The following is a 57,671-nucleotide window of genomic DNA, read 5'->3' on the forward strand; positions in this document are numbered from 1 at the left end:
CAACGCGCGGGCGCGGCTGTCGCGCGCGGGCAGCGAACGGGCGCTGGCGCGCTGGCAGGGCCTGCCGGGTGGCGCGGCGCCCCGGGTTTGCGGCACGGTCCAGGTCGAGCGCGACGCGGGCCGGTCGGCGGCGCTGGCCGGCACCCTGGAAGCCCTGGCGTTTCCGGCGGACTGGGTGCGCCAGGTGACCCGGGAAGAGGCCAGCGCGTTGGCTGGACTACCGGTGGCGCGCGGCGGCGTGTTCTTTTCGCAAGGGATGCTGGTGCAGCCGGGGCTGCTGATCGACGCGCTGCTGTCCGCGTCCGGCGCGGTGGTGATCCCCGGCCGCGCCGAGCGGGTGGCGCCCGCGGGCCAGGGGTGGCGCGTGCTGGACGCGTCGGGGGCGGAGCTGGCCCGGGCCGACACCGTGATCCTGGCCAATGCCGCCGGTTCGCGCGAGGTGCTGGCGGCCAGCGGCCTGTTGGACCCGCTGCCGCGCGTCGCCCAGATGCATGCGCTGGCCGGTGAGGTCACCCTGATTCCCGCCGCCGTGCTGGATGGCGGCCCGCAGTGCATCGTGGGGGGCGAAGGGTATCTGTTGCCGGACATCGGCGTGGGCTGCGTCGTGGGCAGCACCTATGTCCACGGCGCCGCCGAGGCCGTGGTGGGCGCCGAAGGGCAGGGCGTCACGCTGGGCAAGGCCGCCGGACTGCTGGATGGCCGCTTTCCGGCATTTGACGCGCTGGTGCCGGGCAGCCTGCCCGGGTGGGCCGGGTGGCGTGCCGTTCTGCCGGGCCGTTTGCCGGCGGTCGGCGAACTGCCGCATGCGCCCGGCCTGTGGCTGGCCGCAGGCTATGCGTCGCGGGGGTTGTCGTGGTCGGCGCTGATGGGCGACCTGATTGCGGCCCGCCTGATGGCCGAACCGCTGCCGCTGGAGGCCGATCTGGCCCAGCTTGTTTCACCGCGATGAAAAAAATTTAATGCGGGCCGGACGCCGTGCCCGGCTGGCGTAGAATTGTAAGAATTGCCGGAATTTGGCGCCAATAGGCCGCAATTGACCTTTCGGGACAGCAATTCGGCGACTCGGCGGCGTCTGCGCGCCTGGCGCAGGCCAAGGGCTTCATGCCCCTTTTTTGGATGAATTAATCGTCCAAAAGAGGGATCGAGTTTATTTCAAAGCTCAAATCCGTCAAAATAGCGTCTTTTGATGGTTTTTGGCTTAAGCCGGGGGATGCTCTGTGCCGCCCAAGTTCGACTTTGCCCATACTACCCAGCTCGATAATGTCGAGCTGCTGACGTCCCGCCCCAGTCGCATCGATTTCGACGCGGGCGATGGGTTGCACCTGGTAGTCGAGGCGCATGCGCCTGGAGTTTTTCGCCTGCGCTGCGGCGAGGCGAACCACTTCAATGATGACAAGCCCGGCGCGCGCGTGCGCGCCGTGGCCGAAATGCTGCTCGCGCGCCAAGAGGCGGTGGGCGAAGCGACCATTGCGCCCCGCGAAGGCGGGGACGGTTGGCGAATCACCCAGGGCGACGTTGCCCTGGAGATTCAGACCAACCCCGTGCGGGTCGCCCTGTACCGCAACGAAGACCGCGTCTTCGAGTCCGAGGTTTCCGCGCATACGCCCGCATTCGGGCACAACGCGCTGGACCAGGCTGACGACGCCGTCTGGACGGCCGGCTTCACGCTCGGCGCCGACGAGCGGGTGTTCGGCCTGGGCGAAACGCCCGGGGACCTGAACCGCCGCGAGGAATCGGTGGTCTCCGACGACCCCGAGCACCGTGCGCTGCCGCTGGCATGGAGCCCGCGCGGTTGGGGCGTCTACGCCAACACGATGCGCCGCGTCGAGCATTCGGTGGGCGTCGCGCCCGCGGATTCGGCCTATGTGCTGACCGTCGACGACGCGGTGCTCGACCTGTTCCTCTTTGCCGGCGAACCCGCCGAAATCCTGAATCAGTACACCGCGCTGACCGGCCGCGCCGGCCAGCCCGTCCTGTGGGCAATGGGCGCGTGGCTGCAGCAGGCCGCGGGCGAAATGCCGACGCAGACGGTGGCGCTGGTGGCGCGCATGCGCGAAAACCAGATTCCCGTCGATGCCGTGACGCTGGCCCAGCCGGTCGCTTGGGGCTTTCAGGCGGACAAGACGGTTTTCGAATGGGACGCCCAGCGCTTTCCCGACGCCAAGCAGATGCTGGCGCTCTTTCACAAGCACAACGTGCATGTGGCGGCCTCCGGCTTTCCGGGCGTCATCAAGACCAGTCCGCTCTTCGAAGAGCTGGAAGACCGCGGCTGGCTGCTAACCAAGGACGACGGCGCCGCCCAGGTGTTCGACGGCAATGCCGCCACGTCCGGCCAGCCTTACGGCCTGCTGGACCTGACCTACCGCGACATCTACAACCTGTGGGTCGAACGCCACCGCCAACTGGTGGAAGACGGCCTGGACGCGCCTGCGTGCGACGCGCAGATCGCCATCCCCGATGGCGTGACCGCCCGCAACGGCGAGACCGGCCCGGCCCTGCGCTCCATGTACCCCTTGCTGGTTCGCCGCGCGCTGTTCGACGCGGTGGCCGGACTGAAGGTGCCGCCCGAAGGCGTGGTGCCCAGCGCCGACCTCTTCCCGGCGGCCCAGCGCCTGCCGTGGCAGGTGGGTCCCCAGGTCGACAACACCTGGGAAGGCCTGCGCCACACGCTGCGCACGTCGCTGTCGATCGGTTCCAGCGGCGTGCCCGTCCAGGTGCACAACATCGGGTCCGCCTCGCGCGACCGTTCGGGCATGACGTCCGAGCTCTACCTGCGCTGGCTGACCGCCGGCGTGTTCTCGGCCAACTTCGCCTTCCAGGGTGTGGAAGGGCTGATGCCCTGGGATTTCGGCGACGAAACCCTGTCCCACGCCAAGACCTGGATGCAGTGGCGTTACCGCCTGGTGCCCTATGTGCTGGGCGCCATCGAGGACTCGGCCCGCACCGGCCTGCCGGTGCAGCGCTCCATGGCGCTGTCGTTCCCGAACGATCCGCACGCCCATGAATGGGATCTGCAATACCTGCTGGGTCCGGCCCTGCTGGTCGCGCCGATCACCGAACCGGGCAATCAGGTGCGTGTCTATCTGCCCAAGGGCGAGGCGTGGTGGGATCTGAACACCGGCCATCGCTACGAAGGCGGCACCACCTGGACCATCGATTGCGAGCTGGGGCAGTTCCCGGTGTTCGGCCGCGAGGGTCACATGCTCTGTCTCGGACCCGCCGCACAGCATACGGGCGAGTTCAACTCGGCCCGGATCCTGGACGAGGTCTGGATGTTCGGCATGCCGGTGCATAACCCGGTCGTCATGCGCAACAAGATCCGCGTGATGCAGATGCAGGGCTCGAGCTACATCAAGGGTCTGGAAGGGCTGCGGATTTCGCCGTCCGAAGGCCTGGAAGTGAAGCGCCGCGGCGCGGAAGTCCGCATTTCGCGCGCTCGCTGAACCCGGATCGGCCGCTCGTCGGCCGCCAATAGAAAAGGGCAGTCAGGAAGGCTTTCCTTCCCGGCTGCCCTTTGTGTCTTTGCCGGATCGCCGTTGTCGGGGCACTTGCGCGTCCGTTGAGATGCGCAGCGGGGCCGCGCCGGCAACTTATATTACTTGCAGTTATTAAAAATGGAAAAAACGGTCGTTCTCTTTAGAAGAGAAAAGATACAAAATCGCTTGCCATGATTCACATCGAGAACCTATCCAAGACCTATGCCACGCCGCACGGAGAATTCCAGGCGCTGCGGGGCATCAACCTGCACATCGAGCAGGGCGAGGTCTTCGGCATCATCGGCCCCAGCGGGGCCGGTAAAAGCACGCTGGTCCAGTGCATCAACCTGCTGGAACGTCCCAACCAAGGCAAAATTTCCATCGGCGGCCAGGCCCTGACGGGCCTCAACGAAGCGCAACTGCGTGAACAGCGCCGCCGTATCGGCATGGTGTTCCAGGGGTTCAACCTGCTGTCGCGCCGCACGGTGTACGGCAACGTTGCCCTGCCGCTGGAAATCGCGGGCGTGGCCAAGGCCGAGATTCCGGCACGCGTCGAGCGCCTCTTGGCGCTGGTTGGCCTGGAGCATCTGCGCGACCGTTACCCCAGCCAGATCAGCGGCGGCCAAAAGCAGCGCGTCGGCATCGCCCGGGCGCTGGCCAACAATCCGGACGTCTTGCTGAGCGACGAAGCCACGTCCGCGCTGGACCCGGAAACCACGCACAACATCCTGGCGCTGCTGCGCGACATCAACCGCAAGACCGGCGTGACCGTGGTCATGATCACGCACCAGATGGAAGTCGTGCGCGAGGTCTGCGATCGCGTCGCCGTGCTGTCGCAGGGCGAGGTCGTTGAAGTGGGCAGCACGCGCGAAGTGTTCGCCCAGCCGCGCCACGACGTGACGCGCAACATGGTGTCGGCCGCCACCGCGTCGGAACTGACCGACGCCACGCTGGCCGCCGTCAAGGAACGCATCCGGGCGCTCACCGCCGCCAAGCCGGGCCAGGCCGTGCGTCTGCTGCGCCTGTCGCTGACCGGCACCGACGCATCGGGCGCCTTCCTGTCCGACCTGACCAAGCAGTTCGCGCTGGACGTGGGCCTGGTTCAGGCGCGCGTCGAAGACATCCAGGGCGTGGCCGTGGGCACGATGTTCGTGCTGGCCCAAGGCGCGCCCGTCGCGCTCAAGGACGGCATCGCCGCCTTGAACGCCCGTGACATTACCGTTGAAGAAATAGCTCATGAGTCCGCAACTGATCGACCTGCTTATTACGTCGCTGCTTGACACCCTGCTGATGGTGGGCGTGGCCAGCGCCATCGCGGTGATCATCGGGATTCCGCTCGGCGTGACGCTGACGGTGACCGCGCGCGGCAACATGCTCGAGAACCAGCCCGTGAATCACGTGCTGGGCGCCATCATCAACGCGACCCGTTCCGTGCCGTTCGTGATCCTGATGGTCGCGATCATCCCGTTCACGCGGTTGGTGGCGCAGACCTCCATCGGCACCACCGCCGCCATCGTGCCCTTGTCCGTGGCCGCGATTCCGTTCATGGCCCGCATCGCCGAAAACGCCATGCGCGAAGTCGATCCGGGTCTGGTCACCGCGGCGCGCGCGATGGGCGCATCGCCCATGCAGATCATCATGAAGGTGCTGCTGCCCGAAGCCCTGCCGGGCCTCATCGCGGCGACCATCGTCACCGTTGTCAGCCTGATCGGCTACTCGGCCATGGCCGGCGCCATCGGCGGCGGCGGGCTGGGCGACCTGGCGATCCGCTACGGCTACCAGCGCTTCCAGTCGGACGTCATGGCCGCGGTCGTGATCGTGCTGATCGTTCTGGTGCAGGCCATCCAGAGCCTGGGCGACCGCTTCGTGCGCCGCATGTCGCATCGCTGATCCACTTTGTTTTTTCCTACTTCCGTCATATCGGGATATCGCAACATGAGCATCAAGGTTTTGAAGTCGCTGGCCGCGTTCGCGTTGGGCGCCGCCGTTTTCGCCCAGCCCGCGCTGGCTCAGGACAAGCCCCTGAAGGTTGGCGTCACCGCCGGCCCGCACGCCCAGATCTTTGATGTGGTCAAGGCCGAAGCCGCCAAGCAGGGACTGAACCTGCAGGTCATCGAGTTCTCGGACTACGTGCAGCCCAACGTGGCGCTCGCCGCGGGCGACCTGGATCTGAACAGCTACCAGCACCAGCCCTACCTGGACAACGCCAACGCCGACCGCGGCTACAAGCTGGTCAGCATCGCCAAGACCGTGATCTTCCCGATCGGCATCTACAGCAAGAAGATCAAGTCGCTGTCCGAACTGAAGGAAGGCGCCCGCATCGCGCTGCCGAACGACCCGACCAACGGCGGCCGCGCGCTGCTGCTGCTGCAGGCCAATGGCCTGATCAAGCTGCGTCCGGAAGCGGGCCTGAAGGCCACGCCGATCGACGTGATCGAAAACCCCAAGAAGCTGCGCTTCATCGAACTGGACGCCGCCCAGCTGCCGCGTTCGCTGGACGACACCGACGCCTCGGCCGTGAACACCAACTTCGCGCTGGAAGCAGGTCTGAACCCGACCAAGGACGCCATCGCCCAGGAATCGCCCGATTCGCCGTACGCCAACGTGCTGGTCGTGCGTGAAAAGGACAAGGACCGTCCCGAGTTCGCCAAGCTGGTCTCGATCTATCACAGCGCGGCGGTGAAGGAATTCATCCAGACCAAGTTCAAGGGCGCCGTGGTCGCTGCCTGGTAATTTGGGAGCGGGATGCGTTTTGAAGACGGCCGCCGCGAGCGGCCGTTCTTTTTGGAAGATTGCATCGGTGTGAGGCAGGCGGGTCGCCCCCTGCAACGCGACCAACGGTCATTTTTTGACAAGCCCCTCGAAATCCGCCATAATTTCGGGCTTCGGTCGGGTTGTTAGCTCAGTCGGTAGAGCAGCGGACTTTTAATCCGTTGGTCGCGAGTTCGAGTCTCGCACAACCCACCACCCCCTGCCTTTTCACGAAGGCAGAAGAGAATCAAGCACTTGCGAGCGATCGCGGTGCTTTTTTTTCGTCCGTAGGGGACGCGGCGTCCGAGCAAAAACTGGCCTTTGCCGGAAAGCTACGGGACTTTCGATGCTGCACAGACCTGGTACATCGCACCTTTGCGAATCCGCGGCCCCTGAACAGAAACTTCAGACGCATCCGCTACGCGGGTGTGTCCGGACTTTTTAGCAGTTCGATGAACCCCCGAGCAGCCTGATCGATCTGCGCGTCATCCCACAGCAAGCCAAGGGGGACGGCATTGCTGACTAGTGCCAGCGGGACGATCTTCACCAAGCCCAGGCTAACGTAATACTCCGCCATCGAGCGAGTGAGCAGGCCCAAGTGATCGGATTCCTGAAGTAAGGCCTGCTGAGTCAGCAACGAGGCGGTCTCGATTGCGGGCATCGGCGGCTCCAATTTTTTCTGAAGCACAGATTGCTCGAAGGTTGCTCTGGTCAGCGTGCCATGCGGCGGAAGAATCCAGGTGTAGTTCGCGATCTTGGTCCATGCAGGCTTCGACTGGTGGATGAGATGGCCAGCCCTGGCGACGATGACAATCGAATCCCGGTTTAAAAGTGCCGTGGAAAAAGGCGTTGCGAGCGCCCGACTGTCCAATGGGCCAAGCACCAGATCCACTTCGCGACGTTTCAGGTGTTCGACGAGCAAGTCGAACGGCCCCTCGCTCACTAGGATCTGGACACCCGGATGAGCCTGCCGAAAGGTTTCGATGGAGCGAGGCAGGAACAACATTGCTGCCGAAACAATGGCGCCGATGCTCAACCGTCCAGAGGAACCTGCTTTCAATGCTTTGAACTCGCTGTCGGTACGGCGGACGTCGCCGACTGTGCGCATCGCATAGTTGCGAAAGATCAGGCCAGTTGGTGTCAGCCGCAGTTTGCGGCCCCGCACGAAGAGTTTCAGACCCACAACTTCTTCGAGATCAGCCAACCAGTGCGACACGGCCGGTTGCGTCAAATGCAGCGTCTGCGCGGCTGCCGTAATGCTGCCGGTGTGGTCCAGAAGCAAGAAAATTTCCAGGTGACGCAACTTGAGCCGTTTCGCCCAGGAGATACCTTCAATCTGCCAGTACATGAGGAAATACTTATGGAAAGCCAAGTTTATTTCATTAGAATTTTATAACTGCGCACGGAATAATTCATCACTCGACAACAGGGGAATAGAGTGAAGAAAAAGCTGGCAAATGTCCTGCTCATCGTTTCGGCCGTAGGCGGCTTCTCGCATCAAGCCCTCGCGGATCCCAGCACCTATCCGGACCGGCCAATTAAAGTCGTCATCCCTCAAGCTCCCGGCGGTGGCACTGACATCGTCGGTCGGCTCTGGGCCTCGTGGGTCAGCAAGGAAATCGGTGGCAATGTCATCGTGGAAAACCGTCCAGGCGCCAACGGCGTCATCGCCGCAAGCTACGTCAAGCAGCAAAAGAACGATGGATACACGCTTCTGGTAGCTGGCGTTTCGCAGCTTGCATTCAATGCGTCCATGTATAAAAACCTGCCCTATGACGTTCTCAATGACTTCGACGGGGTCGCCTTGTTGGCAAACACGCCGCTGATGCTCGTTTCAAGCAAGGCTTCTGGTCTGACGGATTTCGGCAAGTTCGTTGCGTACGGCCAAGCGAACCCCGGAAAGCTCACCTATGCCACCGCCGGTAACGGCAACTCGACGCATCTTGCGATGGCCATGTTGTCCAAGCGGTTGGACCTATCCATGACACACATTCCGTACAACGGCTCTACCGCTGGTTTAAATAGCGTCGTGGGCGCGCAGACAGATGTGATGTTTGACGTATTGAACACCGCTGCAGTGCAGGCAAAGGCAGGAAAGGTCAACGCGCTGGTCATTCTTGGAAACAAGCAGGAGGCCGACTTGCCGGACGTGCCGACAATCGCCGATGTGGGGCTGAAGGATTTTCCCTTGCCCGGCTGGTATGGCATGGTTGCGCCCAAAAATACGCCCGAACGCATCCGCGTGAAGCTTAACGACGCGACGCAGAAATTTTTCGCTGACCCAGAGATCGCGGCAAGGCTTCGCGAGCTGAAAATGGAGCCTCTGCCGTCACAACCGACGGACGTGCTGGCCTGGGCGCAACGCGATGCAAAGGTTTGGGGACCGCTGATTACCGAGTTGGGCATTGCCAACGAAGTTAAGTAGATCAAGCCCATCTAGACGCTGACACGGACTGAACATGGCAACTCAACTGATTTTCGACAATGTGCTGGCTGGCGACGAGATGATGCATGTGAGCGCATCAAAGGGCTGGGCGCCACCGGTGGCGGCAGTAGCAAGGGACCGCGGCGACGGCCCCTATGCGCGCCTCGTTTTGCGCGGAGCGACCGTGCTGGATGGCACCGGCGCGCCGCCATGGGGGCCGGCGGATATCGTCATTGAAGACGGCAGGATCACCGGGATATTCAACGTCGGTACGCCGGGGCTTCCTATCAAGCCCGGTCGGCGACCTGCGGCAGGTGACGTCGAGATCGACTGTTCCGGTAAGTACATCACGCCAGGCCTGGTTGACGCGCATGCGCACATTGGCACGCCATATCACAACATGACGGGCGGCTCGCCGCCTTCCGACTATATTTACAAACTTTGGCTTGCTCATGGTGTGACCACCATTCGCGAGATGGGGCTGCTGAATGGTCTGAGCTGGACTCTGGAACAGCAGAAGCTGGCGGACGGCGGGCAGATCGCCGCCCCGAATATGACCCTTTACGCGTATTTCCCAGCCATGGCGGACCGCTTCAAGAGTCTGCACACACCTGACCAGGCGCGGCGGTGGGTCAACGCAATCAAAGAACGCGGCGCGGCGGGGATCAAATTTTTCGGCGCACCGCCTGCGATGATGGAGGCGGCGCTCGATGAGGCGGCCAAGGTCGGCTTGCGCGCGGGATGCCATCACGCACAGATGGCCGTCAGCAGAATGAATTCGCTGAAGACGGCACGATGGGGCCTGACCAGCACCGAGCACTATTACGGCATCCCAGAATCCATGTACACGAACAGCGTGCTTCAGGATTTTCCCGCCGACTACAACTTCTATGACGAGTACCACCGCTTTTCCGTAGCGGGGCAGCAATTCCTGCAGGCTGCGGAGCCAGGTTCAAACAAATGGAACGATACGCTGGAAGAGTTTCTGCGTCTGGGGCATACGTTTGTGCCGACGTTCAACATCTACGATGCCAATCGCGACGTCATGCGAGCCCGACAAGCTGATTGGCACAAGGACTACACCTGGAGCACCATCTGGAAGTACTTTCAACCGCAGCGAGGCGGACACGGATCGTACTGGTATCGCTGGAGCACGACCAACGAGGTCGAATGGAAGCGCAATTACAGCGTGTGGATGCGATTCGTGAATGACTATAAGAATCTGGGCGGTCGCGTGTGCGCCGGCAGCGATTCCGGCTTCATCTATCAGATTTACGGCTTCGGGCTGATTCGAGAACTGGAGCTGCTGCAGGAAGCCGGATTCAACACGCTGGAAGTCTGGAAGGCGGCGACCATCGACAGCGCGGCCTTGCTAGGGATGGACGACGAGGTCGGCTCGATCGAAATCGGCAAGCGCGCCGACCTGTTGATCCACAAACATAATCCGCTGGCCGACACCAAGCTTATGTACGGTACGGGAGCCATGCGCTTGAACGACGATACTGGGCAGGTGGAATGGCTCCGCAGTCTGGAAACGACCATCAAGGGCGGGGTGCTTTACGATACGGAAGCCTTGCTTGCCGATGTGAGGGAAATGGTCAAGCAAAGCTTCGATCATGAGTAATCCAAACGCACCCTCATTGGACATCACCGTGCTATCCGGCAGGTTGGGTAGCGGCAAGACCACGTTACTGACTGATTGGCTGAAGGCTTACCCCGCTGCCGACGTGGGACTGATCATCAACGAGGTTGGTGAGCTCGACATCGATGGCGCGCTGGTGATGAACCAGGCCAAGGATCAACCCATTACGATCTTGCCATCAGGGTGCCTGTGCTGCTCGATGCAGGACGATCTGGTCAGCACGATCGCGACGCTGATAGAGGCGAAGTTCGAGCGGGATGGCACAGCGCTGCGGGCGGTCATCATTGAAACCAGCGGCTTGGCGCGGCCTACGGCGGTGGTCGCGTCGCTGCTGACGCCTGAATTGATGCAGTATGGCTTGAACGTCCAGATCGTCTGTACATTCGACAGCGAAGCCGGACCGGAAATGTTGGCCGATGATGCGCCCGGTCGAGCTCAATTGGCCTGCGCGCAGCGCATTATCTTCACGAAGTTGGACCGAGTTTCCGCCTTGGAGGCGCAGCACGCTTTTGATTTGGTGAAGGCGATCAATCCGCTCGCTGAGCTGGTCCTTGAATTCGGGCGTGACAAGCTGCTGCCACTGGCTTTCTCACGCTCGCGCAGCCTGACTCGCGAGAACTTCCACGAATTATTGTTCATCAAGCCAGACCCCACACCGCACTCGAATGTCCGGGTCGTCTGTCGGCAGTTGGATGCGGCGCTGGATTGGGATCGGTTTTCGGCTGGTCTGGACGACCTGGTAGCGTACTGCTCCGACCACCTCCTCAGAACCAAGTTTCTGTTGAGGATCGAAGGCGCGTCTTCGGCGGTGCTGCTTCAGAGTGTCGGGTATCGCTTCAGCAGGCCGACGATCGTTGAGGGTTTGCAGCTGACTTCAAGTCGACTGGTGTTCATTCTGGAGAACTACGACGAAGATCTGTTCAACGCTCAGTTCGGGATCACGATCGGCGCCTGTGTCGACGCCCCGCCGGGTGGCTAGGCGTGCTGAACACGCCTTTTGCAGATATTTTGTAATTTCTGCTTCCGGCACGGCGCGCGAAAACAGAAATCCCTGCAGCTCGTCGTCGCTCAGGCTGGTTCCAAAATCGCCCGGCGCAGCAGCAACTGATAGGTGCGCCGCGCAAGCCACTCGACGAGGATGACGGCGCTGGCGCGCCTGGCTCCAACGGCGGGCAGCTTGTCCGCGGGTCAGCGCGATGAACGGGCGCAGGTCCGGCTCGCACACCACATAACGTCCCGGTGAAACCAATTCGTCGTAGACGTTGCTGCTTGGCTGCTCCAGCTTGCTCTGGCCCATCGCGGCCAGGAAACCGACAAACGCAACCAGCAGCAGGACAAGGAGTCCGCCGGCGGAACGGGGAAGCGGCCCTTCTGTTTTTTGCATTCTCGCGAGCTGGCGCCGCGCTGATGCTGCCCGGCACGGTGCTTGCTAAATGCCAGGGTTGCCATTCACCGCGATCCCCTGCGGATCGAAGACACCCGATGGACCTCGCGCAAGCGCAAAACCTGGCTGACGATCCGTCATTGCCGTCATCCCCCCTTGTCGTGATATCGCCCCATCTGGACGACGCCGTCCTGAGTTGCGCGGGCCTGCTGGCCGCGCGGCCGGGCAGTACGGTCGTGACGGTGTTTACGGCGCGGGCGCCCATGCAGCACCCGCTGACCGACTGGGACCGCCGATGCGGGTTCGACAGCGCCGACGCCGCGATGACGTGCCGGCTGGCCGAAGACAGGGAGGCGCTTGCCATCGTGGGTGCGGCGGGGCGGGCGCTCGGCTTTCTGGACTGTCAGTACACCGCGACGGCGGATCAGGACGCGCCGCCGATCACCGAACGCCTCTTCCACGTGCTGGCGGGCCTGGCGCCCGCGAGTGTGGTGATGCCGCTGGGCGTCTTCCATTGCGACCACGAGCGCGTCAGCGACGCTGCCCTGATGATCCGCGACGCGCTGCCCGGCGTGGCGTGGTTTGGTTACGAGGATGTACCGCATTGCGACCGGCCTGGCGTCGTGCAGGCCCGATTGGCGCAATTGCATGCTCGGGGCGTGACGGCCACCCCAGTTCGTCTGGCGGTGGATGCGGCAAGCAAGGCGCGCGCCATCGCGGCCTACGCCTCGCAACTCAAGGGCTTGGAAAGCACGGCCTTGGAGCTGGCGGTGCATGAAACGTATTGGCGGTTGACGGGCGGCACGACGAATACGAATTGAAATGCAAAGCGAGGCTTCGGGCCCGCTATGGTCCCTGTACGGTTCGAATATGTAATGTCCGTTTACATGTCACGTGTAACGACTAAAATCGGGACACCTCTGCGCCGGCTGCCTCGCCGGCGGCCCTGCCTCCCGCGTTGCGCCGTATCCCCAGGCGCCCATAACCGTGCAACCTGTCATCGGCTCGTCTCCCGCCTCCACGCAGCAAGGTTCCGTGTATGCCGCCCGCATCCGTCAGGTGCAGGTGGACTCGCTGCGGCGCATGTTTCCCTTCGCGCTGGCCGGGTCGCTGATCACCGCGTGCTTCTCGGTTTTCGCGTTGCTGGACGTGCTGCCTCGCCAGCAGATCCTGCTGTGGATCGCCGTCACCCTGCTGGTCGGCGCGTTGCGCCTGGCGGCCATGCTGCTTTACGACCGCCGCCGCGCCGATCCGGCCGCTGCCCGGATCTGGGTGCGGCGCATGCTGGTCGGCAATCTGTGCTCGGGCATCCTGTGGGGCCTGCCGTTCGCGTACTGGACGTTCATCGTTCCGCTGGAATATCAGCTTTTCTTCATCGTCATCCTGTTCGGGCTGGGCACCGGCGCCATCTACTCGAATTACATGATGCTGCCGGTCATGTACGCCTTCGAAATCCCCGCCTTCGCGCCCATGTTCATCGCGCTGGCGGCGCAGCCGTCCGCCATCCATCTGGCGCTGGTGACCAGCGGGCTGGCCTACCTGGTCGCCACCCTGGCGTTCATCCACCGCATGAACCGCACGCATCTGGACGCTTTGCGGCTGGGCTATGAAAACCTGGCGCTGCTGGAACAGGTGCGGCAGGAGAAGGCCGCCGCCGAACGCAGCGACCTGGAAAAGTCCCGTTTCCTGGCCGCCGCCAGCCACGACCTGCGCCAGCCGGTGCATGCGGTCAACCTGTTCCTGGGGCTGCTCACGAACGAGCGTCTGTCGCGGCATGGGCGATATCTGGTCGACAACATCGCCAGTGCGATGGCGGCGATGGGCCAGTTGTTCGATGCGCTGCTGAACCTGTCGCGGCTGGATGCCGGCGTCATCGAGACGCGCGTCGAGGCCTTTGCCATCCAGCCGCTGCTCGAGCGCCTGCGCGCCGAGTACGCGCCCCAGGCGGGCGAGAAGGGCATCACGGTGCGGGTGCGCGCCAGCGCGGTCAGCGTGCGGTCGGACCCCATCCTGCTTGAACGCATCCTGCGCAACCTGATCAGCAACGCCATCACGCACACGGCGGGCGGGCGGGTGCTGATCGGATGCCGGCGCACCGGCGGCCGACTGCGGATTGAAGTGTGGGACAACGGCCCCGGCATCCCGAAGCTGGAGCAGGAACGCGTGTTCTGGGAATTCCATCAATTGGGCAACCCCGAACGCGATCGCAGCAAAGGCCTCGGGCTGGGGCTGGCCATCGTGCGCCGCACGGTGCGCCTGCTGGGGCACGAACTGTCGTTGCGCTCGGAGGAAGGACGTGGAACGGTCTTTGCCGTGACGGTGCCTGTCGCGGACCGTGCGGCGGCCGAGCCGCTTGCGCGGGACCTGGGCCCCGCCATGCCGCCGTCGGCCGCAACCAGCGACGGCCTGCCCGGCAAGCTGGTCCTGCTGGTGGATGACGATCCGCAGAATCTGGCGGGCCTGTCCATGCTGTTCGAGAGCTGGGGCTGCCGCGTCATCGCCGCCGGCAGCGGCAATGCGCTGCTCGAGCGCGTGCTGCCGCTGGCCGAGCGTCCCGCGCTCATCGTCAGCGACTACCGTCTGCGCGACCACGAGACCGGCATCCACGTCATCGAAAGGCTGCGCGAGGAATACAACGATCCGGACCTGCCGGCCTTGCTGGTCAGTGGCGACACGGATCCGGCCCGGTTGTCCGAAGCCGCCGCCCGCGGGGTGCCGCTGCTGCACAAGCCCGTGCAGGTCCAGGCGTTGCGAGAGCGCGTGGCCGGGCTGCTGCAGGCCACCCCTGTCCACCCGCTGACCGGAGACGCGGAATGACGGCGGTGCTATTGATCGACGATCATGCGATGTTCCGCGAAGCGCTGGTCATGGCGCTGGAAGATGCGCTGCCCGACGTGACCATCCACCCGGCGGCGAGCGGGCAGGAGGCGCTGGACGTGCTGGACCGGCACGCCGCCATCCGCAGCGTCATCATGGATTTCTATCTGCCCGACGTCGCGGGTGCGGACCTGCTCAAGCGACTGCGGCAGCGACGGGCGCAGTTGCGCGTGCTGGTGTTGTCGGCGTCGCTGGATCCCGAGGACCAGCGCCGCGCCATGGACGCGGGGGCGCATGGATTCATGAACAAGTCCGCCAGCTGTCAGGAGCTGGCGGCCGCGCTGCTGGCGATCGGGGATGCGCCGGCGCAGGCCATGCATACCGGATCCGTTTCAGGGGTTGCCGGCGCGGCGCAGGACGAGGCGGCGCTGCTGCGCGCGCTGACGCCGCGTCAGGGCGAGGTGTTGCGGCTGATGTGCGACGGGCTGCGCAACAGGGAGATCTCGGAGCAGCTCAACATGACGGAGAAGACCGTCAAGACGCATGTGTCGGCCATCCTGGGCACGCTGGGCGTGCCAAACCGTACGCAGGCCACGCTGGTGGCAAGACGCGGCGGCGTATTCGGCAAGCCGCTCTAGGACCAAAGGGCCGGCCAAAATCCCATGCGCCGCTCGCTGGGGGGGGCGAGGCCAGTTTCGATGCCGCGGGGGCGCTGTCTTCCGTTTTTCAAGGGCATCGCGTATAACAGCCGAACGGTATGTGCGCCGCAACATGGTTCATATCGCAGTCATCTGATCGCCCGCTCACCCCCCAGCCTCCCGCAAGGAGTACCGCCGTGGCCCGATCCAAAGCGTCATCGACTGACCGCGATCCCCTGTTGATCGACCTGGCCCTGCAGGGCGGCGGCGCGCACGGCGCGTTCACCTGGGGCGTGCTGGACCGGCTGCTGGAAGAATCGTGGCTTGGCATCGACGGCATTTCCGGCACCTCCGCCGGCGCCATGAATGCCGCCGTGCTGGTGCTGGGGCATGCCCGGGGCGGCGCCGACGGCGCCCGTGCGGCGCTCGAGGACTTCTGGCGCCGCGTGTCCGAGGCCGCGCGCTTCAGCCCCTTTCGCCGTAGTCCGCTCGACATCCTGATGGGTTCCTGGTCGCTGGATCATTCGCCCATGTTCATCGCCTTCGACCTGGCGTCGCGGGTGTTTTCGCCCTATGACCTGAGCGCTGCGGCCAATCCGCTGGCCGCCATCCTGCAGGAAGTCATCGACTTCGACGAGCTGGCGCGCGCGCCCATCCATCTGTTCATCACGGCGACCAATGCGCGCACCGGACGCGGCCGGGTGTTCAAGAATGCCGAGGTGAATGCCGACGTGCTGCTGGCTTCGGCCTGCCTGCCGACCATGTTCCGGGCCGTGATGATCGACGGCGACCCCTATTGGGACGGCGGCTACAGCGGCAATCCCACGATCACGCCGCTGGTGCGGGAATGCCAGTCGCACGACACGATCCTGGTGCAGATCAACCCGGTCGAACGCCCCGGCCTGCCCAGCAGCGCCCGCGAGATCATGAACCGCCTGAACGAAGTCACGTTCAACGCATCGCTGCTGAAAGAGCTGCGCATGATCGCGCTGCTGCGCCAGGTGGCCGACCCCGGCAACGGCGAAGGCAAGATGTGGGCGGACATGCGCATCCATCGGGTCTCGTCCGAGCTCATGGTGGAACTGGGCTATTCCTCCAAGCTCAACGCCGAATGGCCGTTCCTGTGCATGTTGCGCGACGAGGGCAGGAAGGCCGCCGACCGCTTTCTGGCGGAGCATGGCGACGACCTGGGCAAGCGGTCATCGCTGGATATCGACGAACTGCTGGGCGAGGTCTGATCATGGGACTTTTCGGCATCCTGCTCGCACTGATACTGCTGATCGGGCTGGCTTACCGCGGCTGGAGCATCCTGCTGCTGGCGCCGGCGGCGGCCATGGTGACGGCGGCCGCGGCGGGTGAACCGCTGCTGGCGCATTGGACCCAGACGTTCATGGGTGGCGCGGCCGGATTCGTGGCTCAGTTCTTTCCCTTGTTTCTGCTGGGGGCGCTGTTCGGCAAGCTGATGGCCGACAGCGGGTCCGTGACGGCGATCGCCGACGCGATGACGCGCAAGCTGGGCGCGCGGCGCGCGATTCTGGCGGTGGTGCTGGCAGGCGCCATCGTGACCTATGGCGGGGTCAGCCTGTTCGTGGCGTTTTTCGTGCTGGCGCCCATGGCGCACGCGCTGTTCCGGTCGGCCGGAATTCCGGTGCGCCTGATGCCGGCGGCCATCCTGCTCGGCACGTCCACGTTCACGATGTCGGCGTTGCCAGGCACGCCGGCCGTGCAAAATGCCATTCCCATGCCGTTCTTTGCGACCACGCCGTTCGCCGCGCCCGGACTGGGCATCATCGCCAGCGCGATCATGCTCGGATTCGGACTGTGGTGGCTGAGCCGGGCGGAAGGCTCGGCGCGGCGTGCGGGCGAGGGCTATGTCGCGCCCGCAGGCATGGCCGCCGACGTATCCGAGGACGTTCTGGTGCGCGAGCGCGCCACCGTTGCGCGCGAGTTCGATCCCGCCGAAATGCACCACGGCCAGCGCAGCCCCGACGCGCCGTCCACGCTGGTGGCCGCGACGCCGCTCGTGGTGGTGATCCTGGTCAACCTGCTCATGACGCTGATCGTCCTGCCGCGCATGGACACCGCGTGGCTCGCCGAGCCGCGTTGGGGCGGCACCAGCCTGGCCGCGGTGGGCGGCGTCTGGTCCGTGATCACCGCCCTGCTGGCGGCGATTGCCGTGCTGGTGGCGCTGAACTTCCGGCGGCTGCCATCGCTGCGCGACACCATGGACGCGGGCGTGAATGCCTCGGCGCTGCCTTTGCTGAGCGTCGCGAGCCTGGTGGGATTCGGCGCGGTAGTCGCGTCGCTGCCGTCGTTTGCAGCGGTGCGCGATTGGGTGCTGTCGATCGAAGGCGGGCCGCTGGTGTCGCTGGCCGTGGCGACCAACGTGCTGGCCGCCCTGACCGGGTCGGCATCGGGCGGCTTGACGATCGCCCTGCAATCGCTGGCGGCCACGTATATGGAGCTGGCCCAGACGCTGGGCATCGATCCGGCGCTGATGCACCGCGTATCGGTGATCGGCGCGGGCACGCTGGACAGCCTGCCCCACAACGGCGCCGTAGTGACGCTGCTGGCGGTGTGCGGGTCGACGCACCGGGAGGGCTACATGAACATCGTCGTGGTGGGCATCGTGGGGCCGATCATCGGGCTGGCCGCCGTGATTGCGCTGGGCAGCGCGCTGGGTTCTTTCTGACGCGGCGCTGCGCCGGTCAGGACAGCGTGCGCGCGGGCAGCGCCGCCGACAGGTCGTTCAGATTGAAGCCGCAGCACCGCGCCCGCTCGGCCAGCATTTCGCTCTGCGCCAGCGCGCGGCTGCTTTCTTCCAGCAGCACGTCCAGTTGCTCTTGCGGGGTGGCGGCCATCGCCCACGCGCGGTCGGCAAAGCGGACGGCGAACTGGTCCACACAGGTCTTGCAGATGGCCGCGCCATTCTGCTCGAGCAGCGGCGCGCCCTGCGCGAGCGTCGATTGGCAAAACAGACAGGCGAGGGCGTGGTTCATGCGTCGGGCGGCCGGTGCGAAAGGGAACAATGGCGGCCGCACGGATGGCGGCGCCTGTCATTGAACAACGGCCGCGCACGCCCAGTCTTAAATCGCGATCCGGCCCCTTAATCGACGTTGAAGCCGCCCGGTCCGGCCTGCCCGAGCAGTTCGCGGGCGCACTGGACCGCTTCGCCCGGTGTTGCGACCACTAGGAACGGCAGGCCGAAGGCGCGGGCCATCTTTTCGCCGCGCTTGCGCAGCTTGCCCAGCGCATCGGTGTCGCGCTCGACGGCGATGAACGCCCGGCAGCGCGCCCGCAGGCGCGGCATGTTGGCCGTCTGCCATTCGATCATGGCCTTGCGGTCCTCGTGCGCGGCCTCGTGGCGCGTGTCCGGCACCACCATCACGAAGCTGCGCGGGTTCTCCACCAGCAGCTCCATTTCGCGGATCCATGAGGCCGAGTACCCCAGCGGCGCGCCGCCGTGGCGGGCTGTCACAATGGGAAATTGCGACAGGTCGTGGAAGAAAAACTGATCGTGGTTCATTCGAAGGCTCCGTGGGGCAGGGCGGGATCGTCCTTGGCGCAGCCGCAGTTGCCGTAAAGCACCAGGCTGTAGGACTCCAGTTCGAAGCCGCTGCGCCGCGCGATCTTCCTGACCAGTTGCGCCATGGCGGGATCGCTGGATTCCCGGATCTGCCCGCAACGCGTGCAGACCAGGTGGTCGTGATGGCCCTTGTCGCTCAGTTCGAACACATTGGTGTGGGTATCGAGCTGAGTGCGTTTGAGCAGGCCGGCGTGCTCCAGTTGCGTGATCACCCGGTAAACCGTGGCCAGGCCGATATTGCTGTGATCCGAGATGAGGCGGCGGTAAATGTCCGCGGCGCTCATGTGCTTGTCTGCGTGGCGGTAGAAGATGTCCAGGATCTTCATCCGCGGGAAAGTGGCTTTGATGCCGGCGTCGCGCAGCCGTGTGTGGTCCATGTGAATTCTCCATCCCGGGGGGCTGATACCCCGCTGATGAGAATGATGTACATTTTCAAATGGATCCGCTAACGGGAACCCGTCAACCTGTACCTCAAACCTGCCAACCATGCTTCAATCGGCCGCCGCTCCCTCTCTGCCCGACGTCATGCTGAAGCCGTTCAGCCTGCGCAGGCGGCGGGAGTCCAAGGGCATTTCCGTGCCCGCGCACACCCACGCCGAGGGCATGCTGGTGCTGGTCCACGAAGGGCTGGTGATGGTGCAGTCGGGCGAGCGCGTGCTGACGGTGTTGCCGGGTAGCCTGGGGTGGATTCCCCCCGGCGTGCAGCATGGGGCGCGCTGGTTCGGCGAGGCGCGCGGGTCATTCCTGCACGTGCACCCGGACATCTGCGGACGCCTGCCGCCAAACTGCCGCGCGTGGCCGTCTTCCCGGCTGATCGAGGCGCTGGTCGAACGCTTTACGGAAGGCGGGTGGCAGGACGCGCCGCCGTCCTACCAGGCGCAGCTTTTCGACGTGTTGCTGGAGGAACTGCGGCAGCGCACCTTCGACGCCACCGCGCCGCTGCCGATGCCGGCCGATCCCCGCCTGCAGGACCTGGCCAATACGTTGCTGGATACGCCGGACGACACGGCGGGCATCGACGAGTGGGCGCAGCGGCTGAACATGTCTTCGCGCACGCTGATGCGGCGGTTTCGCCAGGAGACTGGCGTGACGCTGGGGCAGTGGCGCCAGCAGGCCCGGCTATTGCGGGCGCTGGAAATGCTGTTCCGCGGCGGATCTGTCACCCAGGCCGCGCTGTCGGTCGGGTATGAAAGCACCAGCGCGTTCATTGGAAGTTTCCGCACGGCGTTCGGCATGACGCCAACGCGGTATCTGGCGGATCGCGGCGAGGGGTAGCGGGGTCAGGGAGTTACACGGTTATGCGGCGGCGGGCTGGTCCGGATGCGCCGGGCCTTCCGGGTCGTTTTCGGCGTCCGGCCGGGGCGGCACCGGCGTCAAACCGAGCGACAGCCGCAGGCGCTGGCAATCCGGATTGGGCGAGCCGTCCGGCATCCAGATGTCAAACTCGCGGCACGGCGTGGGCCGGTTTTCGTAGATGTCGCAGTGGATGCCGGGCTTGCCCAGCTCGCCGCGCAGCGAGACGCAGCGCCCGCCGCCCATCTCCGTGCCCTTCATGCAGGCGCGCAAAGGGCTTATCTGGGTGACCAGGTCCAGCGGCACGTGGCCGCCGTTTTCACCGGCCAGTTCACCGACGTAGAACGACACGCGAAAGTGCGCGCAGCAGGCGCCGCAATCCAGGCAGGGATTGACGGACGGGTCGTCGCCGGCCAGCACCGCGGGCGATACGAACGAAACAAGCGAAGTCAGTGTCAGGGACATGGGCGTAGGTCTGAAGGCCGGAAATATTATCTGGATTCGAGTTGCGGCCGCTACGACTTTTTTCGGGGACATTGCAGGAGTAGCATCGATACCCTGTCAGCCCTGAGGAGCGCTTTCTTGTCCGCGAAAACCGATTTTCCAGATGGCCTGGCCCGTTGCGGCTGGGTGGACACGTCGGCCGAATACATGGCCTATCACGACACCGAATGGGGCCGCCCCGAAGGCGACGATCGCGCGCTGTTCGAACAGCTCTGCCTTGAAGGTTTCCAGTCCGGTCTCAGTTGGCGCACCATCCTGAACAAGCGCGAGGCCTTCCGCCGCGGCTTTGCCAACTTCGACCCCGCCAAGCTCGCCACCTTTGGCGAACCGCAAGTCCAGGCGCTGCTGGCGGATGCGGGCATCGTGCGCCACCGCGGCAAGATTGAAGCCATGATCAACAACGCGGCCCGCGCGTTGGAAATGATCGACCGCGAAGGATCGTTGGCCGCGTATTTCTGGCGCTTCGAGGCGCCGCCTTCCAAGGTGTCGACCTACGGCGCGTCAACGTCCGAACAGTCCGAGGCCCTGTCCAAGGCGCTCAAGAAGCTGGGCTGGAAGTTCGTGGGGCCCACCACGGTGTACGCCTTCATGCAGTCCGTGGGCATGGTCAACGACCACAGCCCGGGTTGCCATTGCCACGCGATCATCGAGAAAAAGCGCAAGGCGTTTGTGCGACCGTCTGTGTGACCGTCCGTGCGGCCTTCCGTGCGGCCGGCGGGCTGACGCCTTGTGCTAAACGGCGCGCGTCAGGTTGCGCGGCCGTTCTCCGGCCCGGTCTGCACCGGCGCCTGCCCCGGCAGGCTGTAGCGCCCCTCGCGGTAAGCCCAGCTCGGCCACAGCGCATGCGCCAGCGCCTCGGTTGCCAGTTCGGGGTTCAGCGGCGCGGGGGCGTAGTCCTCGGGCGCGGTGTAGCGATATTGCACCGCTGTCTTATTGGGCGCCAGCACCAGCAGGTCGTCGCCTTTCAGATATCCGTAGGTGCTGTCGTACTGCATGATCGCGCGACCGGGCGTGCTGCGCGTGAGGTCGTGGCCGATCATCGGGTGTTCGGTATCCACGCCGATCAGCGACAGCAGCGTCGGCGGCAGGTCGATCTGGCTGATCAGGCGGTCGTCGCGGCGCGCCTCGATGCCGGCGCCCAGGATCACGGCCGGAATATGAAAGTGGCGCACCGGCACCAGGCTGGCGCCAAACACGCGCGAGTCGTGGTCAGCAGCCACCAGGAACACCGTGTTTTCCCAATACGGCGACGCCTTGGCCTTTTCGAAGAAGCGGCCCAGCGCCCAGTCGGCGTATCGCACCGTGTTCTCGACCGTGGCGGGATTGCCGTCGGTCTCGATACGGCCCGCCGGGTACTCCCACGGCGTGTGGTTGGACACGCTGAAGGCCAGCGTGAAGGTCGGCTGGTCGCCGTCCTCGCGCAGCAGGCGGTCCAGCTGGTTGAACATGTCCTCATCCGAGGCGCCCCACGTGCCGACGAACGCCGGGTCGACAAAATCGGCCCGGTCGACGATCTGCTTGAAGCCGTTGCCCAGGAAGAAGCCCTTCATGTTGTCGAAGTGCGACTCGCCGCCATAGATGAAGCGCGAGTGATAACCGTGGCGCCCCAGCAGATCCGCCAGCGAGAAGAACCCGCGCTGCGAACGCGGCAGCTTCAGCACCGCCTGCGCGGGCGTCGGCAGAAAGCCGGTGGTGACGGCTTCCAGGCCGCGTACCGAGCGGGTGCCGGTGGCGTAGGCGCGCGTGAAGGTCCAGGCCTCGCGCGCCAGCGCATCCAGTTCCGGCGTCAGGTTGGCGCCGCCCAGCGCTGCGCTGTACTGCGCGCCCAGGCTTTCTTCAAGAATGATGACCAGGTTGAGCGGGCGATGCGTCTTGCGCGTGGCAGGCTGGCTGTGAAGGCTGGGATAGTCGGGATTCGGCGGCGGATACGGCAGCCCCGACTGCGCCAGCACCAGCGCGTGCATCTTGTCGTCGTCCATGCCGCCGTACACGGCGGATGCCGACTTTTCGTTCTTCATGCTGTAGACCGCGTAGAACACGTTGTACAGCGAGTTCAACGCCAGAGTATTGAGCATGCCGTCGGCGCAGTAGGCCACCGAAGACGGGTTGATGGGACGGTGGCCCAGTGTGCCGCGGATGGCCAGGATCACCACCGCCAGGATCGCCACGCTGGCAAGCGGCATCTGCCACCACGTCAGCGGCGCATCGGGACGCGCATGGCCCAGCAGGGTCCAGGCGGCCCAGCCGATGAGCGCCAGCGCGACCAGGCCGCCCAGCAGGGCGCCCTTGTACCCGCGCCACAGCATCCCGGAAACCTCGCGCGGATGCTTCAGGTATTCCACGAACAGGCGGTTGGGGCGGGAGTCGTATTCGATGATGAAGGGCGGCGTCGCCACTTCCAGAAACGCCAGCAGCACGAACGCCACCAGATACCAGATGGCGGCGATGTCCGCCGCCACGGGGATGTGGCCGAACAGCGGCGACAGCACGGCAGGCAGCGCCGCCAGCACCGCGATCTGATGCGCGTCGATGCGCAGCCCCTGCAGCAGCAGGGGCGCAAGACCGCCGGCATTGCGCACGCGCTGCCATTGCCACAGGGCAAGCGCCAGGCGGCTGAGCGTCAGCAGCGCGAACGCCGCCAACACGAAAATCAAGGTTGAATGCCGCATCGGGCCTCCAGGTTGTCCTGCTTCACCGCCGGGCGCGGGCGGATCCGGTCATTTGGCATTGGAACCGAGCCGGCGTCAAAAATTCTGTGAAGGCGTGCTATACGGCTGCTTTTCGCCGTCCTCAGTCGTCTCTCTTTGTAACGGTCACGACGGAGACGGGCACGTGTCTTGCTGCGCAGCCCGGCGGGCATTCGTGCCGATGCCGTATTTGCAAGGCGCGGCTACCCGGAAAAATCCGCACACATTATGGCGTCGTTCCGTCCGATCGTCGCTGCAGGCCGCGATACCCTGGGGTAGTCAGTCCGGCCAGTGGTATACGGCCGGCAGCCAAGCCAAGGATAGTAACCATGACGCGCACAAGAAAAATAGCGATCGGGATTGTAGGGGGCATTGCCCTGGTAGTGGCGGTATTGGTGATCGTGATCGCCACCTTCGACTGGAACCGGGCCAAGCCCATGATCAATGAACGGGCCTCCGCCGCCATGGGCCGCCCCTTTGCGATCAACGGCGACCTGAGCGTGCGATGGCAGCGCGAGCCCGGCGAGAGCGGCTTGCGGTCCTGGGTCCCCTGGCCGCGCGTGGTGGCCAACGACATCTCGATCGCCAATGCGGAGTGGGGCAAGGCGCCGCATTTCGCCACGCTCAAGCGCGCGGAATTCAGCCTGTCGCCCTTGCCGCTGCTGGCGCAGCACGTCGTCATCCGGCACATTCAATTGACCGAACCGGCCGCCGACCTGGAACGGCTGGCCGACGGCCGCGCCAACTGGGTCTTCACCCTGCCGGAATCGGGCGAGCCGTCGCCCTGGGTGCTGGACATCAACGAGATCGGATTCGACAAGGGCCGCGTCGGCTATGCCGACGAAATGCTCAAGGCCGACCTGACGGTGCTGGTCGACCCGCTGGGCAAGCCCGTGCCGTTTGCTGACGTGACGGGTAAATCTTTCGTGCCTGAAGACGGTACCGCCCCGGCGCCGCGCGACTACGTGTTCGGCTGGAAGGTCGACGGCAAGTACAAAGGGCTGGCCACCAAGGGCGAGGGCAAGGTCGGCGGCATGCTGGCCATGAAGGACCCCAAGCAGCCGTTCCCCTTGCAGGCCGACGTGTCCATCGGCGGCACGCGCGCATCGGTCGCCGGCACGCTGACCGATCCCGTGAATCTGGGTGCGCTGGATCTGCACCTGAAACTGTCCGGCTCGTCCATGGCGCAGCTCTATCCGCTGACCGGCGTGACGCTGCCCGACACGCCGCCCTACAGCACCGACGGCCATCTGGTGGCCAAGCTGCAGAACCCCGGCGGCGCGGTGTTCGACTACAAGAACTTCAACGGCAAGGTCGGCGACAGCGACCTGCATGGCGACATCACCTTCGCGTTGGGAGCGCCCCGGCCAAAGCTGACCGGCAAGCTGTCGTCCAAGCTCTTGCAAATGGCCGACCTGGGTCCGCTGATCGGCGTGCCGTCCGGCGGCGGGTCGAAGGCGGCGGTGGACAAATCCAAGGACGCGCCCGCCAAGCCCAAGGGCGGCAAGGTCCTGCCCACGCAGGAGTTCCGCACGGACCGCTGGCGCGACATGGACGCGGACGTTTCGCTGGACGCCGCGCGCATCGTCCATGACAGCAAGCTGCCGCTGTCCAAACTGTCGGTGCACGTCATCCTGCAGGACGGCAAGCTCACGCTGGATCCGCTGCGCTTCGGCATGGCCGGCGGCACCATGAACGCCACCGCGCGTCTGGACGGCTCGCGTGCGCCGCTTACCGGCCGCATCGACATGCACGCGCGCCGGCTGCAACTCAAGCAGCTCTTCCCCGCGACCGAAGCCATGCAGAAGACGCTGGGCGAACTGAACGGCGACCTGGCGATCAGCGGCACCGGCAACTCCGTGGCGGCCTTGCTGGGCTCGGCGACGGGCGACGTCAAGATGCTGGTCAACGACGGCGTGATCAGCCGCAGCCTGATGGAGCTTGCCGGGCTGAACGTCGCCAACTACGTGGTCTCCAAGCTGTTCGGCGACGACGAAGTGAAGATCAATTGCGGCGCGGCGGACCTGGAATTGAAAAGCGGCGTGATGACGCCGCGCATCTTCGTTTTCGACACCGACAACGCGTTGATCACGATCACCGGCTCGGCCAACTTCAAGGACGAGACGATGGATCTCGACATCGATCCCGACAGCAAGGGCTTCCGCATCTTCTCGTTGCGCTCGCCGCTGTATGTGCGCGGCACGTTTGGATCGCCTGACGTGGGCGTGCATGTCGCTCCGCTGGCGGCGCGTGGCGCGGGCATGGTCGCGCTCGGCGTGCTGCTGACGCCCGCGGCCGGGCTGCTGGCGCTGATCGCGCCCAGCGCCAATGACGACAATGCGTGCGGGCCGCTGCTGGAGCAGATGCGCAAGCCGCCGAAGGCGCCGGCGCCGGCCAAGAAGTAGACGGTCAGCCTCCGGGCATCAGCCGGAAGCCGTCGGGCGCGGTCTCGTCGGCCGCGCACACCACATCGCGGCCATGGTTCTTGGCGTAGTAGAGCGCCTGGTCCGCGCGCTCGAACACCGCTTCAAGCGTGGCGCCCTGTTCCGGATAATGCGCCACGCCGGCCGAGATGGTGATGGGGGCGGGCAGCGGCGTCGCCTCCGGCGAGGCCAGCCGCGTGCGCAGCCGCTGCGCAATCGCGATGGCCGCCGCCATGCTGGCGCCCGGCAGCAGCATCACAAATTCTTCGCCACCCGGCCGCGTCAGCACGTCGCCGCTGCGCGACCCTTCGCGCATCACGCCGGCCAGCGCCTGCAAAGCCTGATCGCCCGCCGCGTGGCCGTAACGATCATTGATGCGCTTGAAGTGATCGATATCGATCGCCACGATGGCCACCGGCGTGCCCTCCGTTCCCAGCAGCGCCAGCGCCTCGTCCATGCCGCGGCGGTTCAGCAACCCGGTCAGCGTATCGGTCGTGTTTTCGCGGCGCAGGTCGCTGAGCTTGTGATGAAACGACGCCAGCCCCATCAGCAGCGCGCGCCGCAGTTGCGCGGCCTCGAAATACCACGAGCGCACGGCGCGGATGCGGTCCGCGGCATCCGGGTCCTGCATGCGCTTGGCAATGCTGGCCATCTGCCCCAACGGGCGCGCGATCCAGCGCGACAGCAGCCAGATCAACGCCACCGACAGCAGCAGCAAGGGCAGGGTGTTGCGGGCGGTGGCCATCAACAGGTCCGCCAACGGCGCCAGCGTGCTGTCCACCGGCCGCTGCGCGATGATGCTCCAGCCGGTGCTGGGCACGGGCGCAAACCCGGCCAGCATGTCGCGGCCTTCGCTATCGATAAAGCGCCGCTCGCCAGTCTCACCGCGCCGCGCCGAGGCAAAGGCTTCGTTGTCGGGTGCCGGCTTGCCCAGCTGGGCGCTGTTGGGGTGGTAGATCAGCGTGCCCTTGCGGTCGATGACATAGAGAAAGGAATCGTCGCGGTAGAAATGCTGGTCCAGCAGACGATCCAGCACGTTGTCCTCGTGCAGGTACAGCGATCCCGCGATGAACCCCAGATAGCGGAAATCGCGGGAATAGATGGGTTGGGTGTAGAGAATCTGCCAACGGCCGTTGCTGGCCTGAAACGGCTCGCTGATCGTCGGCTGCCGGGCGGCAAGCGCCTGCTTGACCGCGTCGCTGACCAACTGGTGCCCCAGCAGTTGCGGATACGACGGCGACACCGCCAGCACCTTGCCTTGGGGTGACGAGACAAAGCTGGAATTGAAAAGTCCCAGCTGCTGCTCCTGCCGCCGCGTTTCCTCGGCCATGCGTTCGGGCTGGCTTTCCATGTAGGCCAGTTCATCGGCGCTGTAGGAAAGATAGCGATGGATGTCGTTCAGCAACGCATCGGTGGTCAGCGCCAGCTTGGACGCATAGATGCGGTTCGTGTCCATGGCATTGCGCAGCAGCAGACCGCGCTGCACCAGATAGCTGGCATGCAGACCGCCGGCAAGCACCACGACGACCGACAGCAGGCTGATCCACAGGATGAGACGCCGCAGGTCGACGCGGAACATGACGGTATCCGTCAGTTGCGGGCGCGGCCCGGTGGCACGCCGGAGGGCGGCGGGGCGTCGCAGATCAGGGCGTCCCACGCACGCATCGCCTGCCGCGCCACGGCCTGCAAGGTCTTGCGGCTGGCGCCGTCGCGCGCCTGGATGGACATGCCATGCAGCACCGTCGTGTAGAACGCGGCCAGTCCCTTCAGGTCTACGCCGGCGGGCAACTCGCCTTGCGAGGCGCCGGCGTTCAAGCGCGCGAGGATGCGGCTTTGCATCTCGCGGCGATTGTCTCCCAGGAAATCCCCCACGCCGGGCTGGTTGTCGCACCCGGCCGGTGCGCCCAGCACGATCATGCAACCGGGTGGCAGGCCGGGGGCGGTGAAACGTTCGGCCGAAGCCAGCAGCATCGCCTGCACCGCGTCGCGCGCCGTCGGCGCCGCCAGCAGCGCGCGCCGCGCCGAGCCGCCCTCGGTCTCGCGGTAGAGCTCGACGGCTTCGCGAAAGAGCCCTTCTTTGGAGCCGAAAGCGCCATAGAGACTGGGCGAGTTGATGCCCATCGCCTCCGTCAGATCGGTCAGCGATGCCCCTTCATATCCCTTCGACCAGAAAACTTCCATGGCCTTCTGCAAGGCCTGGGCACGGTCGAAGCTTCGCGGGCGCCCACGTTCAGCCATGCCCGCGATTTTACTCGCGCCGCCTATTTTGTGTTGATCGATAAAAAATTGTTGACCGCATCGCAAGGGCGCGGCGATGATATTTGTACCGATCACTACAAAACGAGGTTGACCATGCAGAACTTGAACGGAAAAGTGGCGTTCGTCACGGGCGGCAGCCGAGGCATCGGCGCCGCCATTGTCCGGCGCCTCGCCGCCGACGGCGCGGACGTCGCCTTCACCTATGTCAGCGCATCGTCCGCCGCCCCGGCCCAGGCGCTGGTGCAGGAACTGACGTCGCAGGGCCGCCGCGCCAAAGCCATCCAGGCCGATTCCGCGGACGCCGCCGCGGTCAAACGCGCGGTCGAAGACACCATCCGCGAACTCGGTCCCGTCGACGTGCTGGTCAACAACGCCGGCATTTTTCTGGCTGGGCATGTCGCGGACACCAGCCTGGACGACTACGAGCGGACGATGGACATCAACGTGCGCGCGCCTTTTGTTGCCATCCAGGCGGCGCAGGCCTCGATGCCGGATGGCGGCCGCATCATCAACATCGGCAGTTGCCTGGCCCCTCGCGCCGGCCGCGCGGGCGTTGCGCTGTATGCCGCCAGCAAATCTGCATTGGTCGGACTGACGCAGGGTTTGGCGCGCGATTTGGGGTCTCGTGGGATTACGGTGAACGTCGTGCATCCGGGGCCCATCGACACTGACATGAACCCGGCCGATGGCGACCGTGCTGCTGACCTGGTGGCCGTGTTGTCCTTGCCTCACTATGGCGAAGCGCGTGACATCGCGGGGATGGTCGCGTTTTTGGCAGGACCGGAAGGGCGCTACGTCACGGGCGCGAGCTTGGCGGTCGATGGCGGGTACGCGGCGTGAAAGTGGATGCCTTCAAAACTTTTTCGCCACCCGACTTGCACAAACAAAAAAAGCCCCATATAATCTTTCTTCTTCGCGGCACACACATAACGAAACGCTACAGCGGCAACGCAGCAGCAGATCAAAGTGAGTGACTTGCAGGGCTGTTAGCTCAGTTGGTAGAGCAGCGGACTCTTAATCCGTAGGTCGAGTGTTCGAGCCACTCACAGCCCACCAGAATTCTTTGGCGGTACTTCTAGCAGTAACCCCAGCAGTACCCCAGCGCTTAGCCCACCGGAAACGGTGGGCTTTTTGCTTTCCGGCTGTTTGGCCGCAGTGCTAACGTATTCCGGTTTCGTTTCCTCAGCCTGCGAGGCGCATCCCGCCAATCGGCTCAGGAACCGCATGAAGGACGATGCATGTACGACATCATTGGCGACATCCACGGTGAAGACCTGAAGCTCGAGGGGCTGCTGCGTTGTCTCGGCTATGTGCCGGCGGGCAAAGGCTACAAAGCCCCCCAAGGCCGGCAGGCAATATTCCTTGGCGACCTGGTTGATCGAGGCGCGGGGCAGCGCCGTGTCCTGGAAATCGTCCGCGCCATGATGGATGACGGTCAGGCGTTGTGCGTCATGGGCAACCACGAATTCAACGCCATCGGCTATGCCATCGAAGACCCTCACCATCCCGGCGAGTTCCTGCGGCCCAATCGTGGCGACTCGGCGACGTGCCGAAAGAACCGCAAGCAGCACGGCGCCTTCATCAATCAAATTGGTGAAGGCAGCCCGGAGCATGCCGCGTGGGTCGCCTGGTTTCGCGAATTGCCGCCTTGCATGGACTTGGGCGGGATTCGCGTGGCACATGCGTGCTGGGACGACCGTGCCGTCAAAGCGTTGACCGACGCGGGTTGGGCGCCTGGCAAGTCATTGGATGACGCCATGCTGGTGGCCACGCATCAAAAGGGCTCGGATCTGGAGCAAGCCAGGAAGCTGCTCACGTCAGGAATGGAATTGGCGTTGCCTGACGGCCGCTACATCGAGGACAAGGAAGGGCACCGCCATCGCCAGGTGCGGCTAGCCAACTGGCGCGATTGGGCGAATGCCTTGCATGAGGTCGCCTTGGTGCCGGCGGGCCAGGAGGAGCAGATTCGCGGTCTGGCATTGCCCGAGGGTTTTTCCAGGACGCCCATCACCGGCGCGCCCGTTTTCATCGGCCACCATTGGTTCAAGGGGCAGCCGAAAATCGAGAGCGGGAAGCTCGCCTGCCTGGACTGGTCGGCCGCGGCCGGCGGTCCGCTGGTGGCGTACCGCTGGGATGGCGAGGACACGCTGTCCAATGACAAGCTGGTCTGGGAAAGGGAATAGCGCCGCGACGGCCTTCACGCCATGATCCGCAGCGCCGTCTCGATCCCGAACGTTTGTGCAAACTGCAGCGCCGCCATCGGCTTTCCGAACAGATACCCCTGACCCTCTTCGCAATGCTCGGCCTGCAGCCGTTCGCGTTGCGCATCGGTTTCGATGCCTTCGGCGATGGTGTTCAGGTCAAAGCTGCGCGCCACGTCCAGAATGGCGCGGACCACCGTGGCGTCCTGGTTGGACTCCAGAATTCCGCTGACGAACGAGCGGTCGATCTTGATGCGGGTGATCGGATGCGTCTTCAAAAGACTGAGCGACGCATACCCCGTGCCGAAGTCGTCGAACGAAATACCCACGCCCTGAGCGCGCAGGCGCTGCAGCGTTTCCAGCACCGTGTCGTCGCCGTTCAGCACGATGTTCTCGGTGATCTCCAGTTCCAGCGCCTCGGGCGGCAGGCCATGCCGGGCAAGCGTTTGCGCGACCTCGGCGGCCAGGTCGCCTTCCCGGAATTGCACGCCGAAGAGGTTCACGGCGATGCGGAAATCGTGCAGGCCGCTGCGTCGCCAGAACGCGGCCTGACTGCACGCTTCGTTCATCACCCATGAGCCGACCGTACCCGCCAAGGGGCCGCCTTCCAGCGATGGCAGAAAGACGCCCGGCGCCAGCAGGCCCAATTGGGGATGGCGCCATCGCAGCAGCGCCTCGGCGCCGGTCAGTGCGCCGGTCGCCAGATTGATCTGCGGCTGATAGAAGAGCAGGAATTCGCCTTTGGCGACCGCGCGGTGCAGTTCCATGCCGTACAGGCGCCGCGCCACGGCTTCCAGACGCAGGTTGGGGGCGAACACAAAGATGCGGCCGCGGCCGACGGCCTTTGCTTTGACCAATGCGAGATCGGCGTTGCCCACCAGTTCCAGCGCCTCGTGCGCATGCAGCGGGGCCAGAGCCACGCCGCAGCTCGCGGTCAGGCGCAGCTCCTGTCCCTGGATCGAAATGGGTTCGGCAATGCGCGCCAACGCCTGTTGCGCCAGTTCCGTCGCCTGCTTCAGGTCGCCGACCTCGAACTGCAGGATGGCGAATTCGTCGCTGCCCAGGCGTGCAACCGTGTCGCACGGACCCGCGATGCCGTCCAGGCGCGCCGCGAGTTCCCGCAGGATCGCGTCGCCGACCGCATGGCCCATCGTGTCGTTGATGTCCTTAAAGCCGTCCAGGTCCAGCATCAGGATGGCGGCGGCACACGGATGCGCCAGCACTTCCTCCACGCGCCGGTAAAACACCCCGCGGTTGGCCAGGCCCGTCAGCGGGTCGAAACCGGTAAGTTTGCGCGCGTCGTCGTCATGGCGCGTGTGGGGGTGGGCGGGGCCGGGCCGTTGCGCGGGTGCCCGCTTCGTCTTCGGTCCGGACGCTGGCAGCTTGGCCCGCGCGCGGGCGCGTTCGGCGCTGACTTCGACACGGCGCAGTTCCAGCCGGTCGGACGCCATGCGGGCCAGCTCGCGCAGGCGTTCCTTGTCGTCGTCGCTGAAATCGGCGTGGGGTTTGGTGTCAATGACGCACAGCGCGCCCAGCGGATGGCCTTCCGGGGAATTCAGCGAAACGCCGGCATAGAACCGGATGCTGGCCGGACCCGAGACGAGCGGATTGTCGTGGAAGCGTTCATCCAGGCGCGCATCCGGCACGACCATGACGTCGTCCTGCAAGACCGCATGGGCGCAGAAAGAGACGTCACGGCGCATGTCGGTGTCGCCGACACCTATGCTGGCCGCGAAAAACACATGATCGCTGCCGACCATGTTGATGGCGGACACCGGCATGTTGAACATGCGCGATGCAATGCGCACGACCGGGTCCAGGCTGGGCAGCGGATGCTGCGGGTCCAGCCCGTATTCCGACAGGGCGTGCAGCCTCTCGGTTTCGGTCGCCAAAGGTGGGGGGCATTTCATCTACAGCCTCCTTTCTATTTCTCCTTGTGCTGCGCCGTCTGGTTCCCCCGGCGTTTCGCGGTCAAGCCGCGAAACTGCCCACCGCTTTGCCGCGCCGCCATTGCTGGCTACGCGATGGGGCGATGTCGCCGATTTGTGATGCGTTACCGCGAAACCGACGCCACATTTGCCGGAGGCGTCGGCGGAAGAACCAGTATCGAAGTGTGGCGCGGCTGAAAAGTTTTGGAAGACAAATCTGTAACTGACTATTCCGACGTGTGAATTTATCCCACGAGCCTTCGTTTTTCCAGTGGGGAAATGCGCGTGCGGACGCGCGCAACGCCAGCGGGACACGTCGTGAGCCCGCCCGCGAAACGCCACCCGCGTTACACGAGCTACGCGTCAAAAGCATGTCCAGACACTAAATATCGACCAATTTCTTGCGCGGAAAGTTTTCAGCTCGCATTCATCGTTGCGTCATACGCGGCAAACAGAATGCGGGCCTCGAACAGCTTCCACGGGAAAGAGGAAAAATGAAGCACTGGAATCGGAAGGCGCTCGCGTGCGCAGTGATGAGCGCAATGGCGCTGCTTGCCGGCTGCGGCGGCGACAACGACAACGACAGCGACCACGAAACGCCGCCAGTCACCGAACCTCCCGTGCAGGCCCGTCCGCTGGAACTGACGATCCTTCACATCAATGACCATCACTCCACGCTGGACGGCAAGGACCGGACGCTGACCCTGAAGAACGCGGCCGGGACCGATACCGAAGTGACCGTGTCCGCCGCCGGCATGCCGCGCGTGAAGGCCGCCATCGACCAGCTGGCCGCGAATTCGCCGAACGTGCTCAAGCTGCACGCGGGCGACGCGCAGACCGGCACGCTGTACTTCAACCGCGCCGGCGAGCCGGGCGAGGCCGATGCCACCCTGATGAACACGGTCTGCTTCGATGCGATGGCCGTGGGCAACCACGAGTTCGACAAGGGCGACGACGGCCTGAAGCGCTTTGTCGACTTCCTGCACGCGGGCGCCTGCCAGACGCCGGTCCTGAGCGCGAATGTCAACTTCGGTGCGACTTCGCCGCTCAAGGGCACCGACCTGATCAAGCCCGCCATCGTGGTGGAACGCGATGCCCAGAAGATCGGCATCGTCGGCCTGACGATCGCCAGCAAGACCAAGGAATCGTCCAGCCCCAACGCGGATACGACGTTCACGGACGAAGCCGTGGCCGCGCAGGCGCAGATCGACGCGCTGCGCGCCAATGGCGTCAACAAGGTCATCCTGCTGAGCCACATCGGCTACGGCTACGACAAGGATGTGATTGCCAAGCTGAGCGGCGTCGACGTGGTGGTGGGCGGCGATTCGCACACGCTGCTGGGTCCCGATTCGATGAAGACGATGGCCGTCGGCACGCCGGGCGGCGCCTATCCGACCCGTCTGGCCGACAAGGACGGCAAGCCGGTCTGCCTGGTGCAGGCCTGGGAATACTCGCAAGTCGTGGGTGAACTGAAGGTCAGCTTCGATGCCAACGGCGACGTGACGAACTGCGCCGGCACGCCCCATGTGCTGATCGACACCGATTACCGCGTCAAGGCGGGCAGTGCGCTGGTTGCGGCCTCCGATGCCGATCGCACCGCCTTCAAGGCCGCTGTCGCGGCCAGCGGCTTCCTGCGCGAGCAGACGCCGGACGCCACGGCGCTGTCGGTGTTGCAGCCCTTCAAGGACAAGATCGACATCTTCAGCAAGACCAACGTCGCCCAGGTGCCGCTGGAACTGTGCTTCCGCCGCATTCCGGGTCCCACCCCCACCAGCAATGCGGCCAGCCCCGCTTGCGAAAGCGAAGGCAACGTCGCCCTGCGCGGCGGCGACATCCAGCAGATGGTGGCGCAAGCCTACCTGGACGTGGCCAACGCCCAATACGGCGGCGCCGACATGACCCTGCAAAGCGGTGGCGGTGTGCGCCGCGCGCTGAACGGCACCGTGACGGCGGCCGACGTGATCGCCGTCGTGCCCTTCGGCAACATGCTGTGGCGCCTGGATCTGACCGCCGCCGAGGTCAAGTCCATGATCGAGGATGGTCTGGACGCGACGTACAAGCCGGGCGGCAAGGACGGTCCTTACCCGTACGCGGCCGGCCTGCGCTGGGACGTGACCGCCTCGAATGCGAAGGGCAGCCGCGCCAGCAACTTCCAGTACCTGGATCAGGCCACCAGCACGTGGCTGCCGCTCGATAACGCGCGCACCTATCGCCTGTTCGTGCTGAGCTTCAATGCCACCGGCGGCGACGGCTACACGACCCTGGCCAATGTGCCGGCCGAGCGCCGTTCCGACATCGGCGTGCTGGACGCGGACGTGTTCCAGGCCTACATCGATATGCAGACCAAGGATCTGGGCACCGGCCTGCCGGTTCTGAATCGTATCGACGGCAACCTGTACAGCACGCACAACTGGCAGCCGTAATCGTCAATCCGGCAGGCCGGAACTCCGGTCCTGCCGTGTCCGTGGGCGGGTTCCCGATGTGGGGATCCGCCCTCGCTCGTTTTGAAGACGCGCTCGGCCTCGCGCAAGGCGCGCGGACCCATCGCTCAACCGTATTCCAGTTGATAGAAATGCTGGCTGGCGATCAGCGTGGCGCCGCAGGACGTGCGCATGCCTTCCAGGGCGGTGAGGCGGTCCGAGCCGACGTTCTGTACGCCTTCAACGATGGTGTGGGTGTCGCCGCATTTGGGGCAGGTGACCCGGTCGCCGACGCGGGCCATCGGCTGCCCGAAGATGACGACGGTTTCGTCGCCGGTCACGACGACGCCGCCGTGCGACGTTTTATCGCCCTTGCGGATGACGGAGCGTTGGGACATGTTGCGCGCCAGGTATGGGTTTAAAGCCAGGAATGGGTTTACAGATACGTGCCGTCCGGCGCCAGCCGGGCGGGGCCGACGACGAAGGTGCCGTCTGGCGCCATGCGCACGGGCCCGCCGCCGCCTTTGTAGCTGCCGTCGGGGGCGCGTTGCGGCGTGCCGGCCACGTAGGTGCCGTCCGGGGCGCGGGTGATGGGGCCTTCTCCGCCGACAATGGTGCCGTCGGGCGCGCGGCGCGGGGCGCCGGCGATGAAGTGCCCGTCGGGCAACATGCGGATCGATTTCGTCGTCATGAGTGCTCCTTGATCGGAGCGCAAATCATAGCGAAGCATCGTGACGCGCTTTGTAATAGGACGTGTCATCTTTGAACGTCCTGCGTAAACGGTTGTGGGATGATTTGCGCCTACTTACATATGCTCCGCGCCCATGACCGACATCAACGCCCTGTTGCTTCCGATCCCCGGCGACGCGCCTTGCGGCGTCGACCTGGTGTTTTCGCCCGAGTTCGACGCGATCCGCGAGGCGCGCCGGCATGACGATCCCCAGCTCGACCAGGGCGATTGGGTCATCGACCTGAAAGAGGCCGATTGGCCCGAGGTGGCACGCATCTGCACCACGGTGCTGCGCGAACGCAGCAAGGACATCCGCATCGCGTCGTGGCTGGCGGAAGCCTGGGCCAAGACGCGCGGGTTCGCGGGGCTGCGTGACGGTTATCTGCTTATCGATGGGCTGTGCCGGGATTACTGGGAAGGCCTGCATCCCGTGCCGGAAGATGGCGACGTGCAGCAGCGCGTGGGCAATCTGGCCTGGCTGCTGTCGCGCTCGCAGCAGCTCATCGGCGAGATTCCGCTGACTCAGGCCGATGGCGCGCGTTATGGCGCGGTGCTCTGGGAGGCGGCGAGCCAGTTGGCCAATGCCGTCAAGCGGACGCCGGACAATGCCAATGAACTCACGCGCGGCAAATTGACGCTGGACCGCTTCGACGCCGCGCGGCGCGATACGCCGCCGTCGTTCTATTCCGAGCTGGACACGCAGCTCGAAGGTTGTTCGCAGGCGCTGGCGCAGCTGGAGCGCACGCTGGACGAGCGCCTGGGCGACGAGAGCCCGGCTTTTTCCCGCGTGCGCGACTCGCTGCGCAATGTCACGGAACTGGTGCACCGCTTTGCGCGCGACGCGGGCCTGCTGGTCCGTGCCGACCTGGCGGCCCCGGCGTCACCCGTGGCGCCCGCGCCCGCCGTTCCTGTTCGAGTGGAGCCCACCTTGCCCCCCGCCGATCACTTTCCCGCTGTCGATACGCCCGCGCCCGGCGCCGCGCCTGCCGCCGTGCGCGGACCCATCCAGACCCGCGAACAGGCGCTGGCGCAATTGCGCGAGGTGGCCGATTTCTTTCGCCGCACCGAGCCGCATAGTCCGGTCGCCTACCTGGCCGACAAAGCCGCAAGCTGGGGCGAGATGTCGTTGCACCTGTGGCTGCGCACGGTGGTCAAGAACGACGAGGCCCTGTCGGGCCTGGAAGAACTGCTCGGCATCAAGAAGGCCGGCGAGGGCAGCTGAGGCTGCCCGCAGGTCGCGGACCAAACGCGGCCTTAGCGCGGACGAAGCGCGGCTTGAGCGCGCCCCAAGCGCGGCCCTAACCCGGCTCTAACGCGCCGCGCGGAACTCGATGCGCCGGTTCTTCGCGCGGCCTTCCGGCGTGGCGTTGGTGGCCACCGGCTGGTCGGGGCCGGCGCCCATGGCCTCAAAGCGCGATGTCGGCAATCCCTTATCGACCAGATAGTCGCGCACCGCGTCCGCGCGCGCCTGGCTGAGCGCCAGGTTGGTGCTGCGGCTGCCTGAGCTGTCGGTGTGGCCGATGATCTGGATCTTGTCGGCGCGCAGTTTCGGCACCGCGTCGGCCACGCGGTCCAGCAGCTCTCGGCCGCGTGCGGTCAGGCGCGTGCTGCCCGTCTCGAACTCCACCACGCGATTGCTGAGCAGGTTGTCCAGCACGTCCTGCTCGTCCTTGTCCGCCGACACGCGCAGGCCGTTGACGATCTTGTAGGTGGGATTGAGCGAGGTCGCGAAGGTGCTGGCGATCTGCTGGCGCGAGGCTTCGTTGTCCACCTCGCCGCGCAGCCGGATCTGCGTGCCGTCGATCTCCAGCTGTCCGCGGTTGATCTGCTTGAGCGGGCTGTCCAGCAGCTTGCCGACGTGTTGCGACCAGTTCGGCGGAGCGACCACGCCGCCCACGTCGATGCGGTCGATCACGTTGCCCACGCCATATACCTTTTGCAGCCGCTGCAGCACGTCGGCCTTGGTCGCCTCGTCGGGCACCGCGCCGCTGGCGACCACCTGGCCGGGCTGGGGGATGACATTGGCGGGAACGACCGTCGCCGCGTCCTGGGCATGCGCCGCCCAGGAGCAGGCCGCGGCCAGGACCAGAGTGAGTGTGCGCATGTCCTAGGCTCCGATGAAGACTTCGCGGTAGGTCTCCAGCGCCTGGCGCAGGGAGAGCCGCTGTTGATCCAGATAGCTCGACAGCTTGGCCAGGCCGTGGCTGGCGCTGACGTGGTCGCGCACCCAGGGGGCGGCGTCCAGCATGATGTAGTGCTGCGACAGGGTCTGCGGCGTCGACAGCAGGGTCGCGAGCGTCTGCGGCGACGCGCCGCGAAAGCCCACCACCAGCCGGTGCTTGCCCGCGATATGGCCGATGAACATGGCGATCTCGAAGTCGGCGCGGTTCAGGAACGGCGCGATCAGCGTCATCCAGTACGTGGCCACCAGATTGATGTAGAGCGGGTCGTCGGGCAGCGGCAGCGCCAGTCCGGTGTCCAGTTGCGACGAGCCGCTGGACATGACCGGCGTGAGCAGGATGCCCAGCGCCAGCACGATGTCGTGCATGCTGGCGGCGTGGCCGTTGCTGCGCAGCATCGCTTCCACGCGCTCGAGCGTCTGCAGATCGATGAAGGCGTCGAAGCCGTCATCGGCGGCCGTGCGGATCTCGCCCTCCAGGCCGTTCAGCGTCTGCAGCGCGGCCGCCGGGTCGCTTTCCTGCATGAGCTGCGAGGCGGCAGCCCCCATGCGGTTCCACATGCGGCTGAAGGCCAGCGGGCTGCGTGCAATGAAGTCCAGCGGGCGCGACACTTCCACGGAGGTTGCGGTAATGAACGGGAAGCGCCGCCCGGACTGGTCGCGGCTGGGCTGCAGATGGCCCGCGATGGCCAGCTTGCCGCGCGAGCCCAGCACCGCGAAAGGCACCGGTTGCGCCTCGTCGTACAGCGTCTTCCAATGCGGATCCTGCGCCAGGATCTCCATGGTGTTGGCGACCCAGGCGTCCAGCGTCGCCATCAACTGCGGGTGCGAGGTGTTCTTGACGAAGTCGCCACGCGACGGAATCTTGCCGAAGTAGGCCGTGCGGAAAATGGGGGACTGCGGATTGCTCATTGCTGCACTCCGGCAGCCGTCGAGGCGACGGAAGGTTGAGGGGAGGCGCCCGCGACCGTGGCGGGCAGACGCAGGTTGCGCAGGCCCTGGCTGCCGGGCTCGGCGCCGCCGGCGCTGGCCGCCTGGGTATTGCTGATGATGCGCAGCCGCACCGGCACGGTGAGGTTGGACTTGGACCAGCTCATCTCGAAGCTGCCGTCCTGGTTGGCCTTGCGCTGGGCGCCCGAGATCAGGCGTTCCAGGCCGAAGCGGCCGGGTTCGTTCACGATCTCGACCACGGTGCCGTCAAAGGCGGTGGCGGTGATGCGCGCGCCGGGCGCGCCCTGCGCGTTGGGCCACACAAAGTTGACCCATTGCGGCGGCGTGTTGCGGTAGCGCAGTTGCTGGCCGTCGATCTCGATCGTGTACTCGGTGACGCCGCCCGCGGGCTTGGGCTGGATCTGGAACAGCGTCTGCGGCTGGCTGGCCGCGCCCGATCCGGCCGCGCCGCCGGACAGCGGCGCCACCCATTGCGCGAAGTTCGCGGTGAACGACGGCTGCAGGTCGATGCCCATGTCGCCCCACGTGCGCGCCGTGAGGATGTCGCCGCGCCGCACCGTCAGCGGTCCCAGCGTTTCATTGACGTACTTGGCGATGCTGCCCTGCGGGCCGAAGACCTGCGCGATCTCTTCGCTGCTGGCCTCGATGCCGGCCTTGGTCGAGAACGGATACTTCTCGGCCAGGTTCTGCGTGAAGCCCTGATAGACCTGCGCGTTCCAGACCTTGTTCAGCTCGGTCTGCGCGGGTTGCATGGCGACGGCGTAGCCCTGAATCAGCGGCCGCACCAGCAGCGGGCGCAGCGTCTCGCGCTGTGCCGGCGTCAGGCCGGCCAGCATCTGCTCGTCCACCAGCTTGAGCGCGTCCGCCAGTTCGGAGTCCTTGCCTTCCAGCGTCTGGCGCATCAGCAGCAGGGCGCCCGGGCCGGGATCGCCCTGGTTGTTGATCAGGTTGAACCGCGTCCGGATCTTGGACAGGGCGTTCATGTAATTGCCCAGCAGCGACTGGTTGTCGCGTTGGACCACCAGGCGAGCCACGTCGGAGAACTCGCGGCCCACCGGACCCATCGGGATCTGTTCGCCGCCGGGCGCCGCCTCGGTCGGCTTGGGCTGACCCTGGCGCAGGATCACGCGCTTGAACCAGGCGACGACGCCCGTCTGCGCCTGCGTGATGCCGGTGTTGATCAGCGACGGGTTGTCCCACGAGGTCTGTTCGTACGTGGTGTTGATGAGCTTGACCAGCGGCGAGTTCTGCGGATCGCCCAGGCGGTTCATGCCTTGCACCGCCTGATCGAAACTGGTGAAGGGCTTGATGGTGACCCCGCGCAGCATCTTCTGCCATTCCTGCGCGTACTCGGTCTTGTACATCGTGGCCAGGCTCTTCTGGATCTGCTCGGGGCTGCCTTCCAGCGTGAGATCGTCGCGCGCGTTCACGCCCAGCACCCAGTCGCTGGTCTGCACCTCGCGGCGCGCGGCTTCGCCGATGGCCGGCTCGATGTATTGCTCCCAGGCCTCGCGCGTGAACGTGCCCGGCACGGCGTAGCTGCCGGCCACGACCGCGGCGTCCGCCTCGCCCATGATGCGGGCGACGGTCATCGCGGGGAAGCGCGTGGCGGCGCGCGCCTTCAGCGTGGCATAGGCGCGCTCACGGGCCGGCATGCCCTGCATCACGCTGCGCAGGTTGCCGCGCGTGCGTTCCACCATGGCCAGATTGGTTTCGATCTGCGGCCAATCCGCATCGGCCGCACGCGCCACGTAGAACGAGATCAGGCGCTCGGCGCTGCGGATCAGCTGGTCGCGCGGCATGGCGCCCCGGTTGGTTTCCAGCCATCCGCGCCAGAAGCGGGTGATCTGGTCAGAGAGGTGCGTGGGATCCACGTGTTCGCGGTTCGCCATCATCAGGTACGTCTTGAGCGCGTTGTAGGCGTCGTCGACGTTGGTGGGCGAGGCGTCCTGGAACAGCGTGTTGCCGGCATTGGCGCTCACCGGCTGAGCCTGGGGCGGCGGCGCCGTACGTGGCGTGCCGGCCGCGGCCGCCTGCGACACGTCCACACGGCCCAGATAGTCTTCCAGGCTGGCCTTGACCGGGACCAGCATGAACTGGCGCAGACCGTTGTAGTACTCGGCCAGCAGGCGCTGCTTGAGCACGTCGCCCTGGTACAGACCCAGCCCCAGCGACAGCGGACGGCTCGTCGAATAGCGGTCCAGCTGCTCGATGCGGTCCTGCAGGATCTCCATGGCTTCCAGGCGGCTCTGCAGGTCGGTGCGCTCGCTTTGCAGGCGCACCACCTTGTCCAGATCCGCCTGCACGTTGCTGGCCAGTTGCCGGTTGCCCAGATACGACCAGCTCCAGCCGCCCAGCACCAACCCCAGCGCCAGCACCAGGCCGAAGAAGGTCAGGTAACGCATGCGGACCTTGTTCGGGCTGGCGTGCTGGCGCACCAGTTTCTTGTCCGCAAAGATGACGTTGGAGAACAAGTCGCGCAGGAAGAATCCGTTGTGCGACGTCACGCTGCGCGCCGCTTCGCGCGAGGCCGGGCGCAAGCCGAAGCGCGCCGCGAGCTTGTCGGTGGAGGTGCTGCGCGAGGCGCCTTCCTGCAAGGCGCTGGTGAAGTAGAAGCCACGGAATACCGGCTTGTACTGGAACGGGTTCGTCTCGAACAGCGTGGACAGGAAGGTGCGCAGCGCCGGCTTGATGCCCGCGAATTCCAGCGGGAAGGTCAACAGGCCCGGGGGCAGGTCGCCGCTGCGCCGCAGCGAGATCTGTGCGGTGCCCATTTCCTTCAGGCCCTCGTAGAGCTCATCGAAGCGCTCGTCGAACAGCGTCAGCACATCGCGGCTTTCCTCGGCGCCGTACGGCAGCGTGGCGCCCCAGACGCGGTCGCGCTCGCGCGCGTCGGCATCGGCAAAGAATTCGGAAAAGCCCGCGATCAGGTCGGCCTTCGTGAAGATCACGTAGACCGGCGCAAACACTTCCAGCCGGTCGGTCAGTTCCTGCACGCGCTGGCGCAGGTTCTTGGCCAGGTTGATGGCGAATTCCGGGCCTGCGTCCGTCAGCTCGCTGATGCTGGCCGCCACGATGATGCCGTTGATCGGCGCCTTGGGGCGATGGCGCTTGAGCAGATCCAGAAAGCTCATCCACTCGTTGCGGTCCTCTTCATGCACCGAGTAGCGGCCGGCGGTGTCCAGCAGGATGCCTTCGGTGGTGAAAAACCAGTCGCAGTTGCGGGTGCCGCCCACGCCGCGCACGGCAGCGCCGTTCTTATCGGCAAACGGGAACTGCAGGCCCGAATTGATGACGGCGCTGCTCTTGCCCGCCGCGGGGTTGCCGATGACGATGTACCAGGGCAGCTCGTACAGCGCCTCGTTGCCGGAGGTCTGGCCGATCTTGGAGGTCTTGATGGTGCGGACCGCCTGCGTCAGGCGCGTGCGCAGCGCCTCGATTTCGCTGCGGTTGGCGGCGGGGCTGGCGGCCGCGCCCGTCTGCACCTGCTGTTCCAGCATGTCGCCCAACTGTTGGTTGGCCCGCCGCTTTCGGCGCCGGCGCCAGAGGTAGACGCACAGCCACAGAAGCAGCAGCACGCCCAGCGCCGCGCCGGCCCAGGTCATGGCGATCTGCATCGTGTCGGCGAACAGGAACAGGAAAACGATCAGCGCAATCAGCCCGATGAGCATGAAGGTGCGCGGATTGGCGAATACGCGTCCGCTCCAATAGCGGAAGTCGCTCATGGCGCTGGAAAATCGAGAAAGCAATCCTGATGGGCTACGCATGGTTTTCGCTTTTGTTTTGGGTCAGGCGGTGGCGCTGGCGGCGGGTCGGGCCACCAGCGCGGCGGCGCGCAATGCGGGGTCTTGCAGGGTAAGGGTCAGCACGGGCTGGTCGAATTGCAGGCAGGTTTCACAGGCCACGGCCAACGTCAGCAGCGACGCTGCCGCGCCGATGTGGCCGCAGGCCATGCCGATGGCCTGGCAGTCCTTGCCGGCATCCAGATGGGCAAACACCAGCGATGCCACGTTCAGCGGCTCAAGCGGACGGGCGCCGCGGTGATCGCCATCGCTGACGATGTGGCTGACGGCGCCGGGATCCACGGCGGCGGCCTGCAGCAGGTCGCGCGTCAGGTCCGCCAACGGCGCTTCGGCCTGGGCGCCGCGCGCGTCGGCTGACTTCTGCCGTTGCAGCATCGGCGACAGCGTGACGTGAAATTCGGCTTGCGCATCGGGCGGCGCCAGCAGCAGGCCGGCAGCGCCTTCGCCCGGGACACTGCCCTGCGGATTGGCGTGCGTCAGCAGCGTGGCCAGGCTCTCCCAATGGGCGACCTGTTCGGCGTCGATATAACCATCGCCGGCCAGCACGATGCGCCATTGCGGTTCGGCCCGGGCATCGGCGGGTTCGGCGGCGATCTGGCGTAGGAGGTGGTCGGCGGCCATGCCGTCGCGCGCGGAATGTTCGGTGGTGTGGATGCGGGCATCGGGCCAGGCCCCCGCCGCCGACCGCACCGCCGCGAGCGCGCGGTGGCGCGCCGCTTCGGACCAGGCCGCCGGCACCACCACGTCGAAGTGCAGGCGGGGCCAGTCCGCTTCGCGCGCGGGTACGTCCAGCTCGGTTGCGCGCGCGTGCGCCTCATGGGTCAGCGCCTGTGCGACATCGGCCAGCATGGCCGTCACACGCAATGTGGCGATGGCCAAGGCCTCAGGAGGCGCGCCCCGGTCCCGCGCGGCGGCGTACAGCGCCATGTCGTCCATGCCGGCGGCACGCGCGGCGAAAATCGGAAAGCCCTGTGGCGACTTCAGCTCCGCATCCAGTTCGGGCCGCTTCTGCTCGGCCAGCGCTTCGGCGATCGCCGCGGCATCCTCGCCCGGCGCGGCGCGCGCGGCAACCGCGATCAGCCGCAGCGCAGCGGGGCCGGCCGGCGCGTCGGATTGCGTTTCCGTCTGCGCCTGGGCGGGGGCCGCCTTGGGCGTGCGCGCGGCCCGCACGATGCGCGCGCCGATCCAGATCGCGGCCAGGATGGCCAGCGGCAACGCGAACAGGTACAAGCCGATGTCCACGCCGGTGGGCAGCGTGCGTGATTCCTGCCACCAGATGATGACGGCCAGCCACACCACGGCGAACAGGGCCAGGACGAGCCCGCCTTTCTTCAGCACGCGAACCATTATTTCGCGGCCTCCCGTGCGCGTTGCATGACGCCGGGGCGGCGCAGCTCCACGTGGCCGAAGTCCATCATCTTCCAGCGTCCGCCCCAGGTCAGGCCGACGAGCTCGGCGGTCTCGCCGAACAGCTCATAGCCGCGCATGGCCCAGGGGTCCTTTTCGGAGATCACGATCTTGCCGTCGCGATAGAACGCGCTGTCCGCAGCCAGGCCGAACTGGTGATAGCTCTGGAACGCGCCGGCGTTCGTCACGTGCGACCCCATGCCTGCCAGTTCGTCCTGCCGCTCGGGGCTGCGGTAGCCCTCGATCAGCGTCATTTCATAGCCGTGCTGTTCGCGCATGATGCGATAGGCCAGCAACAGCCGCTGGCGGAAATCGGCATCCAGAAGATCCCAGTTGCGGCTTGCGCCACCCAGCTTCGGACGCACCTGTTCGACTTCGCGGGTGGTGAATGCTTCGGGGGGCAGGGCGGCGGGCGGAACCAGTCTTTCGCCCTCCAGCAAAGCCTGGATTCGGCGGTCCGGACCGCTGGTTGAGGCGCTGTAAACGAATGTGTGATTGTGTCGCATCAAGAAAGCAAACAGTGACGGAAGCAATACAACTGTCAGCCCGATTGCGACCTGCCACCGATACCTTCCAACCCACTCGAACGAGGCGCCGAACCCTTTCCGGATCGCGCCGGCCGTGCCGCCCACGGCACCGCCGGCCTGGTTCGCGCCACGCGTCGCGCCCCGTGCCACGCCCGCTACGCAGGCGCGCATCCCCCGCACCGCGCCTTGGCGCAGTGCGGGAAAAAACAGGAGAGCGGAGACGCCCACCGCCAGTAAGAAATACAGGGGCAGAAGCAACAACAAGGCAGGTCCCTCATGTGAAGGCGTAATCTTTTGTTTTATCCGCGCATGAGGCAAGTGATCCGGCGTTGCAAACCGCGTCGGAGGCTTAGAAATCGTAACAAGAATCGGTGTCTGAAAGGGGTCGATCAGGTATTCTCGGCGGGCTTGGTTACAGGGGGGCTGCACACGCCTCCTGCTGACACGGGAACCCGCATGGCAGAAGAGAAAGAACAAGCTCGCCCTACGATGACCGCGCCGAGTCTGCTGATGGCCTCGACTGCCGCGCGTGGCGAGGCCGACTCGCCGCGAATCCTGGCCGCATTGGAAGGACGCGCGCCGGAAGCCGAGGTCAAACACATGGCAACGCCGCGCACCTCGCGCGCGCGGCGTTGGACCGCGCTGGCCTTGTTGCTGGCGTTATTGGCGTGCGGCATCGTCTGGGTGATACATGAAGACGACGCTGCGCCGATGATGGCGCGGGCACCGGCGCAGGCGCCTGCTGCGGAGTCCGCGCCGGCGCCCGCGTCTGCCACCCCGCTGCAGCAAGCCGCGCTGTCGCCGCCGCCCGCATCGAGCGGCAACCCGCTCGGCGCCCTGGAAAAAACACCTGAAGTCGCCACGATCATTGACGAGTCACCGCCTGCGCGCGACGCGGACGTCGGCCGCGGCGAGCCTGAACAATTGAGCGAGCCGGCCAACCCCTTGTCCGTGCTGGCGATGACGCCGTCATCGGCTCCCGCAGCGACGCCATCGCGCGCAGCCGCGCCGGCGCCCGGCCCCACGCGGCAGGCGGCTGAGCGGCTCGCACAACGCGACGATGCGTCGGGCGCCGGTGCGTCGGGCGCCGTTGCGTCGGGCGCCGTCGCGCCGCGCGCGGTCAAGTCCGCGCCCGCCGCGCCGCGCAAGAGTGCCAAGGGCGCCGACAAGGATGCCGCGCTGTTGTCGGCGTTGATGGACTACGGATTGCCGCCGTCATCGCCGCCCGGCACGCGTGTGTACAAGTCGGATGGCGTGTTCATCCGCGAGATGCCGGGTTCGCCGTTGTCCGAGCGGCTGAAGGAATGCCGCCGGTTGAGCTTCATTGCGGGCGAGCAATGCCGCCTGCGCGTGTGCGCGGGCCAATGGGGCACCGCACCGGAATGCCCGACCCCGCAGGCCAATATCGAACCTTGAATTCTTGCCGGCTCGAATATGCCGGTGTCGCCCACGTTCCCATGAGGTTTTTCTTCCATGGCTGTCAACGCTAGCAACGGCAGTTTTAGCGCCGAATCCCGTCTTTTCCGGCTTGATGGCGAGGGCGCGATGTCGTCCCTGCAGGTCGAAGGCTGGATCGCGCGCGAAGGCCTGTCCACGCTGAGCGAGATGCGCGTGGTGGCGTTGGCCGAAGATGCCGCGCTGGACCTGAACGACATGGTGTCGCGACCCGCCACGCTGTGGGCCACGCGCGCCGACGGCACCGAGGTTGGCCGCAGCGGCGTGGTGCGCGCGGCCGAGATGCTGGGCGGCAATGCGGGCATGGCGCGTTATCGCCTGACGCTCGCGCCCTGGCTGTGGCTTGCCACGCAGCGGCGCGACAGCCGCATCTACGAGAACCAGCCGGTGCTGGACATCGTGCGCCATGTGCTGGACAGCTACGAGGGCTACACCTACAAGGTGGCCTCCGATGTGGAGGACCACCTGGCCGGCCTGCCGGCGCGGACCTACACCACGCAGTATCGCGAAACCGATTACGCCTTTTTGTCGCGCCTGCTCGCGGAAGCCGGATTGGGTTGGACCACCGTCGAAGACGACAGCGCGCCGTCGCGCCACGCCGTATTGATCTTCGCCGACAGCCGCAGCCTGGCCGAAGATGCGGAGTCGGCGGGCGCGGGCGTGCGTTTCCAACGCGCCCATGCAAGCGAATCGCGCGACGGCGTGCAGGCCATCGCGCGCCGCATGCGCCGCACCGTGGAGAAAGTGACGGTGCTGGCCTGGCATGAAAGCGGCAAGCATGCCATCACCGGGCAGGCCTTGGCCGGCCCTGCCGATGACGCCGGAGACGAGCGGGCGCTGGAATGGTTCGAGCCGCTGGGACACGGCGGGCTGCTGAACCAGGCGCACGCTCAGTTTCAGGCGAATCTGCTGATGCAGGCCGCGCAGGCCAGCGCCGAGACCTTTGTCGGCCGCGGCACGGTGCGCACCTTCCGCTCGGGCACGCGCTTCACGCTGCAGGAGATGTCGCCGCTGGGGCCGTCCGGAGAAGCCGGGTTTGAGCCGAACTTCGCGCTGGATCGCGTGGAGCACGCGGGCGTGAACAATCTTCCCGGACAGAACGACGCCAGCCTGGCGGACAGGCTGGGCGCCCTGGACGACTTTTTGTGTTTTGAAGACGAGGCCGAGGACGACGGCCAGGCGCCGCAGGGCGATGCCGATATCGGCGTGGGACGTCCCGAGGCGGCCGTGATGGCGCGCGCGCACGAGGTCGGCTACTCCAACCGGTTCTGCGCTGTGCGCTGCGACCGCCCGTGGCGCGCTTTGCCCGCTGCGGCACGCGGCGCCAGGCTGGCGGGTGCGCCGTCCGCCGTCGGCGTCCACACAGCCATCGTCACCGGCGCCGACGGCGCGACCGAGGCCAGGGGCGAGGACGAAATCCATCGCAACGCGCGCGGCGACGTGCGTGTGCGCTTCCATTGGCAATCCGACGGCGAGGGCCTGGCGAAAAGCCGTTGGGCGCGTGTGGCGCAGCGCCAGGCAGGTGCGGGAATGGGCATGAGTTTCGTGCCGCGCATCGGGCAGGAAGTGCTGGTGCGATTCCTGGACGAGGACATCGATCAGCCCCTGGTCGTGGGCGCGCTCTACAACGGGCGCGGCGAGGGCGGCATTCCGTCCACGCCCGGCGGCAAGGCGGGCGAGCCGATGAACACCGAGGTGTACGCGGCGGCCATCGATGGCAAACCCAGCGCGCAGGCCAACCTGGCCAGCGGCAACGCGCCGGCGTGGCACGGCGCGGCGGGCGGCGACGATCAGCACCGCAACGCGGCCGCATTGAGCGGCTTCAAGAGCAAGGAGTTCGGCGGCGACGGCTACAACCAGATCGTGTTCGACGACAGCGATGGCCAGTTGCGCATGCAGATCAAGTCTTCCCAATCGGCCAGCGAATTGAACCTTGGCCACCTGATCCACCAGAGCGGCAACTATCGCGGCAACGTGCGCGGCGTGGGCGCGGAATTGCGCACCGATGCGTTTGGCGCCGTGCGGGGCGGGGGCGGCGTGCTGCTGACCACCTATACCGCCGCCGGCAGCGAGCCCGCGGGCGATTCGGCGGGACCGCTGGCGCTGGCCGGGCAGGCCGACATCATGGCGCAGTCGTTCGACGGCGTGATCGGCGCCCATCAGGGCGTGCGGCTGGCCTCGGCGCGCGGCACGGCCTCGGCCGGCGCGAGCCGGCTGGACGGCGAACGCGCGCCGCTGGCCGCGATGACGCACGCGGTATCGGGCACCGTGGCGGGTGAGGCGGTGGGCGGGGCCGCCGGCGACGCGTCGGCCAAGCACACCGAAGTGGTCGACGGCAAGGTGCCCCACCTGACCGATCCGCTGGTGTTGATGGCGGGGCGCGCGGGGCTGACGCAGGCGGCCGGGCGCAACGTCCAGGTGGCGGCCGGCGAACTCGTGCATTGGTCGTCGGGACAGGACCACAACCTGGCCGTCATCGGTTCGCTGCGCGTGCATACGGGCCAGGCGCTGGGCATCGTGGCCGGCGTGCAGACGGGCGGTGCCGAATCCGGCCTGGACCTGATCGCTGGCACCGGCGAGGTCGATGTCATTTCGCAGCACGACACGTTGACGGTGCAGGCGCAACAGGACCTGCGCATGGTCAGCGCCAACGCGGGCATCGAGTACGCCTCGCCGCAGCGCATCCGCATCGCCAACGCGGCGGGCGCCAGCATCGTGATCGAAGGCGGCAACATCACCGTGACGGCGCCGGGCCGCATCGACGTCAAGACCGGCAACAAGCAGTTCGCCGGGCCGACGCAGATGCCGTATCCATTCCCGCAGTTCACCGTCTGCAAGACCTGCATTCTTGACGCTCAGGAAAGCGTGCAGTCCATCACCGACAAGGCATGACGGCGATGCAATATTCCTGGCAGGACGCGCTGCTGTCCACGTTCTCCGAATTGCCCAATCACCGCGGTCCGTATGGCGAGGCCGCGCGTGCCTACGTGGTCGTCGACTTCCGCGGCCATCCGGACCTGCTGGCGCGGCTGACGTCCACCGAAGACCTGAGCTTCGGGTCGGTGTGGGCGCAGACCGGGCTGGACATCTACGGCGACGTGGCGCCGCTGTTGATCGAAGTGGACGGGGCCTCGCAAGGCGTACTGCGCGGGCCGCGTCATGGAGATTTCAGCACCGTGCTGGTGCGCGTGCTGGAAGCCCTGCACGAGCGCTCCGGCGGCCGCTACGCGATGATGAGCTTCGCGTCGGCCGTGCCGCTGGAGAAGCTGATCGCGCACTTCGGGCCGTTCTGCGACTACGCCTTGCCGGACGCCAGCGAGTTCTTCCTGCATTGGTATGACAGCCGCATCCTGGCGCGCGTGTTGCAGGTCTGGACGCCCGAGCAGCGCGCGCGATTCGCCGGGCCGTTCGTCACGCTGCGGTATGCGCTGCGCGATGGCACGCTGGCTGAATTGCCGGGCGCGGGCAGGCTGCCCGCCGCACGGCCGGAAGGTATCGAACCATTCACGCCTGAACAGCACCAGATGCTGTTCGACCTGGATTACCCCGACAAGCTGGCGGTGCAGTTGCGCCGGCTTTATCCAGACATGCTGCCCGGCAATCCCGATCAGGACGCGCTGGTGCCACGCGTGCAAAAGCAGTTGGAACGTGCCCGCGCGCACGGCGTGGCGGGGGATAAGGACACGTTCGACTACGTTGCCTGGGGCGTGGCGATCTCGCCGCGCTTCGACGAGCATCCCTTGATCGCCGACGGGCTGCGTGCGTATCGGGCAGGCGCCGAGGGCGGACTGACGAAAGCGCTGGAAGGTGTGCCGGATGCGGTGTGGGATGCGGTGCAGGCGCGGCACCGGGCGGGCCGGGATGGCGGCAATGCGTAAAGCACTGGTCGGCATGCTGCTGTGGCTTGGCCTGGTGACCGGCAGCAACGCCGAGCCCACCTATCAAGGGGTGAGCTTCATTACGTATAACTACACACCGTGGAACCTGGAGCCCGTTCGCATCAGCGATGCGTCGGGTCGCGTGGCGAGTTCCAGCACGCTCCCTTCGGGCGGCGGCGAGGGAAGCGTGTCTTGCTGCTATACGTTTTCCGGTACGGAATTCAACGTGAAATGGCGCGGAGGCGATCCCGACCTGCTCCGCAAGCACTTGTTTGATGACAAGTTCGACGATGTGCTCTTCAAGAAGGAAACGACGGTGCACTTCCCCGCCACGAAAGTGCCCGAAGGGGAGGGAACGCTGATTCTGGAGTTGCACATCTATCCGGACGAGCACATGGAACTTGCCTTGAGCCGAAAGTTGCGCGGGCAAGTCAGAATTCCAATCGTCGATACCGCTCGCTGGTTGTATGGGAAATACCCTGACGAGCTTGTGGGGTACGAGAACGCAGGTTATCTGGCCAACGACGTTGCCAGGGTCACCAAACAGGCGTGGATGTCTTATCGGCTTGAAGACGCGCAGGACTTGCGCGCGTACATGTATCTCCATTTCATCGTGGCCTCAAATTTCGACAAGGACGCGCAGATTGCGGCTCTTTTGACGGACCCGGCCAGAAAGCCTGGCGCATTTGGCAACGCGGTGATGTCGTTGCCGGCAGAGAAGATCGCGCAGTTGAAGGCGGCCGGTGCTCCACGTGGAGATAAGCATGTCGGAAGTGGGTATGGGGCGGGACAACTCGGGAGCAATGAATGCGTAAGGGTTTGATCGGGGTACTGCTGTGGCTGGGCCTGTTGGCGGGATGCAATGGCGAACCCACGTATCAGGGCGTCAGCTTCATCGCGTACAACTACACGCCCTGGAATCTGGAGCCGGTTCGGCTGAGTGACGCATCGGGCAACGTGGTCAGTTCAAGTACGTTGGTGCCGGGTGGCGGCGAGGGGCGGGTTTCCTGCTGCTACACATTCAAAGGGACCGACTTCACGGTGAAGTGGAGCGGGGGAGACCCCGAGTTGCTTCGTAAACATCTGTTCGACGACAAGTTCGACGATTTGATGTTCAAGAAGGAAACGGCGGTGCATTTTCCCGCCACCAAGGCGCCCGACGGCGATGGCACGCTTTATCTGGAATTGCATATCTATCCTGACGAGCATATGGAGCTCGCGCTGAGCCGCAATCTGACGGGACAAGTCAGAATTCCTATCGTGGAAACGACGCGATGGTTGTACGGGAAGTATGGCGCCCAGTTGACCGGATACGAAAACGCGACCCAGTTGAAGCATGTTCTTGCGAAGGTCACCAGGCAGGCCTGGATGCGGTATCGCATCGAAGATGCCGAGGACATGCGCGGCTACATGTATCTGTACTTCGTCGTGGCCTCGGATTTCGACAAGCATGCCGAGATCGCGAAACTCTTGAATGATCCAAATCGCAAGCCGGGTGACTTCGGCCGTGCCGCGCTTGCCCTGCCGAACGAGAAGATTGCACAAATCAAGGCGTCCGGCACGCCTCCTGGAGAGAAGAATGTCCAGTGATCAGATTCCTGACGTCGACAGGACTCCCGCTTCAGTATTGAAGGCCATGGCGGCCAACGAGGCCGCCTATCCCAAGGATTCCTGCACCGAGTGCGGTATCACCTTGCGAATGGGATTCTTCTTCGATGGCTTCGGGCGGAACAAGGATATCGATGAGGCGAATCCGACGTTCCTGTCGAACGTGAGCCGGCTATGGATGGCCCACTTCAGCGAAGACGACGAAAACAGGCCAAACAAGCAGCACTGGTTTCCGTTCTACTATTCCGGCCTTGGCGTCGAGCTGAACGAGAGCGCAAAGGCCGACGTCGTTGTTCGCGCGCTGACGATTGCAGGCGGGAAAGTGGCCGACAAGGCGATCTCCAGTGCGCAGGACGCGGCAAAGAACATCACGCGTCTCGATGAAGTGCCCGATGTGGATGCCGCAGGGCGCGCAAAGTCGGCTGTCAAGCAATCCATCAAGGATGGGTCCTTCCACCCCATGGTGAAGGCCTACAAGGACGTCGTCAAAGACGTCCAGTCGCTTCCCGAGAAGACGGTAAGAATCTGGAATGCCCTGGACCCAGAGCGAATCCGAAATCGCACAAAGGCCACTGTTCGCGGCTTCTGGTCGGATTTCAAGAAAAACCCATTGAAGGTTGCCTGGACTGCGGGAAAGAACGCTGCCAAAGCCACGTTGCTGGAAGGCGTGCCGGTCGTTCGGGACAATGCCGCCGTCGCCGAATTGATGGGAACGGGTGTCGACACGCGCCTGGACGCGGCCAGGCGTCAGTTCGAGGAAGCCTATCAGAAGGCAAACGCGGGCACGGAAAAAGTCGTGCGTATCGAGATCTGCGTATTTGGCGCGGATCGCGGCGGGGTCATTGCCAAGCAATTCACCAACGATATCGTCAAGAAGTACAAGCGCCGCCACGACACGGACCTGGCCATCCCGGGAAAAGACGGTGCGCCGGACGCAAAGATCGTCATCCGATTCCTGGGGCTGTTCGACAGCGTCGCTTCCATCATGGAAGAAAACTGGTTCCTTGAGGTCATTCCCTTCACGGACCTGATCAAACAGACGCACAAGGACCGCACGCTGACCGTACCCGCAGCCGTGGAGAAGGCCGTGCATTTTGCCGCGGCGCACGAGCTGCGCCGCAATCAGCGGCTGGATTCCCTGGAAAAGACGCGAGGCCTGCAGTATCTCTATCCGGGGTCGAGCGGGGATGTGACGGGCGTGGCCCCCGAGGGCTCACTGGGTACTCGCGCGTCGCTATCCCGGGTTCCATTGCGCGAGATGATGAATCTGGCGCTGGCCCATGGCGCTGCGTTGCACAGCATGGAAAGCCTGGCGTCCCGGGATCCGGTGCTTTACCGGATGCTGAGCCTGGCCGGTTCGATCGAAGACGAAGGCCAGACCTATCACGTTCAGGAACTGGTCGACGCCTACCGGGAGATCGTCAAATACGAACCCGGTTGCGATTTCGCGCCGCACATGGAAGTTTTCCTGCGTTGGCTGGCCGTGCGTTATCAGGACCCCGTGTTTCGCGCCGGGATGTCGGACCCCGCGGAGGCGTGGATCCAGGACCGGGACTTCTTCACCCCGGAACAGGAGCTTGCGGAAGAGCGCAGGCGTTTGAGCATGCTTTCGCGGGAGGAGCTTGCCAAGCCCGAGACGACGGCGCGCGCGCGCGAACTGGAAGCGCTTGCAAACGAGCGCCGCGAGCGCGCCGATGCCAGCCGGGGCGAAGCGCCGCCGCAGCGCTTCCTGCCGTTGTGGGAGCGTCTGGAGGAAGAATACAAAGGCCTGGAAGACGCCGAGCGCCAGGATGCGGCGACGGAGCAGCGGCGGCAGGACATGGAACGCAACCACCCCGAGCAGCTTCGCACCATGGAAAGGTGGGAGCAGGACGCGATCGCCATGGAAAACATGCGCCTTGGCAGAAAGCCGGGCGACGCCGATTATGTTCAGTCGCTGCCGGACCCCTTTGCCGACATGAAGGCCGATCGCGCGATGCAGCAGCGCCTGCTGACCGCCTGGCGCGATGCGCGCGATGGCAAGACGCAGTTGCCGTCCAAGGTGATGACCCTGTTCGACTGGCTGGTGCATGATGCGATGCTGAGCAGTTGGCCGGACCATCTGCTGGCCAGCACCAGGATGTATTTCCGTGTGCGCGACAAGGATGTGTTCGGCAAGACCGATGCGAAGGCCGAGATGGAACAGCGCGCCGGAGACATGCGAAACGCTGAAAAGGTGGAGGCGATTGCCGCGCGCAACGAGCAGAACATCCGGCAGATGACACCCGCGCGGCCCTGAACTTCGGCGTGTTGGTGATGGACAGACGGCCCTGCAGAGCAGGGCCGTCTTCATTTGTCTGGCGGGTGTTTCTATCCCGACGGCTCTAATGTCTGCCGGCTTCTACTTCTGGCCGGGTTTCACTTCTGGCCGTCTTCGACCTCGATGGTCACCGTGTTCGATTTCACGTCCTCGGCCTCGATGTAGACCTCATACGTGGCCGGCGTGGCGGGCAGGTGCAGCACGCCGGCCATGTCGGTGGTGAAGCGCGTTTCCACCGTCATGCCCGGGGGCAAAGCCATCTTCGGCGGGCGCGGGCCGCCTTCCCTGGGGTCGGCGGACACATTGGGCAGCTTGGGACGCACGTAGTTGAACGCGACGCCGCGGTAGACCTTGCCGGTGCGCGTATCTTTCGCCACGAAGCGGGGCAGTTGCGGGTTGTCGATCACGGGCAGGATGCCGCGCGCGCAGATGGGAATCGTCAGGGTGCTGCCGTCGCGGATCTTCACGCGCGAGGGCGCGGCGATGCGCATCTGCGCGTCGTAGCCTTGCAGCGGCGGCATGCAGGCGTGCTCCTGCTGCGAGTGCGCGGGCACCGAGGCAAAGGAGGCGGGCTCGATCCAGTCGGTAGTCATGATGGGCATGTCGATGTCGATGTCGTGTCAGAAGGCGAAGGTGATCAGGGGCGCGTCGTCAGAATGAGGTCCAGCCTTCGGAGCAGTCCACCTTGCGCACGGCCTTGCTGCAGCTGGGGCAGAAGTGGATGTTGGCGCAGGTGATGCCGTACATCACGCATTGCCCGATCTCACTGCTGTACTGGCCATTCCGGTTGGGCAGGCCAAAGTAGCAGTGTCCTCCCATGTTGTAGTAGAAGTGCTGCGGCGGATCCAGCTTGGAATCGTCGGCTGAAGGGTCTTCGTCGCGCAGGCCGGGCCAATCGGGGCCGCTGGGCACCATGCCGAGCAGGTGGCCCATCTCGTGGGCCAGCGTTTCCGTCAGGTACGCCTGCGAGTTGGGGACGTAGGGATCCAGCGTGGACACGAACAAGAGATTGGTGCCGGTGATGGCCAGGCCCGCATAGCTGGCGGCGACCGTGTTGAACTGGATGTTGAGCACGCCGTTCAGGGGCGTGGACGAAATCTGGGTCAGGTCGACCTTCACGGAGAAGACGGCGCCGGAGCTTTCGCGCATCGGCGTCATCAGGTGACGAGGGATGGGAATCGACCGTTCCGCGCCCGACGCGTCCGTATAGATGTAGCGGGCGTGGACGAGCCAGTCGTCGCTGTCGTCGAACTCGTACCAGAGGCTGGCAAGCGTGCGGTCGTCGTTGACGATGGGCACCGTCATCACGCGGCCGCCGGGGCCGGCCGGCACGGGCAGGCGCATGTCGCCGCTGGTGCCGGGCGCGGCCAACCGATCGACGTGGCAGACCACCAGCGTGTAGGGCTCGCGCTGCTTGCCGGGAGACGTGACGTACACGCGGCGCACGGCGTCCATGATGGCCTGCTGCGAGTCCATATGGTCCGCCGCGTCCACCGCCGAGCGGCCACGGAATTGCAGGCGCGGCAGTTGGATCATGTCGATGCCGTGCAACGCGAACTCCGCGGTGACGGGCGTGACGTCGGCCAGATGATTGGCCGGCCGGGTGCTCATGCACATGACTTCCTGGACGTACAGGCGGCGGGCGGTCTCGACGCGTTCGGTCTTGATGAGCTGGCCGCGTTCGTCGCGCACTTCGAACAGATAGACGTTGCGGCCGGCGGCGGGCAGGTCGATGTCATCGACGATGCGGGTGCCGTCGGCGTCCGTGACGTAGCTGCGCGGGTTGGTGTGCGGTTCCTGGTAGCTGGCGCGGCGGCCGCGTTCGCGGCTGGAGTACGCGATGTTGCCGGTATCGGGCTTGACGGTGATGGTGAAGCGGTGCGCGCCCGGGCGGTTGAATTCCACGTGGATGCGCGGGCGCCGGGTCTGCCGCTCGGTGGTGGTCAGCGCGTTGCCATCGTTCCAGCGTTCGTCGGCGCGTTCCAGGTTCACGTATTGCAGGCGCGCGCCGTCCTGGCGGCCGCGATAGGTGGATGCGCTGGGCACCACGCGGCCGGCGTCGCCCGTCGGAGGCATGCCGCCAGGCAGGTTGGTGCCTTGCGTGCGTGCGACCGGACCCAGGCCGATCGTGTCCAGGACATCGCGGGCAATCTGGGGCAGCGGCGACTCCGCCACGCCCGGAATCTTCATCAGCACCTCGGCCACCTTGGGCAGCGTTTCGGTGGCCAGCGTGGGCGATTGCAGGATGGCGCCGATCACGCCGGGCACCGACGAGGACGACAACCCCGGCATGCTGAGGATGGCGCCCGCAACGGCGGGGATGTTGGCCTGCTTGACGTCGGGCAGCGTGAACAGCGTGTCGACGGCGGATCCCAGCGCGGCGGCACGGTCGCCCGCCGCGTTCAACGCCTGCGTCATGACCGGCACGATGGCGGCGCCGACGTTGGCGCTGACGCCGCCGGACAGGAGCGTGGATGCGCCGGACATCGCCGTGGATGCGGCGCTGGCCTGCTGCGCAACGGCGGCAAGGCCGCCGCCCGCCGCCAGCGCGCCAAAGCCCGCTGCGCCTGAACCGCCGCCTCCCGCAGCCGCTGTTGCGCCGGCGGCAGCGCCCGTTGCCGCGCCCGCACTCGCCACCGCGCCTGCGCCGCCCGCGGCGGACAGATCGGTGGCGCTCGTGGCTGGCGCGCGGTCGGACATGCCGGCCGCCTGCGCCGTCGTGCTGCCGAGCACAGCGTCAGGGCTGCCGGCCGGGGTGACGGCGGTGGGCGGGGCCGTGGCGCCGGAGACGGTGGTGGGGGGCGCCGCCGTCGGCGTCGCAGAGGGGGGGGTGAAGGGGGGCGTGGCTCCGGGAGCGGATGTGGGGGTTGCGGTTGCGGTTGCGGCTGCGCCGGTTCCGATGCCGGTGCTGGCGCTTGCAGTGGCGCCCGTGCCAGCACCCGCACCGATACCCGCGCCAGGGGGGGCGCCAACGGCTGCATCAGCGTGCGCACCAGAGCCTGTCATCGTGCCGTCCGCGCTTGGCGCGTCCGTCACGCTTGCAGAGGGAGACCCGACTGCCGGAGACACTCCAGCGCCTGGCGCTGCCGTGGTGCCGGTGACGGCGCCCACGGCCGGTGCCGTACCTGCCGCCGCGCTTCCGGCAGAGGCCGCGCCGACGGCGGCGCTCGACCCTGCGACGCCCGCACCGGCAGCAGGCTGCACATTGGGCAGTCCGGTTCCTTGCGGCAGTCCTGCGCCTTGCGGTAGTCCCACGCCTTGCGGCAGTCCTGCGCCTTGCGGCAGCCCTGCGCCTTGCGGTAGTCCTGCGCTTTGCGGTAATCCTGCGCCTTGCGGCAGTCCTGCCGCACCGGCGTCCGGCACGAAGCCGGGCGTTTGCATCGAGCCTTGCGGCAAGGACGGCGCGGCGATGGATGCGCCATCGGTTGCCGGCAGCATCGTCGCTTCGCTCATGACGGTGTCAGAAGCGGAGGCCGAGGGCGCGTGCTGGGCCAATGCGCCTGTCGACGACATCGCGGCAGCGGCGTCGCCTTGTGTCGTCGCTGCCGTGGCAACCGAATAGTCCCCGGTCATGGCATTGCCGGCGGATATTCCGGACGCGGCGCCGCCGGAAGACGAGGCTATCGCGGGAAGATCCGAAGCGCCGGGCAGGCCGCCTTCCGTAGATGCGGAGGCCAGCGGGCCGGCATGGCTGGCTGCCGACGCCGTCGTGCCAAGCACGCTGGCCGCGCCCGCGGCCAACGAGGCGAGCAGAGCGGCATTCGGCAGCGCGGCCGTGGTTGCCGAGTCGTCGCGGCGCGATCCGGATTGCGCGTTGGCGGTCTTGGCGTCGACGGAGGGGCGCGCGGAATTGGCGGCGCCGTTCGCTGCCTGTTCGGCGGGGGACGACGTGGAGGCCGCGATGGGCTGTCCCGAGCGGCCTGCGGCAAGCAGGGCCAGCGCGGATAGCGCGGCATTTTTCGATTCGGAATGCTGATCGTGCGCGGCGGGCGTTGCCTCGCCGTGCGTCGTCGTTCCGTATTGATCGGGGTTGGCAATGAGGGCAGCGGAGCCGGTCGCGGCGCTGCGCGGTTCATCGGTGCTGCGGGCTTCGTCGGCGCGGCGGCTGTCGCCATCCCTGTCGGCGTGCGACGACGCCTGCGCCGCCATCGCGTGGGCCAAGGCGGCGAGCATGCCGGTGGACGCGATCGATGCGTTGGTATGGCCTGTGCCCGACGGAGCGGCATTCGCAAGTTTCACGAGCAGGGACGGCTGGGAGTAGTTGCGAGAGACGGCGTCCTCTGGCGGGACGGAGCGCTTCATGTCCTCAGGGGATGCGGAGGTCGCCGGGCTGACCGAGTTCACTGCGGCCATGGCGGCGGATGGGGTGGCCGTTTCCGAACCAGGGGCGTTCGGGGCAG

45 protein-coding genes and 2 tRNA genes (1 of these 47 running past the window's edge) are annotated in these 57,671 nt (G+C 65.8%); 28 read left to right on the forward strand and 19 right to left on the reverse strand.

Annotation, left to right across the window (positions count from 1 at the left end; genetic code table 11):
• The 6 genes from RT697_RS08985 to RT697_RS09010 form a co-directional block, all read left to right on the forward strand.
• Positions 1 to 949 (forward strand): FAD-dependent oxidoreductase (locus RT697_RS08985; RefSeq protein WP_313698252.1); only part of this gene is annotated, 949 nt, incomplete at its 5' end.
• A 268-nt stretch (positions 950 to 1,217) separates the two neighbouring features.
• The gene (locus RT697_RS08990; protein WP_313698253.1) at positions 1,218 to 3,443 is read left to right on the forward strand and encodes a TIM-barrel domain-containing protein; all 2,226 of its coding nucleotides are present in this window, start codon (positions 1,218 to 1,220) and stop codon (positions 3,441 to 3,443) included.
• 224 nt (positions 3,444 to 3,667) lie between these two features.
• The gene (locus RT697_RS08995; protein WP_313698255.1) at positions 3,668 to 4,756 is read left to right on the forward strand and encodes an ATP-binding cassette domain-containing protein; all 1,089 of its coding nucleotides are present in this window, start codon (positions 3,668 to 3,670) and stop codon (positions 4,754 to 4,756) included.
• Entirely contained in the window at positions 4,713 to 5,366 is a 654-nt protein-coding gene (locus tag RT697_RS09000; protein WP_056569227.1) for a methionine ABC transporter permease, read from the forward strand. The genes RT697_RS08995 and RT697_RS09000 overlap by 44 nt, the downstream gene beginning before the upstream one ends.
• Positions 5,367 to 5,411: 45 nt before the next feature.
• Entirely contained in the window at positions 5,412 to 6,209 is a 798-nt protein-coding gene (locus tag RT697_RS09005) for a MetQ/NlpA family ABC transporter substrate-binding protein (RefSeq protein ID WP_313698256.1), read from the forward strand.
• A 158-nt stretch (positions 6,210 to 6,367) separates the two neighbouring features.
• A tRNA-Lys gene (locus RT697_RS09010) sits at positions 6,368 to 6,443 on the forward strand.
• A gap of 202 nt (positions 6,444 to 6,645) precedes the next feature.
• Here RT697_RS09010 and RT697_RS09015 read toward each other — a convergent pair.
• Positions 6,646 to 7,575 carry a LysR substrate-binding domain-containing protein gene (locus RT697_RS09015; RefSeq protein ID WP_313698258.1) on the reverse strand — a complete coding sequence of 310 codons (930 nt, stop codon included), beginning with the start codon at positions 7,573 to 7,575 and terminating at the stop codon, positions 6,646 to 6,648.
• A gap of 90 nt (positions 7,576 to 7,665) precedes the next feature.
• Between RT697_RS09015 and RT697_RS09020 the strand changes: the two genes are divergently transcribed.
• Genes RT697_RS09020 through RT697_RS09030 form a run of 3 tightly spaced genes read left to right on the forward strand, consistent with a single transcriptional unit; the run spans position 7,666 to position 11,273 of the window.
• Positions 7,666 to 8,652: a tripartite tricarboxylate transporter substrate binding protein gene (locus RT697_RS09020; protein WP_313698259.1), complete on the forward strand. Its 987-nt coding sequence runs from the start codon at positions 7,666 to 7,668 to the stop codon at positions 8,650 to 8,652.
• 34 nt (positions 8,653 to 8,686) lie between these two features.
• Positions 8,687 to 10,276: an amidohydrolase family protein gene (locus tag RT697_RS09025; protein ID WP_313698260.1), complete on the forward strand. Its 1,590-nt coding sequence runs from the start codon at positions 8,687 to 8,689 to the stop codon at positions 10,274 to 10,276.
• On the forward strand, positions 10,269 to 11,273 hold the full coding sequence (locus RT697_RS09030) for a GTP-binding protein (RefSeq protein WP_313698261.1): 1,005 nt from the start codon (positions 10,269 to 10,271) through the stop codon (positions 11,271 to 11,273). Before RT697_RS09025 ends, RT697_RS09030 begins: the two co-directional genes overlap by 8 nt.
• On the opposite strand, the gene RT697_RS09035 is transcribed toward RT697_RS09030, so the two are convergent.
• Entirely contained in the window at positions 11,169 to 11,678 is a 510-nt protein-coding gene (locus RT697_RS09035; RefSeq protein WP_313698263.1) for a hypothetical protein, read from the reverse strand. The two genes, RT697_RS09030 and RT697_RS09035, sit on opposite strands and share 105 nt — an antisense overlap.
• 98 nt (positions 11,679 to 11,776) lie before the next feature.
• Between RT697_RS09035 and RT697_RS09040 the strand changes: the two genes are divergently transcribed.
• From RT697_RS09040 to RT697_RS09060, 5 genes are all read left to right on the forward strand, one after another.
• Complete coding sequence (locus RT697_RS09040; protein ID WP_313698265.1) at positions 11,777 to 12,499, forward strand: PIG-L family deacetylase; 723 nt, start codon at positions 11,777 to 11,779, stop codon at positions 12,497 to 12,499.
• A gap of 166 nt (positions 12,500 to 12,665) precedes the next feature.
• Positions 12,666 to 14,495 (forward strand): hybrid sensor histidine kinase/response regulator, encoded by a 1,830-nt coding sequence (locus RT697_RS09045; protein ID WP_313698266.1) that lies wholly within the window; start codon positions 12,666 to 12,668, stop codon positions 14,493 to 14,495.
• Entirely contained in the window at positions 14,492 to 15,133 is a 642-nt protein-coding gene (locus RT697_RS09050; protein ID WP_313698268.1) for a response regulator transcription factor, read from the forward strand. Before RT697_RS09045 ends, RT697_RS09050 begins: the two co-directional genes overlap by 4 nt.
• 254 nt (positions 15,134 to 15,387) lie before the next feature.
• Positions 15,388 to 16,371, forward strand: coding sequence for a patatin-like phospholipase family protein (locus RT697_RS09055; RefSeq protein WP_409517418.1), 984 nt, complete (start codon positions 15,388 to 15,390; stop codon positions 16,369 to 16,371).
• Positions 16,372 to 16,373: 2 nt separating this feature from the next.
• Positions 16,374 to 17,825, forward strand: a complete 1,452-nt coding sequence (locus tag RT697_RS09060) for a GntP family permease (RefSeq protein ID WP_313698271.1) — start codon at positions 16,374 to 16,376, stop codon at positions 17,823 to 17,825.
• 16 nt (positions 17,826 to 17,841) lie between these two features.
• Here the strand turns inward: RT697_RS09060 and RT697_RS09065 are convergent, their stop codons facing one another.
• The 3 genes from RT697_RS09065 to RT697_RS09075 form a co-directional block, all read right to left on the reverse strand.
• Positions 17,842 to 18,132 (reverse strand): MSHA biogenesis protein MshH, encoded by a 291-nt coding sequence (locus RT697_RS09065; protein WP_313698272.1) that lies wholly within the window; start codon positions 18,130 to 18,132, stop codon positions 17,842 to 17,844.
• A 107-nt stretch (positions 18,133 to 18,239) separates the two neighbouring features.
• Entirely contained in the window at positions 18,240 to 18,659 is a 420-nt protein-coding gene (locus tag RT697_RS09070) for a hypothetical protein (RefSeq protein WP_313698274.1), read from the reverse strand.
• A complete protein-coding gene (locus tag RT697_RS09075; RefSeq protein WP_313698275.1) occupies positions 18,656 to 19,096 on the reverse strand; it encodes a transcriptional repressor in 441 nt (146 codons plus the stop codon). Before RT697_RS09075 ends, RT697_RS09070 begins: the two co-directional genes overlap by 4 nt.
• 109 nt (positions 19,097 to 19,205) lie before the next feature.
• Here RT697_RS09075 and RT697_RS09080 point away from each other — a divergent pair, with 109 nt between their 5' ends.
• The gene (locus tag RT697_RS09080) at positions 19,206 to 19,994 is read left to right on the forward strand and encodes an AraC family transcriptional regulator (protein ID WP_313698277.1); all 789 of its coding nucleotides are present in this window, start codon (positions 19,206 to 19,208) and stop codon (positions 19,992 to 19,994) included.
• Positions 19,995 to 20,015: 21 nt separating this feature from the next.
• Here RT697_RS09080 and RT697_RS09085 read toward each other — a convergent pair whose 3' ends face one another.
• Positions 20,016 to 20,477 carry a YkgJ family cysteine cluster protein gene (locus RT697_RS09085; RefSeq protein ID WP_313698279.1) on the reverse strand — a complete coding sequence of 154 codons (462 nt, stop codon included), beginning with the start codon at positions 20,475 to 20,477 and terminating at the stop codon, positions 20,016 to 20,018.
• Positions 20,478 to 20,594: 117 nt separating this feature from the next.
• Between RT697_RS09085 and RT697_RS09090 the strand changes: the two genes are divergently transcribed.
• Positions 20,595 to 21,203, forward strand: a complete 609-nt coding sequence (locus RT697_RS09090; RefSeq protein WP_313698281.1) for a DNA-3-methyladenine glycosylase I — start codon at positions 20,595 to 20,597, stop codon at positions 21,201 to 21,203.
• A gap of 59 nt (positions 21,204 to 21,262) precedes the next feature.
• On the opposite strand, the gene RT697_RS09095 is transcribed toward RT697_RS09090, so the two are convergent.
• On the reverse strand, positions 21,263 to 23,185 hold the full coding sequence (locus RT697_RS09095; RefSeq protein ID WP_313698283.1) for an LTA synthase family protein: 1,923 nt from the start codon (positions 23,183 to 23,185) through the stop codon (positions 21,263 to 21,265).
• A gap of 347 nt (positions 23,186 to 23,532) precedes the next feature.
• On the opposite strand from RT697_RS09095, the gene RT697_RS09100 reads away from it, so the two are divergent.
• Positions 23,533 to 25,608 carry an AsmA family protein gene (locus RT697_RS09100; RefSeq protein WP_313698285.1) on the forward strand — a complete coding sequence of 692 codons (2,076 nt, stop codon included), beginning with the start codon at positions 23,533 to 23,535 and terminating at the stop codon, positions 25,606 to 25,608.
• Positions 25,609 to 25,612: 4 nt separating this feature from the next.
• On the opposite strand, the gene RT697_RS09105 is transcribed toward RT697_RS09100, so the two are convergent.
• Both RT697_RS09105 and RT697_RS09110 read right to left on the reverse strand, forming a co-directional pair.
• Positions 25,613 to 27,205 (reverse strand): sensor domain-containing diguanylate cyclase, encoded by a 1,593-nt coding sequence (locus RT697_RS09105; RefSeq protein ID WP_313698287.1) that lies wholly within the window; start codon positions 27,203 to 27,205, stop codon positions 25,613 to 25,615.
• Between the two features lie 11 nt (positions 27,206 to 27,216).
• A complete protein-coding gene (locus RT697_RS09110) occupies positions 27,217 to 27,864 on the reverse strand; it encodes a TetR/AcrR family transcriptional regulator (protein WP_313698289.1) in 648 nt (215 codons plus the stop codon).
• 114 nt (positions 27,865 to 27,978) lie between these two features.
• Here RT697_RS09110 and RT697_RS09115 point away from each other — a divergent pair, with 114 nt between their 5' ends.
• The 3 genes from RT697_RS09115 (at position 27,979) to RT697_RS09125 (ending at position 30,068) form a co-directional block, all read left to right on the forward strand.
• Positions 27,979 to 28,725 carry a 3-oxoacyl-ACP reductase family protein gene (locus tag RT697_RS09115; RefSeq protein WP_313698291.1) on the forward strand — a complete coding sequence of 249 codons (747 nt, stop codon included), beginning with the start codon at positions 27,979 to 27,981 and terminating at the stop codon, positions 28,723 to 28,725.
• A 140-nt stretch (positions 28,726 to 28,865) separates the two neighbouring features.
• A tRNA-Lys gene (locus tag RT697_RS09120) sits at positions 28,866 to 28,941 on the forward strand.
• Positions 28,942 to 29,123: 182 nt separating this feature from the next.
• Positions 29,124 to 30,068: a metallophosphoesterase gene (locus tag RT697_RS09125; protein WP_313698293.1), complete on the forward strand. Its 945-nt coding sequence runs from the start codon at positions 29,124 to 29,126 to the stop codon at positions 30,066 to 30,068.
• A gap of 14 nt (positions 30,069 to 30,082) precedes the next feature.
• Here the strand turns inward: RT697_RS09125 and RT697_RS09130 are convergent, their stop codons facing one another.
• On the reverse strand, positions 30,083 to 31,996 hold the full coding sequence (locus tag RT697_RS09130) for a sensor domain-containing phosphodiesterase (protein ID WP_313698295.1): 1,914 nt from the start codon (positions 31,994 to 31,996) through the stop codon (positions 30,083 to 30,085).
• Positions 31,997 to 32,508: 512 nt separating this feature from the next.
• Here RT697_RS09130 and RT697_RS09135 point away from each other — a divergent pair.
• The gene (locus RT697_RS09135) at positions 32,509 to 34,437 is read left to right on the forward strand and encodes a bifunctional metallophosphatase/5'-nucleotidase (protein WP_313698296.1); all 1,929 of its coding nucleotides are present in this window, start codon (positions 32,509 to 32,511) and stop codon (positions 34,435 to 34,437) included.
• Between the two features lie 125 nt (positions 34,438 to 34,562).
• On the opposite strand, the gene RT697_RS09140 is transcribed toward RT697_RS09135, so the two are convergent.
• A complete protein-coding gene (locus RT697_RS09140) occupies positions 34,563 to 34,832 on the reverse strand; it encodes a PAAR domain-containing protein (RefSeq protein WP_105237403.1) in 270 nt (89 codons plus the stop codon).
• Between the two features lie 38 nt (positions 34,833 to 34,870).
• Positions 34,871 to 35,125 carry a hypothetical protein gene (locus RT697_RS09145; protein WP_255596194.1) on the reverse strand — a complete coding sequence of 85 codons (255 nt, stop codon included), beginning with the start codon at positions 35,123 to 35,125 and terminating at the stop codon, positions 34,871 to 34,873.
• Between the two features lie 133 nt (positions 35,126 to 35,258).
• Here RT697_RS09145 and tssA point away from each other — a divergent pair, with 133 nt between their 5' ends.
• Positions 35,259 to 36,386, forward strand: coding sequence for a type VI secretion system protein TssA (tssA, locus tag RT697_RS09150; protein WP_313698300.1), 1,128 nt, complete (start codon positions 35,259 to 35,261; stop codon positions 36,384 to 36,386).
• An 87-nt stretch (positions 36,387 to 36,473) separates the two neighbouring features.
• Here the strand turns inward: tssA and RT697_RS09155 are convergent, their stop codons facing one another.
• The 5 genes from RT697_RS09155 to RT697_RS09175 form a co-directional block, all read right to left on the reverse strand.
• On the reverse strand, positions 36,474 to 37,268 hold the full coding sequence (locus RT697_RS09155; protein ID WP_105237406.1) for an OmpA family protein: 795 nt from the start codon (positions 37,266 to 37,268) through the stop codon (positions 36,474 to 36,476).
• Positions 37,269 to 37,271: 3 nt separating this feature from the next.
• On the reverse strand, positions 37,272 to 38,255 hold the full coding sequence (gene tagF, locus RT697_RS09160; protein ID WP_313698301.1) for a type VI secretion system-associated protein TagF: 984 nt from the start codon (positions 38,253 to 38,255) through the stop codon (positions 37,272 to 37,274).
• Complete coding sequence (tssM, locus tag RT697_RS09165; RefSeq protein WP_313698303.1) at positions 38,252 to 42,019, reverse strand: type VI secretion system membrane subunit TssM; 3,768 nt, start codon at positions 42,017 to 42,019, stop codon at positions 38,252 to 38,254. Before tssM ends, tagF begins: the two co-directional genes overlap by 4 nt.
• Positions 42,020 to 42,082: 63 nt before the next feature.
• The gene (locus RT697_RS09170) at positions 42,083 to 43,444 is read right to left on the reverse strand and encodes a hypothetical protein (RefSeq protein ID WP_313698304.1); all 1,362 of its coding nucleotides are present in this window, start codon (positions 43,442 to 43,444) and stop codon (positions 42,083 to 42,085) included.
• Positions 43,444 to 44,295 (reverse strand): M15 family metallopeptidase, encoded by an 852-nt coding sequence (locus RT697_RS09175; protein WP_313698305.1) that lies wholly within the window; start codon positions 44,293 to 44,295, stop codon positions 43,444 to 43,446. The genes RT697_RS09170 and RT697_RS09175 overlap by 1 nt, the downstream gene beginning before the upstream one ends.
• 246 nt (positions 44,296 to 44,541) lie before the next feature.
• On the opposite strand from RT697_RS09175, the gene RT697_RS09180 reads away from it, so the two are divergent.
• The 6 genes from RT697_RS09180 to RT697_RS09205 are packed head-to-tail and all read left to right on the forward strand — an operon-like array spanning position 44,542 to position 53,250.
• Positions 44,542 to 45,447 carry a hypothetical protein gene (locus RT697_RS09180; RefSeq protein ID WP_313698307.1) on the forward strand — a complete coding sequence of 302 codons (906 nt, stop codon included), beginning with the start codon at positions 44,542 to 44,544 and terminating at the stop codon, positions 45,445 to 45,447.
• A 57-nt stretch (positions 45,448 to 45,504) separates the two neighbouring features.
• Complete coding sequence (locus tag RT697_RS09185) at positions 45,505 to 48,378, forward strand: type VI secretion system Vgr family protein (RefSeq protein WP_313698309.1); 2,874 nt, start codon at positions 45,505 to 45,507, stop codon at positions 48,376 to 48,378.
• Positions 48,375 to 49,364 carry a DUF4123 domain-containing protein gene (locus RT697_RS09190; RefSeq protein ID WP_313698311.1) on the forward strand — a complete coding sequence of 330 codons (990 nt, stop codon included), beginning with the start codon at positions 48,375 to 48,377 and terminating at the stop codon, positions 49,362 to 49,364. The genes RT697_RS09185 and RT697_RS09190 overlap by 4 nt, the downstream gene beginning before the upstream one ends.
• Positions 49,357 to 50,187, forward strand: a complete 831-nt coding sequence (locus tag RT697_RS09195; protein WP_313698313.1) for a hypothetical protein — start codon at positions 49,357 to 49,359, stop codon at positions 50,185 to 50,187. The genes RT697_RS09190 and RT697_RS09195 overlap by 8 nt, the downstream gene beginning before the upstream one ends.
• The gene (locus RT697_RS09200) at positions 50,172 to 50,954 is read left to right on the forward strand and encodes a hypothetical protein (protein WP_313698315.1); all 783 of its coding nucleotides are present in this window, start codon (positions 50,172 to 50,174) and stop codon (positions 50,952 to 50,954) included. The genes RT697_RS09195 and RT697_RS09200 overlap by 16 nt, the downstream gene beginning before the upstream one ends.
• A complete protein-coding gene (locus tag RT697_RS09205) occupies positions 50,944 to 53,250 on the forward strand; it encodes a phospholipase effector Tle1 domain-containing protein (protein WP_313698316.1) in 2,307 nt (768 codons plus the stop codon). The genes RT697_RS09200 and RT697_RS09205 overlap by 11 nt, the downstream gene beginning before the upstream one ends.
• Positions 53,251 to 53,369: 119 nt before the next feature.
• Here the strand turns inward: RT697_RS09205 and RT697_RS09210 are convergent, their stop codons facing one another.
• Entirely contained in the window at positions 53,370 to 53,873 is a 504-nt protein-coding gene (locus tag RT697_RS09210; protein ID WP_313698318.1) for a hypothetical protein, read from the reverse strand.
• Positions 53,874 to 53,922: 49 nt separating this feature from the next.
• On the reverse strand, positions 53,923 to 57,671 hold the end of the coding sequence (tssI, locus tag RT697_RS09215) for a type VI secretion system tip protein TssI/VgrG (protein ID WP_313698320.1). The gene runs 4,627 nt beyond the window's last position; the window shows 3,749 of its 8,376 coding nt (coding positions 4,628-8,376); its start codon lies off the right edge, out of view; it ends in the stop codon at positions 53,923 to 53,925.

It is taken from the genome of Achromobacter sp., from assembly GCF_032113835.1.
Lineage (GTDB): Bacteria > Pseudomonadota > Gammaproteobacteria > Burkholderiales > Burkholderiaceae_B > Achromobacter.

Excerpts from the sequence above, each read along its gene's own strand:
- RT697_RS08995 (WP_313698255.1), top strand. The coding sequence starts at position 3,668 with ATGATTCACATCGAGAACCTATCCAAGACCTATGCCACGCCGCACGGA.
- RT697_RS09170 (WP_313698304.1), bottom strand. The coding sequence starts at position 43,444 with ATGGTTCGCGTGCTGAAGAAAGGCGGGCTCGTCCTGGCCCTGTTCGCC.
- RT697_RS09125 (WP_313698293.1), top strand. The coding sequence starts at position 29,124 with ATGTACGACATCATTGGCGACATCCACGGTGAAGACCTGAAGCTCGAG.
- RT697_RS09050 (WP_313698268.1), top strand. The coding sequence starts at position 14,492 with ATGACGGCGGTGCTATTGATCGACGATCATGCGATGTTCCGCGAAGCG.
- RT697_RS09210 (WP_313698318.1), bottom strand. The coding sequence starts at position 53,873 with ATGCCCATCATGACTACCGACTGGATCGAGCCCGCCTCCTTTGCCTCG.
- RT697_RS09185 (WP_313698309.1), top strand. The coding sequence starts at position 45,505 with ATGGCTGTCAACGCTAGCAACGGCAGTTTTAGCGCCGAATCCCGTCTT.
- RT697_RS09070 (WP_313698274.1), bottom strand. The coding sequence starts at position 18,659 with ATGAACCACGATCAGTTTTTCTTCCACGACCTGTCGCAATTTCCCATT.
- RT697_RS09200 (WP_313698315.1), top strand. The coding sequence starts at position 50,172 with ATGCGTAAGGGTTTGATCGGGGTACTGCTGTGGCTGGGCCTGTTGGCG.
- RT697_RS09105 (WP_313698287.1), bottom strand. The coding sequence starts at position 27,205 with ATGTTCCGCGTCGACCTGCGGCGTCTCATCCTGTGGATCAGCCTGCTG.
- RT697_RS09065 (WP_313698272.1), bottom strand. The coding sequence starts at position 18,132 with ATGAACCACGCCCTCGCCTGTCTGTTTTGCCAATCGACGCTCGCGCAG.
- RT697_RS09085 (WP_313698279.1), bottom strand. The coding sequence starts at position 20,477 with ATGTCCCTGACACTGACTTCGCTTGTTTCGTTCGTATCGCCCGCGGTG.
- RT697_RS09205 (WP_313698316.1), top strand. The coding sequence starts at position 50,944 with ATGTCCAGTGATCAGATTCCTGACGTCGACAGGACTCCCGCTTCAGTA.
- RT697_RS09155 (WP_105237406.1), bottom strand. The coding sequence starts at position 37,268 with ATGCGCACACTCACTCTGGTCCTGGCCGCGGCCTGCTCCTGGGCGGCG.
- tssM (WP_313698303.1), bottom strand. The coding sequence starts at position 42,019 with ATGAGCGACTTCCGCTATTGGAGCGGACGCGTATTCGCCAATCCGCGC.
- RT697_RS09030 (WP_313698261.1), top strand. The coding sequence starts at position 10,269 with ATGAGTAATCCAAACGCACCCTCATTGGACATCACCGTGCTATCCGGC.
- RT697_RS09025 (WP_313698260.1), top strand. The coding sequence starts at position 8,687 with ATGGCAACTCAACTGATTTTCGACAATGTGCTGGCTGGCGACGAGATG.
- RT697_RS09100 (WP_313698285.1), top strand. The coding sequence starts at position 23,533 with ATGACGCGCACAAGAAAAATAGCGATCGGGATTGTAGGGGGCATTGCC.
- RT697_RS09135 (WP_313698296.1), top strand. The coding sequence starts at position 32,509 with ATGAAGCACTGGAATCGGAAGGCGCTCGCGTGCGCAGTGATGAGCGCA.
- RT697_RS09000 (WP_056569227.1), top strand. The coding sequence starts at position 4,713 with ATGAGTCCGCAACTGATCGACCTGCTTATTACGTCGCTGCTTGACACC.
- RT697_RS09115 (WP_313698291.1), top strand. The coding sequence starts at position 27,979 with ATGCAGAACTTGAACGGAAAAGTGGCGTTCGTCACGGGCGGCAGCCGA.
- RT697_RS09190 (WP_313698311.1), top strand. The coding sequence starts at position 48,375 with ATGACGGCGATGCAATATTCCTGGCAGGACGCGCTGCTGTCCACGTTC.
- RT697_RS09060 (WP_313698271.1), top strand. The coding sequence starts at position 16,374 with ATGGGACTTTTCGGCATCCTGCTCGCACTGATACTGCTGATCGGGCTG.
- RT697_RS09075 (WP_313698275.1), bottom strand. The coding sequence starts at position 19,096 with ATGGACCACACACGGCTGCGCGACGCCGGCATCAAAGCCACTTTCCCG.
- tagF (WP_313698301.1), bottom strand. The coding sequence starts at position 38,255 with ATGAGCAATCCGCAGTCCCCCATTTTCCGCACGGCCTACTTCGGCAAG.
- RT697_RS09195 (WP_313698313.1), top strand. The coding sequence starts at position 49,357 with ATGCGTAAAGCACTGGTCGGCATGCTGCTGTGGCTTGGCCTGGTGACC.
- RT697_RS09180 (WP_313698307.1), top strand. The coding sequence starts at position 44,542 with ATGGCCTCGACTGCCGCGCGTGGCGAGGCCGACTCGCCGCGAATCCTG.
- RT697_RS09110 (WP_313698289.1), bottom strand. The coding sequence starts at position 27,864 with ATGGCTGAACGTGGGCGCCCGCGAAGCTTCGACCGTGCCCAGGCCTTG.
- RT697_RS09095 (WP_313698283.1), bottom strand. The coding sequence starts at position 23,185 with ATGCGGCATTCAACCTTGATTTTCGTGTTGGCGGCGTTCGCGCTGCTG.
- RT697_RS09005 (WP_313698256.1), top strand. The coding sequence starts at position 5,412 with ATGAGCATCAAGGTTTTGAAGTCGCTGGCCGCGTTCGCGTTGGGCGCC.
- RT697_RS09015 (WP_313698258.1), bottom strand. The coding sequence starts at position 7,575 with ATGTACTGGCAGATTGAAGGTATCTCCTGGGCGAAACGGCTCAAGTTG.
- RT697_RS09140 (WP_105237403.1), bottom strand. The coding sequence starts at position 34,832 with ATGTCCCAACGCTCCGTCATCCGCAAGGGCGATAAAACGTCGCACGGC.
- RT697_RS09080 (WP_313698277.1), top strand. The coding sequence starts at position 19,206 with ATGCTTCAATCGGCCGCCGCTCCCTCTCTGCCCGACGTCATGCTGAAG.
- RT697_RS09130 (WP_313698295.1), bottom strand. The coding sequence starts at position 31,996 with ATGAAATGCCCCCCACCTTTGGCGACCGAAACCGAGAGGCTGCACGCC.
- RT697_RS09145 (WP_255596194.1), bottom strand. The coding sequence starts at position 35,125 with ATGACGACGAAATCGATCCGCATGTTGCCCGACGGGCACTTCATCGCC.
- RT697_RS09040 (WP_313698265.1), top strand. The coding sequence starts at position 11,777 with ATGGACCTCGCGCAAGCGCAAAACCTGGCTGACGATCCGTCATTGCCG.
- tssA (WP_313698300.1), top strand. The coding sequence starts at position 35,259 with ATGACCGACATCAACGCCCTGTTGCTTCCGATCCCCGGCGACGCGCCT.
- RT697_RS09035 (WP_313698263.1), bottom strand. The coding sequence starts at position 11,678 with ATGCAAAAAACAGAAGGGCCGCTTCCCCGTTCCGCCGGCGGACTCCTT.